At 71.0% G+C, this 48,047-nt stretch carries 47 protein-coding genes (1 of these 47 cut by a window edge); 26 read left to right on the forward strand and 21 right to left on the reverse strand.

The genetic code is table 11. The features are described from left to right. From ACWDR3_RS09700 to ACWDR3_RS09715, 4 genes are all read left to right on the forward strand, one after another. Nucleotides 1–1,961, forward strand: partial view of a cytochrome P450 gene (locus ACWDR3_RS09700; RefSeq protein WP_450351920.1) — the 3' portion only. 1,234 nt of this gene lie to the left of the window's left edge; the window shows 1,961 of its 3,195 coding nt (coding positions 1,235–3,195); its start codon lies off the left edge, out of view; the stop codon is at nucleotides 1,959–1,961. Nucleotides 1,962–1,987: 26 nt separating this feature from the next. Continuing rightward, on the forward strand, nucleotides 1,988–2,953 hold the full coding sequence (locus tag ACWDR3_RS09705; RefSeq protein ID WP_450351921.1) for a phosphotransferase family protein: 966 nt from the start codon (nucleotides 1,988–1,990) through the stop codon (nucleotides 2,951–2,953). A gap of 108 nt (nucleotides 2,954–3,061) precedes the next feature. After that, nucleotides 3,062–4,351, forward strand: coding sequence for an ROK family transcriptional regulator (locus ACWDR3_RS09710; RefSeq protein ID WP_450351922.1), 1,290 nt, complete (start codon nucleotides 3,062–3,064; stop codon nucleotides 4,349–4,351). A gap of 59 nt (nucleotides 4,352–4,410) precedes the next feature. Beyond that, nucleotides 4,411–4,647, forward strand: a complete 237-nt coding sequence (locus tag ACWDR3_RS09715; protein WP_450351923.1) for a hypothetical protein — start codon at nucleotides 4,411–4,413, stop codon at nucleotides 4,645–4,647. Between the two features lie 29 nt (nucleotides 4,648–4,676). On the opposite strand, the gene ACWDR3_RS09720 is transcribed toward ACWDR3_RS09715, so the two are convergent. Beyond that, nucleotides 4,677–5,639: an SDR family NAD(P)-dependent oxidoreductase gene (locus ACWDR3_RS09720; RefSeq protein WP_450351924.1), complete on the reverse strand. Its 963-nt coding sequence runs from the start codon at nucleotides 5,637–5,639 to the stop codon at nucleotides 4,677–4,679. Between the two features lie 316 nt (nucleotides 5,640–5,955). Next, nucleotides 5,956–6,978 carry a PHP domain-containing protein gene (locus ACWDR3_RS09725; protein WP_450351925.1) on the reverse strand — a complete coding sequence of 341 codons (1,023 nt, stop codon included), beginning with the start codon at nucleotides 6,976–6,978 and terminating at the stop codon, nucleotides 5,956–5,958. 66 nt (nucleotides 6,979–7,044) lie between these two features. Here ACWDR3_RS09725 and ACWDR3_RS09730 point away from each other — a divergent pair, with 66 nt between their 5' ends. Beyond that, on the forward strand, nucleotides 7,045–7,281 hold the full coding sequence (locus ACWDR3_RS09730; protein WP_450351926.1) for a hypothetical protein: 237 nt from the start codon (nucleotides 7,045–7,047) through the stop codon (nucleotides 7,279–7,281). A 62-nt stretch (nucleotides 7,282–7,343) separates the two neighbouring features. Here ACWDR3_RS09730 and ACWDR3_RS09735 read toward each other — a convergent pair whose 3' ends face one another. The 4 genes from ACWDR3_RS09735 to otr(A) all read right to left on the reverse strand — a co-directional run bounded on the left by ACWDR3_RS09735 (nucleotide 7,344) and on the right by otr(A) (nucleotide 12,153). Then, nucleotides 7,344–8,597: a ricin-type beta-trefoil lectin domain protein gene (locus tag ACWDR3_RS09735; RefSeq protein ID WP_450351927.1), complete on the reverse strand. Its 1,254-nt coding sequence runs from the start codon at nucleotides 8,595–8,597 to the stop codon at nucleotides 7,344–7,346. Between the two features lie 178 nt (nucleotides 8,598–8,775). Beyond that, nucleotides 8,776–9,390 (reverse strand): VanZ family protein, encoded by a 615-nt coding sequence (locus tag ACWDR3_RS09740; RefSeq protein ID WP_450351928.1) that lies wholly within the window; start codon nucleotides 9,388–9,390, stop codon nucleotides 8,776–8,778. 115 nt (nucleotides 9,391–9,505) lie between these two features. Next, nucleotides 9,506–10,168 (reverse strand): DUF4230 domain-containing protein, encoded by a 663-nt coding sequence (locus ACWDR3_RS09745; RefSeq protein ID WP_450351929.1) that lies wholly within the window; start codon nucleotides 10,166–10,168, stop codon nucleotides 9,506–9,508. A gap of 119 nt (nucleotides 10,169–10,287) precedes the next feature. Continuing rightward, nucleotides 10,288–12,153, reverse strand: coding sequence for a tetracycline resistance ribosomal protection protein Otr(A) (otr(A), locus tag ACWDR3_RS09750; protein WP_450351930.1), 1,866 nt, complete (start codon nucleotides 12,151–12,153; stop codon nucleotides 10,288–10,290). 195 nt (nucleotides 12,154–12,348) lie between these two features. Here otr(A) and ACWDR3_RS09755 point away from each other — a divergent pair, with 195 nt between their 5' ends. Together ACWDR3_RS09755 and tuf are read left to right on the forward strand one after the other, a co-directional pair. Next, a complete protein-coding gene (locus ACWDR3_RS09755; RefSeq protein WP_450351931.1) occupies nucleotides 12,349–13,302 on the forward strand; it encodes a ribose-phosphate diphosphokinase in 954 nt (317 codons plus the stop codon). Between the two features lie 55 nt (nucleotides 13,303–13,357). Next, complete coding sequence (gene tuf / locus ACWDR3_RS09760) at nucleotides 13,358–14,551, forward strand: elongation factor Tu (protein ID WP_450351932.1); 1,194 nt, start codon at nucleotides 13,358–13,360, stop codon at nucleotides 14,549–14,551. A 49-nt stretch (nucleotides 14,552–14,600) separates the two neighbouring features. On the opposite strand, the gene ACWDR3_RS09765 is transcribed toward tuf, so the two are convergent. Together ACWDR3_RS09765 and ACWDR3_RS09770 are read right to left on the reverse strand one after the other, a co-directional pair. Continuing rightward, nucleotides 14,601–14,981: an anti-sigma factor antagonist gene (locus tag ACWDR3_RS09765; RefSeq protein ID WP_450351933.1), complete on the reverse strand. Its 381-nt coding sequence runs from the start codon at nucleotides 14,979–14,981 to the stop codon at nucleotides 14,601–14,603. A 209-nt stretch (nucleotides 14,982–15,190) separates the two neighbouring features. Further along, a complete protein-coding gene (locus tag ACWDR3_RS09770) occupies nucleotides 15,191–15,628 on the reverse strand; it encodes a MarR family winged helix-turn-helix transcriptional regulator (RefSeq protein WP_450351934.1) in 438 nt (145 codons plus the stop codon). A gap of 133 nt (nucleotides 15,629–15,761) precedes the next feature. Between ACWDR3_RS09770 and ACWDR3_RS09775 the strand changes: the two genes are divergently transcribed. Both ACWDR3_RS09775 and ACWDR3_RS09780 read left to right on the forward strand, forming a co-directional pair. After that, complete coding sequence (locus ACWDR3_RS09775; RefSeq protein ID WP_450351935.1) at nucleotides 15,762–17,216, forward strand: aldehyde dehydrogenase family protein; 1,455 nt, start codon at nucleotides 15,762–15,764, stop codon at nucleotides 17,214–17,216. A gap of 50 nt (nucleotides 17,217–17,266) precedes the next feature. Continuing rightward, complete coding sequence (locus ACWDR3_RS09780) at nucleotides 17,267–18,373, forward strand: NAD(P)-dependent alcohol dehydrogenase (protein WP_450351936.1); 1,107 nt, start codon at nucleotides 17,267–17,269, stop codon at nucleotides 18,371–18,373. Between the two features lie 43 nt (nucleotides 18,374–18,416). Here ACWDR3_RS09780 and ACWDR3_RS09785 read toward each other — a convergent pair whose 3' ends face one another. After that, nucleotides 18,417–19,367 carry an NADP-dependent oxidoreductase gene (locus tag ACWDR3_RS09785; protein WP_450351937.1) on the reverse strand — a complete coding sequence of 317 codons (951 nt, stop codon included), beginning with the start codon at nucleotides 19,365–19,367 and terminating at the stop codon, nucleotides 18,417–18,419. A gap of 71 nt (nucleotides 19,368–19,438) precedes the next feature. On the opposite strand from ACWDR3_RS09785, the gene ACWDR3_RS09790 reads away from it, so the two are divergent. Together ACWDR3_RS09790 and ACWDR3_RS09795 are read left to right on the forward strand one after the other, a co-directional pair. Beyond that, entirely contained in the window at nucleotides 19,439–20,398 is a 960-nt protein-coding gene (locus tag ACWDR3_RS09790; RefSeq protein WP_450351938.1) for a GlxA family transcriptional regulator, read from the forward strand. A 67-nt stretch (nucleotides 20,399–20,465) separates the two neighbouring features. Then, the gene (locus ACWDR3_RS09795) at nucleotides 20,466–21,335 is read left to right on the forward strand and encodes a hypothetical protein (RefSeq protein WP_450351939.1); all 870 of its coding nucleotides are present in this window, start codon (nucleotides 20,466–20,468) and stop codon (nucleotides 21,333–21,335) included. A gap of 7 nt (nucleotides 21,336–21,342) precedes the next feature. Here the strand turns inward: ACWDR3_RS09795 and ACWDR3_RS09800 are convergent, their stop codons facing one another. Then, complete coding sequence (locus ACWDR3_RS09800) at nucleotides 21,343–21,906, reverse strand: TetR/AcrR family transcriptional regulator (RefSeq protein WP_450351940.1); 564 nt, start codon at nucleotides 21,904–21,906, stop codon at nucleotides 21,343–21,345. Further along, nucleotides 21,903–22,265, reverse strand: a complete 363-nt coding sequence (locus ACWDR3_RS09805) for a DUF1304 domain-containing protein (protein WP_450351941.1) — start codon at nucleotides 22,263–22,265, stop codon at nucleotides 21,903–21,905. The genes ACWDR3_RS09800 and ACWDR3_RS09805 overlap by 4 nt, the downstream gene beginning before the upstream one ends. Before the next feature lie 398 nt (nucleotides 22,266–22,663). Between ACWDR3_RS09805 and ACWDR3_RS09810 the strand changes: the two genes are divergently transcribed. Genes ACWDR3_RS09810 through ACWDR3_RS09830 form a run of 5 tightly spaced genes read left to right on the forward strand, consistent with a single transcriptional unit; the run spans nucleotide 22,664 to nucleotide 26,957 of the window. Continuing rightward, nucleotides 22,664–24,340, forward strand: coding sequence for an ATP-binding protein (locus tag ACWDR3_RS09810; RefSeq protein ID WP_450351942.1), 1,677 nt, complete (start codon nucleotides 22,664–22,666; stop codon nucleotides 24,338–24,340). Between the two features lie 5 nt (nucleotides 24,341–24,345). Then, entirely contained in the window at nucleotides 24,346–24,756 is a 411-nt protein-coding gene (locus ACWDR3_RS09815; RefSeq protein WP_030043913.1) for a roadblock/LC7 domain-containing protein, read from the forward strand. Further along, nucleotides 24,753–25,124 (forward strand): DUF742 domain-containing protein, encoded by a 372-nt coding sequence (locus ACWDR3_RS09820; protein WP_401710678.1) that lies wholly within the window; start codon nucleotides 24,753–24,755, stop codon nucleotides 25,122–25,124. The genes ACWDR3_RS09815 and ACWDR3_RS09820 overlap by 4 nt, the downstream gene beginning before the upstream one ends. After that, on the forward strand, nucleotides 25,105–25,710 hold the full coding sequence (locus ACWDR3_RS09825; protein ID WP_450351943.1) for a GTP-binding protein: 606 nt from the start codon (nucleotides 25,105–25,107) through the stop codon (nucleotides 25,708–25,710). Before ACWDR3_RS09820 ends, ACWDR3_RS09825 begins: the two co-directional genes overlap by 20 nt. After that, complete coding sequence (locus ACWDR3_RS09830) at nucleotides 25,707–26,957, forward strand: cytochrome P450 (protein ID WP_450351944.1); 1,251 nt, start codon at nucleotides 25,707–25,709, stop codon at nucleotides 26,955–26,957. The genes ACWDR3_RS09825 and ACWDR3_RS09830 overlap by 4 nt, the downstream gene beginning before the upstream one ends. Before the next feature lie 70 nt (nucleotides 26,958–27,027). Here ACWDR3_RS09830 and ACWDR3_RS09835 read toward each other — a convergent pair whose 3' ends face one another. The 3 genes from ACWDR3_RS09835 to ACWDR3_RS09845 form a co-directional block, all read right to left on the reverse strand. Then, the gene (locus tag ACWDR3_RS09835) at nucleotides 27,028–28,758 is read right to left on the reverse strand and encodes a hypothetical protein (RefSeq protein WP_450351945.1); all 1,731 of its coding nucleotides are present in this window, start codon (nucleotides 28,756–28,758) and stop codon (nucleotides 27,028–27,030) included. A 348-nt stretch (nucleotides 28,759–29,106) separates the two neighbouring features. Further along, nucleotides 29,107–30,741 (reverse strand): amidohydrolase, encoded by a 1,635-nt coding sequence (locus ACWDR3_RS09840; RefSeq protein ID WP_450351946.1) that lies wholly within the window; start codon nucleotides 30,739–30,741, stop codon nucleotides 29,107–29,109. 11 nt (nucleotides 30,742–30,752) lie between these two features. Then, nucleotides 30,753–32,261 (reverse strand): APC family permease, encoded by a 1,509-nt coding sequence (locus ACWDR3_RS09845; protein ID WP_450351947.1) that lies wholly within the window; start codon nucleotides 32,259–32,261, stop codon nucleotides 30,753–30,755. A 126-nt stretch (nucleotides 32,262–32,387) separates the two neighbouring features. On the opposite strand from ACWDR3_RS09845, the gene ACWDR3_RS09850 reads away from it, so the two are divergent. Beyond that, entirely contained in the window at nucleotides 32,388–33,110 is a 723-nt protein-coding gene (locus tag ACWDR3_RS09850; protein ID WP_450351948.1) for a helix-turn-helix domain-containing protein, read from the forward strand. A gap of 99 nt (nucleotides 33,111–33,209) precedes the next feature. Continuing rightward, nucleotides 33,210–33,674 carry a pyridoxamine 5'-phosphate oxidase family protein gene (locus ACWDR3_RS09855; protein WP_450351949.1) on the forward strand — a complete coding sequence of 155 codons (465 nt, stop codon included), beginning with the start codon at nucleotides 33,210–33,212 and terminating at the stop codon, nucleotides 33,672–33,674. A gap of 32 nt (nucleotides 33,675–33,706) precedes the next feature. Here ACWDR3_RS09855 and ACWDR3_RS09860 read toward each other — a convergent pair whose 3' ends face one another. Next, entirely contained in the window at nucleotides 33,707–34,018 is a 312-nt protein-coding gene (locus tag ACWDR3_RS09860) for a DUF4235 domain-containing protein (RefSeq protein ID WP_450351950.1), read from the reverse strand. A 261-nt stretch (nucleotides 34,019–34,279) separates the two neighbouring features. Here ACWDR3_RS09860 and ACWDR3_RS09865 point away from each other — a divergent pair, with 261 nt between their 5' ends. Then, complete coding sequence (locus tag ACWDR3_RS09865) at nucleotides 34,280–35,197, forward strand: cation diffusion facilitator family transporter (RefSeq protein WP_450351951.1); 918 nt, start codon at nucleotides 34,280–34,282, stop codon at nucleotides 35,195–35,197. Between the two features lie 90 nt (nucleotides 35,198–35,287). Here ACWDR3_RS09865 and ACWDR3_RS09870 read toward each other — a convergent pair whose 3' ends face one another. Further along, a complete protein-coding gene (locus ACWDR3_RS09870; protein WP_450351952.1) occupies nucleotides 35,288–35,740 on the reverse strand; it encodes a nitroreductase family deazaflavin-dependent oxidoreductase in 453 nt (150 codons plus the stop codon). A gap of 272 nt (nucleotides 35,741–36,012) precedes the next feature. Between ACWDR3_RS09870 and ACWDR3_RS09875 the strand changes: the two genes are divergently transcribed. After that, nucleotides 36,013–37,212 (forward strand): cytochrome P450, encoded by a 1,200-nt coding sequence (locus ACWDR3_RS09875; protein ID WP_450351953.1) that lies wholly within the window; start codon nucleotides 36,013–36,015, stop codon nucleotides 37,210–37,212. A 13-nt stretch (nucleotides 37,213–37,225) separates the two neighbouring features. After that, a complete protein-coding gene (locus ACWDR3_RS09880) occupies nucleotides 37,226–37,420 on the forward strand; it encodes a ferredoxin (protein ID WP_450351954.1) in 195 nt (64 codons plus the stop codon). A gap of 51 nt (nucleotides 37,421–37,471) precedes the next feature. Here ACWDR3_RS09880 and ACWDR3_RS09885 read toward each other — a convergent pair whose 3' ends face one another. After that, nucleotides 37,472–38,023: a TetR/AcrR family transcriptional regulator gene (locus tag ACWDR3_RS09885; RefSeq protein ID WP_450351955.1), complete on the reverse strand. Its 552-nt coding sequence runs from the start codon at nucleotides 38,021–38,023 to the stop codon at nucleotides 37,472–37,474. Between the two features lie 139 nt (nucleotides 38,024–38,162). Here ACWDR3_RS09885 and ACWDR3_RS09890 point away from each other — a divergent pair, with 139 nt between their 5' ends. The 3 genes from ACWDR3_RS09890 (at nucleotide 38,163) to ACWDR3_RS09900 (ending at nucleotide 40,219) form a co-directional block, all read left to right on the forward strand. Further along, on the forward strand, nucleotides 38,163–38,621 hold the full coding sequence (locus ACWDR3_RS09890; protein ID WP_450351956.1) for a nuclear transport factor 2 family protein: 459 nt from the start codon (nucleotides 38,163–38,165) through the stop codon (nucleotides 38,619–38,621). A gap of 9 nt (nucleotides 38,622–38,630) precedes the next feature. Next, nucleotides 38,631–39,170, forward strand: a complete 540-nt coding sequence (locus tag ACWDR3_RS09895; protein ID WP_450351957.1) for a flavoprotein — start codon at nucleotides 38,631–38,633, stop codon at nucleotides 39,168–39,170. Between the two features lie 80 nt (nucleotides 39,171–39,250). Then, nucleotides 39,251–40,219, forward strand: a complete 969-nt coding sequence (locus ACWDR3_RS09900; RefSeq protein ID WP_450351958.1) for an aldo/keto reductase — start codon at nucleotides 39,251–39,253, stop codon at nucleotides 40,217–40,219. A gap of 19 nt (nucleotides 40,220–40,238) precedes the next feature. On the opposite strand, the gene ACWDR3_RS09905 is transcribed toward ACWDR3_RS09900, so the two are convergent. Continuing rightward, nucleotides 40,239–41,057, reverse strand: coding sequence for a phytanoyl-CoA dioxygenase family protein (locus ACWDR3_RS09905; protein ID WP_450351959.1), 819 nt, complete (start codon nucleotides 41,055–41,057; stop codon nucleotides 40,239–40,241). A 63-nt stretch (nucleotides 41,058–41,120) separates the two neighbouring features. Here ACWDR3_RS09905 and ACWDR3_RS09910 point away from each other — a divergent pair, with 63 nt between their 5' ends. Together ACWDR3_RS09910 and ACWDR3_RS09915 are read left to right on the forward strand one after the other, a co-directional pair. Further along, entirely contained in the window at nucleotides 41,121–42,041 is a 921-nt protein-coding gene (locus ACWDR3_RS09910) for a helix-turn-helix domain-containing protein (protein WP_450351960.1), read from the forward strand. Between the two features lie 426 nt (nucleotides 42,042–42,467). Further along, a complete protein-coding gene (locus tag ACWDR3_RS09915; protein WP_450351961.1) occupies nucleotides 42,468–44,330 on the forward strand; it encodes an RICIN domain-containing protein in 1,863 nt (620 codons plus the stop codon). 12 nt (nucleotides 44,331–44,342) lie between these two features. Here the strand turns inward: ACWDR3_RS09915 and ACWDR3_RS09920 are convergent, their stop codons facing one another. The 3 genes from ACWDR3_RS09920 to ACWDR3_RS09930 form a co-directional block, all read right to left on the reverse strand. Further along, on the reverse strand, nucleotides 44,343–45,599 hold the full coding sequence (locus ACWDR3_RS09920; RefSeq protein ID WP_450351967.1) for an arsenic transporter: 1,257 nt from the start codon (nucleotides 45,597–45,599) through the stop codon (nucleotides 44,343–44,345). Nucleotides 45,600–45,682: 83 nt separating this feature from the next. Then, nucleotides 45,683–46,375 (reverse strand): DUF4232 domain-containing protein, encoded by a 693-nt coding sequence (locus tag ACWDR3_RS09925; RefSeq protein ID WP_450351962.1) that lies wholly within the window; start codon nucleotides 46,373–46,375, stop codon nucleotides 45,683–45,685. A gap of 177 nt (nucleotides 46,376–46,552) precedes the next feature. After that, nucleotides 46,553–47,929, reverse strand: coding sequence for a serine/threonine-protein kinase (locus ACWDR3_RS09930; protein ID WP_450351963.1), 1,377 nt, complete (start codon nucleotides 47,927–47,929; stop codon nucleotides 46,553–46,555). Nucleotides 47,930–48,047: the final 118 nt, after the last annotated feature.

Raw genomic sequence — 48,047 nt, forward strand, 5'->3', positions numbered from 1 at the left:
CTTGTATCGGGCGGCAGTTCGCGCTGCACGAGGCGACCATGCTGCTGGCCATGCTGGTCCACCGCTACCGGCTGCACGACCACGCCGACTACGCGCTCCAGGTGAAGGAGACCCTCACCCTCAAGCCCGAGGGCTTCACCCTGACGCTGACTCCGCGCACGTCCGCCGACCGGACGCACGGCCCGGTGCCCGGCGTGATTCCCACGACCACCGACGCCGTGACCGCCCCGGACACCCTCCCCGCCCGCGTCCGCCCCGGCACCCGCGCCCTCTTCCTGCACGGCAGCAACTACGGCACCTGTCGTGAGTTCGCCGCCCGACTCGCCGACGAGGCTGCCGAGCTGGGCTGCGAGACGGAGGTCGCGTCCCTCGACGCCTTCAGCGCAGGCCTGCCCACCGACCGGCCCGTCGCCATCACCGCCGCCTCCTACAACGGCCGCCCCACCGACGACGCCACCGCCTTCGCCGACTGGCTGGAGGACACCCACGACCTGACGGACGTCGACTACGCCGTCCTCGGCGTCGGCGACCGCAACTGGGCCGCCACCTACCAGCACTTCCCGACCCGGATCGACGAACGCCTCGCCGAACTGGGCGCCGTCCGTCTGATCGACCGCGTCGCCGCCGACGCCTCCGGCGATCTCACCGGCGCGGTACGGGAGTTCACGGCCCGGCTGCGCACGGCCTTGCTGGAGAAGTACGGCGACCCGGACGCCACCCCGGCCGAAAGCGAGCCCACGAGCGCCTACGAAGTCCGCACCCTGACCGGCGGCCCCCTGGACGCCCTTGCCGAACGGCACGACCTCATCCCCATGACCGTCACCGAGGCCCGCGACCTCACCGCCCCCGGACACCCGCGCCGCAAGCGCCTGGTCCGCGTCGCCCTCCCGGACGGCACCACCTACCGCACCGCCGACCACCTCACCGTCCTGCCCGTGAACGCCCCAGCCCTCATCATTCGCGCCGCCACCGCACTCGGCGTCGACCCGGACGAAGTCCTGGACATCCGCGCGACCCGCCCCCGCCGCGACGGACTCGCGGTGGACCGGCCTGTGACGGTACGTCAACTACTCGCGCACCACGTCGAGTTGCAGGAGCGCCCGACTCCCGCCCAGGCTGCCGCGCTCGCCGCCGCCAACCCCTGCCCGCCCGAGAAGGCCGCCCTCGCCGCGCTCACCGCCGACGACCCGCGCACCCTCGTCGAGGTGATCGAGGACCACCCCGCGCTGCGCGGCGCCCTGAGCTGGCCGCAGCTCCTGGAGATCCTCACCCCGCTGCGCCCCCGCCACTACTCCGTCTCCTCCTCGCCCGCCGTCGACCCCGCCCACGTCGACCTGATGGTGTCCCTGCTGGAGGCGCCCGCCCGCTCGGGCAACGGCGTCTACCGGGGCACGGGTTCGGGCTATCTCGCCGACATCGAGCCCGGCGACACGCTGTACGCCCGGATCCAGCCCTGCCGTGAGGCCTTCCGTATCGACCCCGGCGACACCTCGACCCCGCTGATCATGGTGGCGGCCGGCACCGGCCTCGCGCCCTTCCGTGGCGCCGTCGCCGATCGCACCGCCGCCCGCGCCGACGGCACCGAACTCGCCCCCGCGCTCTGCTACTTCGGCTGCGACGCACCCGACGCCGACTTCCTGCACGCCGAGGAACTGCGCGCCGCGGAGATCGCCGGAGCCGTCTCCATCAGGCCGGCCTTCAGTGCCCTCCCGGACAACGGCGTGACCTACGTGCAGCACCGCATCGCCGCCGAGGCCGACGAGGTCTGGGCCCTGCTCGGCGCCGGGGCCCGTGTCCTGGTCTGCGGCGACGGATCACGTATGGCACCCGGTGTACGGGATGCGTTCCGTACCCTGTACCGAAACCGCACGCCCGACGCGGACGAGGCGGCGGCCGACAACTGGATCAACGGGCTGATCGCGGACGGACGGTACGTCGAGGACGTGTACGCCGCCGGCTGAACCGAACGGGGAGAGGTGGGCGCACAGTGACGGACACCTGGGAACGGGCCCGACGCGTGCTGGAGGCGGCCGGTATCCCGCCCGAACGGCTCGCCCGCCTCACCCCCTTGACCGGCGGCACCTACAACTCCGTAGAGGATCTCCGCCTCACCGACGGCGCCCGCTACATCCTCAAGGTCGCCCCCGACACCGAGGGCCTGCGCCACGAGCACCGACTCCTCGTCTCCGAGGCGGAGTTCTACGAGGGGGCGGCGCACGTGGACGTACCGGCCCCGCGGGTCGTGGCGGCCGGCGGACCGTGGCTGCTCATGACCGTCTGCCCCGGCGAGCCCTGGGGCGACTCGCTCCACGCCGACGAACAGGTGGACCTGCGTACGGAGTTGGGCCGTCTGGTGGCCCGCCTGCACCGCGTCACCGGGCCGGGGTTCGGCTATCCGTCCGGCGCCCTCGGCCCGCTCGCCCCCGACTGGCGGGCGGCCTTCACCGGCATGCTCGACGCCGTCCTCGACGACGCCCGCCGCTATCGGCCCCGACTGCCCCGCCCCGTCGACGAGATCGCCCGCACGCTGCGAACCGCGTACGACGCGCTCGACCAGGTCACCGACCCGAGCCTCGTCCACTTCGACCTGTGGCCGGGCAACATCCTGGTGGACCGCTCGACGCCCTGGGCGAGCATCGGCGGGCTGATCGACGGGGAGCGGATGTTCTGGGGCGACCCCCTCGCGGACTTCGTCTCGTTGGCGCTGCTGGGCGACATCAGGAAGGACGAGGCGTTCCTCGCGGGCTACCGGGAGGCGGGCGGCCGGGCCGAGTTCGACGTCCCGGCCCTGCTGCGGCTCGCGCTCTACCGCGCCTACCTCTACCTGATCATGCTCACCGAAGTGGTCCCGCGCGGCGGGGACACCGGACCCGACAGTTGGGTCCAGGAAGCGGTCGCCCCGGAACTCGTCGCGGCGCTGGACCATATCGAAGAGCTCTCCAGCAGGTCCTGACTTTCCACTCGTCTTACCTCACTACGTGAACTAAGGGTTGTCAGAAAGTCGCGCAGGGCCTGTCCCGAGGGGTATGTTGCAGGTCGAACCGGGTTAGAAGGGAGCCACATGGCGGGGCGCAACGGGCGAACGGTGCGGGACCTCAGGCGGGCCAACCGCACGGCCGTGCTCCAGCGGCTCTACTTCGACGGACCCCTCAGCCGCTTCGAGCTCGGCCCCGCGACCGGACTCAGCTCCGGCTCGGTGAGCAATGTGGTCGCGGATCTGATCGCCGACGGACTGGTGGAGGAGGCCGGCAGCGTCGACTCCGACGGCGGCCGCCCCCGCACCCTGCTGCGGGTCGCCCCCGGCAGCGGCCACATGATCGGCGTCGACGTCGGCGAAACCCGGGTGCGCATCGAGCTGTTCGACCTGACCCTCACCGAACTCGCCCGCGTGGAACGCCCGTTGGCGAAGCAGCGCTACGAGGTCGAGGTGATCGTCGGCCACATCCGCGACGGTGTGGACGAGGTGCTCGCGGCCGCGGGCATCGACCCCGAGCAGCTCCTGGGCGTAGGCATCGGCGTTCCCGGCATCGTCGAACGCACGCCGGAGCACGGGGCCGTCGTACACGGGCAGACCATCGGCTGGGACGCGGTCCCGCTGGAGAGCCTGCTGCGCTCGACCTCCCAACTCCCGGACACCGTCCCGTACTTCATCGACAACGGCGCGAAGACCCTCGGCCAGGCCGAGATGTGGTTCGGCGGCGGACGCGGTGCCCGTAACGCGGTCGTGGTCCTGTTCGGCTCCGGTGTCGGCGCCTGCCTGGTCACCCCCGAGGTGGAGCACGGCCGCGCGGTCGAGTGGGGGCATCTGACGGTACGGGTGCGGGGGCGCCGGTGCCGGTGCGGTGCGCTCGGCTGTCTGGAGGCCTACGCGGGCGCCGAGTCGCTGCTCGACCGGTGGCGCGACGAGGGCGGCCGGCTCCCCGAGGGCACCGACGAGGAGACCGCGATGACCGCGATGCTCGCCGCCGCCTACCCGGCCGAGGGCACGGCGGCCGACCCGGTGGCCCTCGCCGTCCTGGAGGAGACCGCCGAGTACCTGGGCGCGGGCCTCTCCGACCTGATCAACCTCTTCCAGCCCGAGCGCATCCTGATCGGCGGCTGGGCGGGTCTCCAGCTCGGCTCCCGCTTCCTGCCCGCCGTCCGCCGGCACGCGATGTCGTACGCCCTGCGCTATCCGGCGGACAAGGTGACCGTCGAGCTCGGTCTGCTCGGTCCTGACGCGGTCACCGTCGGTGCGGCGATCCTGCCGCTCGCGGACTTCTTCGCGCGGGGCGGCCGACGCGTCGAGCCGGAGCCCGAGGGTCCGGCACCCGCCTGGCGCACGGCACTTGAGGACCGCGCTCCGCACTGAGGTTTCGGCCGGTCACGGTGCAGGTACCCGCGTCTTTCGGACGACCGAAGGAGTGCACCGTGGCCGACGAACACCGCGAGGGCCGGGACGGCGGGCCCGTGCCGCGGGATCTGCCCGATCAGCAGGCGCGCGAGGGCGAGGACCCCTGGGAGGCGGCCCCGGGCGCGGAAGCCTGGGGCAGCGCCGCCGAAGAGGACGTACCCGACGCCGATGAGGCGGGTGCGGGCCGCCACGGCGACCCGCGCTCAGCGACCGTCCATCCCGAACACCCGGCACCGGAGGAGTCGCCCGGCTGAGCCGACGTGACGACGGTTTCCGTCCGGCGTCAGACCGCGAACGCGTTCACGCCGGTCAGCTCCGCCGACAGGGCCCACAGACGGGCCGCCTGCTCGGGGTCCGTCGCCCAGGCCTTCACGCCGACCCGCTCGTCGTCCGCGGGGGCGGGTTCGGCGATGTCGCAGTCCTCCAGGTAGACGCCACCGAGGCCGTCCAGCTGGGGCGAGGTGGCCGCCCACACCTGGGTGGCCGCGCCCTGCTCCGGGGACTTGAAGCCCTCCGGGTTGAGCGGCTTGCCGTCCTCGTCGATCCAGCCGCGGTCGATCATCTCCTGCTGGGGCAGGTGCCGTTGGAGGGGTGTGAGGATGCCGCCCGGGTGGAGCGAGAAGGCGCGGACCCCGGCGTCGCGGCCGAGCCGGTCGAGGTGCACGGCGAACAGGACGTTGGCGGTCTTGGCCTGGCCGTAGGCCTCCCACTTGTCGTAGCCGTGCGTCCACTGGACGTCGTCCCAGCGCATGCCGGCGGCGTGGTGACCGCGGGAGGAGACGGAGACGACGCGGGCGCCGCCGGGCTCGATCGCGGGCCACAGACGGTTGACGAGGGCGTAGTGGCCGAGGTGGTTCGTCGCGAACTGGGCCTCCCAGCCGGGTCCGACACGCGTCTCCGGGCAGGCCATGATCCCGGCGCTGCCGATGAGGATGTCGATGGTGCGCCCGGTGGCCAGGAAGCGCTCGGCGAAGCCGCGCACGCTCTCCTGGTCCCCGAGGTCCAGCTCGTCCACCTCGACGCCGTCCAGGCCCGCCAGGGCCTCCTCTGCGGTCGCCCTGCGGCGTGCCGGGACGACCACGTGGGCGCCCGCGGCGGTGAGCGAGCGGGTGGTCTCCAGGCCGAGGCCCGAGTAGCCGCCGGTGACGATCGCGAGCTTGCCGGTCAGATCGATGCCCTTGAGGACCTCGTCGGCGGTGCTGGTGGCGCCGAAACCGGATCCGATCCTGTGCTGTGCAGTGGTCATGTCCGAAACGCTACGGATTGGAGTGCTCTCGAAGTCAAGCGGAACCCGCGCGACCGCCACGGAGGCAGGGGCACGACCGCCCCCGGACATGGGGAAGCCCCGACCGGACGGGGGAATCACGGTCGGGGCGGTCAAAGTGTGGGCACGGATGGCGGTCGCCACTCGGCGAAAGGCTCCACAGGGCTTCAGCCGAACGATCGTCCCTGTGGGCAAAAGGTGAGGCCCGGGGACACTGTCCCATCCGCACCCACGTGTTGTTCAACGGGCAACCTCCCCGTGGTGTTCCTGCCCGTGCCCGGATTCGGGGTGACCTGTGTCACCGCCCCCGGCTCCAGGCCAGCAGCTCCTCGGCGGACCAGGTGTTCACCACCCGTTCGGCGGGCACCGCGCACTCCTCCGCCCGCGCACAGCCGAGGATCTGCCAGTCCAGCTGACCGGGCGCGTGGGCGTCGGTGTCGATCGAGAACAACACCCCGGCGTCGACGGCCCGCCGCAGCAGCCGCCGTGGCGGGTCCAGCCGCTCCGGGCGGCTGTTGATCTCCACGGCCGTACCCGACTCGGCGCACGCGGCGAACACCTCGTCGGCGTCGAACTCCGACTCCGGCCGCGCGGAACCCCCGTCCCGACCGATGATCAACCGCCCCGTGCAGTGCCCGAGGATGTCCGCGTGCGGATTCCGTACGGCGGCCACCATGCGGCGGGTCATGGCGCGGGACTCCATACGCAGCTTCGAGTGCACCGAGACCACGACCACGTCGAGGCGCTCCAGCAGCTCCGGGTCCTGGTCCAGGGAGCCGTCGTCGAGGATGTCGCACTCGATCCCGGTGAGCAGCCGGAACGGCGCCCAGGTCTCGTTCAGCGCCGCCACCACGTCCAGCTGCTCGCGCAGCCGCTCGGGGGAGAGGCCGCGGGCCACGGTCAGCCGGGGGGAGTGGTCTGTGAGCACCGCCCAGTCGTGTCCGAGGCGGGCCGCCGTACGGCCCATCTCCTCGATGGGGCTGCCGCCGTCCGACCAGTCGGAGTGCAGATGGCAGTCCCCGCGCAGCAGCGCCCGTAGCCCCTCTCCGCCAGGCGGGCGTGGTGCGGGCTCGGTCCGCTCCAGTTTCGCGAGGTACTCCGGCACCTGTCCGGCGAGCGCCTCGCGCACCACCTGGGCCGTCTTGGGGCCGATGCCCTTCAGGGACTCCAGCGTCCCGGCGGCCGCCCGCTCGCGGATCTCGTCCTCGGGCAGGTCCGCCAGGACCCGGGCGGCGCCGCGGAAGGCGCGGACGCGGTAGGTCGGCGCCAGGGACCGCTCCAGCAGGAAGGAGATCCGGTCCAGTGCGTCCAGGGGATCCACGGCGACCTCCTAGGAGGGATGAATCAGCAGATTCGCGACTCCGGAATGAGCTCTACGCTCTATTGCATGACCGAAATCGCGAGCCCGCACATCTCCCAGCCGAGAATCCTGGTTCTCGGGGTGCAGCCGGGCACACCGCCGTTCCGGATCGTGGAGATCGACGGTCTGGTGGTCGCCGAGGCGAAAGCGGTGACCGACGTACTGGAAGTCGCCGCCGTCTTCGGCATCACGGTCCATGACATGGATGATCCGGACGTGGTGCGGTGGGTCGGCGGCGACAAGTTCACCTGGCGCCTGCGCTAGGACCTGACCGGCGGATCAGGTCCCAGGAGCGGATCAGGTACTACGAGCGATCGGCTACGAGGTCAGCCGACCGTCCACTTCTGGTTGGCGCCGCCCCCGCAGGTCCAGATCTGGAGCGGGGTGCCGTTGGCCGAGTTGTTGCCCGTCACGTCCAGGCACTTGTTGGCCTGTGGGTTGACGATGTCGTTCGCCGAACTGACCGCCCACTTCTGGGCGTTGGAGCCGTTGCAGTCGTAGAGCTGGACCTTGGTGCCGTCCGCGGTGCCGCCGGCGTTCACGTCCAGGCACTTGCCGAGCGCGCGGATGGTGCCGTCGGAGCCCACGGTCCACTGCTGGGCGGAGGAGCCGTTGCAGTCGTAGAGCTGTACGGCGGTGCCGTTGGCGGAGCTGGCGCCGGCGACGTCCACGCACTTGCCGGCCAGGCCGCGGATCGCCACGCCGGTGGCCGTGTCGCTCGTGGTCACCGAGACCGAGTCGACCACCAGCTGGGCCGGGAAGACCGTGGAGCTGTTGGGGTCGCCGGGCCAGTAGCCGCCGACCGCGAGGTTGAGGATGAGGAAGAACGGCTTGTTGAACGCCCAGGTGTTGCCGCCCACGTCGGCGGGCGTGCGCGTCTGGTAGACGACCCCGTCGACCGACCACTTGATGGAGTTGGGCGCCCAGTCGACCGCGAAGGTGTGGAAGGCGTCCGCGAAGGCCTGGCCGTTGGACAGGGTGTAGCCGGCGCCTATGCCGGCCGAGCCGGAATAGCCGGGGCCGTGGATGGTGCCGTGGATCGTGGAGGGCTCGAAGCCGACGTTCTCCATGACGTCGATCTCACCCGAGTTGGGCCAGCCGACCGAACCGATGTCGGTGCCGAGCATCCAGAACGCGGGCCACATGCCCTGCCCGCGCGGGATCTTCATCCGGGCCTCGACATGACCGTACTGCGCGCTGAACTTCCCGGAGGTGTTCATCCGGGCCGAGGTGTACTGACAAGTGCCGTACCAACACTGGTAGTTGGCCGGGTTCTCCTTCTTGGCCGTGATCACCAGGTGGCCCTGGCCGTCCAGGGCCGCGTTGTTGGTGCCGGACGTGTAGTACTGGCGCTCGTGGTTGTTGACGTTGTCGCCGGTCTCCAGCGACCACCTGGAGGAGTTGACGGCGCTGCCGGCGGCCCCGTCGAAGGTGTCGTTGAAGACCACCGCGGCCGCGGAGACGTCAGAGGCGGAGACATCGGATGGATCCGCGTGCGCCGCACCGGTCGCGGCGGACGCGACCAGCACGGCGGACAAGGCGGCGAACAGGCATCTGCGGAGCAGGCGTGGGGAGGCCACGTCTCTGTCCTTCCGTACGGCGGTCGAGCGCACAGGTGGGCCGACCGGGGTGGGGGGTAAGGCGTCGCCTGTTGATTTAAGGAGTGAGATAAGGGTGAGTCAATAGTTTGGTACGGACCAATTGTTGACAATCACCGACCCCGGACGGCTGGATTCCGTTCCCCCGCACGTCGGAGGGCTAGGCGCCCTTGGACGCCTTCGCCGACTTCTCCTTCGAGGCCTTCCGCTGAGCGGACCGCACCGTGCGCGGCCGGCGCTTGCGGGCGTGCACGACGCGGCCCATCCGACGGCCCAGCAGGAGGTAACCGATCAGCGCGCCACTGGTGTTGAGGATGACGTCGTCGATGTCGAAGGCACGGCCGGTGATCAGCGCGCCCTGGGCGAACTCCACCAGGAGCATGACGACGGCCGTCAGCAGGAGCACCCGCAGCAGCCCACGGGCCTTGGGGGCCAGGACGGGGATGAGGATGCCGAACGGGATGCCGAGCACGACGTTGCCGCCGATCTGCTTGACGGCGTCCCGCAGGGCGGGTTGGTCGAGATAGGCCTTGAGCGAGCGGCCCGGGTGGAGATTGGTGTGCACGAGAGCCGTCGACGCGGGCGACGGCTCCAGTGTCAGTTTGGCCAGCACCACGGCGAACGCCACCATGAACGCGAAGGCGCACAGCATCGCCAGGAAGCGGATCGGGAAGGGCAGGACGTGCCGTTCGACGGTGGCCGGCTGCTCCTCGCCCTCTTTCTTGGCGGAACGCAGACGCCAGCCGGCGCGCGGTCGTACGACTGTCCGGGCCATTCAGTCCTCCGGTCTTCAACTCTCCGATGTGGAAGGGCGGATACCCGCGAACCGCCCTTAGATGCCGTGCGCCGACACTGAACCGCTGCCGCCGCCGGTCCCGATCCGGTGCGGATCAGGACGCGAAGGTGACGTGCACCACCTTGAAGCCGAGGGAGTGCAGCAGGCCTTCGAGCATGTCGGTGGTGTTGGTCTCGGCGCGCTTGGTCAGACCGCTCTCCTTGGCCGCGTCGCCGATGTGCCTGACCGCGAGTTTCTGCACGGCCTGTTCGCTGTTGGGGTTGTCCGAGAAGAAGTCGCCGAGCCGGTCCAGGAGTCCACGCTGCTTGGACACGGCGTAGGAGCGGTCCGGGTTCAGGGCGGGCTTGCCCAGGGCCGCGTGCGGCAGGTTGAGCGTGGCGGCCGTGCGGTCCTCGTTGACCGTCACGTCGTCCTTGCCGACCTTGCCGAGGTCGACATAGGCGTCGACGGTGCCCGCGCCCACGTAGAGGACACGGGAGCCGCGGATCGCGTCGGGCAGGTACTTGGTGTCCTTCTCCAGGTCCACGACGACCTGGAAGTTGCCGGACGCGGCGTCGTAGCGGCTCATGTCCTGGATGGACTGCAGCAGAGCGGGTCCCGAGCGGTCGTGCGTCTCCGTGCCGAACAGGTCCTTGAGACCGGGGATCACACTCAGCGTGACCCCGACGAAGAACACCGCGAGCACCAGCACTACGGCGCACACCGCTTTGACCCAGCCCGGCATCCGCCGGGACACGCGCCTGATGGGAGTCGTCATGGTGACAGCCCTCCTTCCTAGACACCGGATGCCCCCCAAAAGCCTTGTCAGACCGCCCTGTTGCCGTTTCGGGACACATGCCTGAGGCACAGGGGGCGCACCGGCCGGAGCACCCCCGTCTACCTGCGCGTCGGCACTTCCCGGTCGCCGGAGAGCCGCGAGGTCCACACGCCCTCGCCGCGCGTGAGACCGGGCAGCGCCAACTCGACCTCGCGCAGCCGCCGGGCGGGCAGCTCACCGGAGATCAGCCAGGCGGCCGACCCGCCCGTGGTCCCGGTGAACTCCGCCCCGCATGAGGCGAGTCGTGCGGTCACCGGTGCCAGTGCGTCGAGCGGGACCTCCGCCTCGAAGGCGTGGTAGGGCTCGTACAGCCGGGTCCGTGCCCGCTCCAGGGCGCGGCGCAGCACGATCGGGGTGAGCCCGCGGAAGTCGGCGGCCGTGCTGAGCGGCCCGACGAAGCCCGACCGGATCAGAGTGACGCGGTAGTCCGTGACGGCCGCACCGGACAGCCCGGCGCCCATGCTCACGTGCACGGTCTCCTCGACGGCCTGGTGGAAGGCGCGGGGGAGCGCGCCGAGTTCCGTCTCGTAGCCGAACACCCCGCCGGTGCCCCGGGGTTGCGGCTCCACCCGCAGTCCGATCGTCGCCCAGTAGCGCGAGCGGTCGTGCCACGGCAGCTCCTCGACCGCCTCGCCGACCCCGGCAGGACGTTCCAGGAGCCGGACCCGGCCCGGCGCGAAGTCGGCCTCGATGCCGAAGTCCTGGGCGAGCGTCGCCCCGATCACCTTCATCTGGACCTCGCCGTACAGGAGCAGCGCGGTGGCGTCGGGCCCGGCGGCCCTGGCGTGGATCAGCGGGTCCTGATCGGCGAGCGCGAGCAGGGCGGAGCGCAGCCGCACGGCCTGCTCCGGACGCCTGGCCCGCACCAGCGTCTCCAGCGTGGGCGGCGCGAACTGCGGTGCCCGGTCGGTGAGTTCACCGAGCCGGTCGCCGACGCGCACGGTGCTCACGCCGGTGAGGGCCGCGATGTTCCCGGCGGTCAGCGGACCGCTCCCGCCGATCACGTCGAGTCGGTTCACCCGCCCGGAGACCTCGACGGTCCGGCCGTCGGCCTCCCGCCGCAGGAAGGTCAGCCGCTGACGGGGTGTCACCTCACCGTCGTACAACCGCAGATACGCCGTCCTCGCCCCGCCGGGTCCCGGACGGACGGCGAACACCGTGCCGCGTGGTGCCGTGCTCTCGGCTCCGGGTGCGGGCGGGATCAGCCGGAGCATGTTCTCCACGAGTCCGGAGACACCCTGGCCGCCGAGGGCCGAGCCGAACAGGACGGGGTGGAACGAGCCGTCGGCGGTCCGGGCGGCCAGGGCCTTGCGCAGGTCGTCCGGGGTGGGCGCGGGGCCGTCCACGACCGCCGCGAGGACGTCCGGGTCGACCTCGGCGAGCGCCTCGGCCAGCCGTCGATCGCCCGGCGGGCGGGCGGTCACGCGGGCGTCGGCGGTGCCGATGCCCGTGACGTCCGCGAGCGGTGCGACGTACGGCGTCAGCCTGCGCCGGATGTCGGCCAGCAGGCCGTCTGTGCGGGCGCCCGCCCGGTCGATCTTGTTGACGAAGACGAGGGTGGGCAGCCGGAGCCGGCGCAGGGTGCGCAGCAGCACCCTGGTCTGCGCCTGGACGCCCTCCACGGCCGACAGCAGCAGCACCGCGCCGTCGAGGACCTCCAGGGCGCGCTCGACCTCGGCGATGAAGTCGGAGTGTCCCGGGGTGTCGATGAGGTTGATCCGGGTGTCGCCGACGGTGAAGGAGGCCACGGCGGAGCGGATGGTGATGCCGCGCCGGCGCTCGATCTCCCCGTCGTCCGTCAGGGTGTCGCCGGTGTCGACGCTGCCGAGCCGGTCGATCGCCCCGTGGTCGAAGAGCAGGCGCTCGGTGAGGCTGGTCTTACCGGCGTCGACGTGGGCCAGAATGCCGATGTTCAGGGTGTGCATGCGGGGTCGAGTCCTCAGGAACCGTGGGCCTATGGGGGCACTGGTGGATTCCGAGGAGTCGGCGCATGGGAGCTCCTGAGGTCGGGGAGGGCGGACCGGACCATCCTGGCCCACCGCCGGTAGCGGTCCGCAACAGGTTTTCCGTGGTCAGTAGCATGAGGCCGACCCCCGGATCGATCATGCGAGGAGCGGACCGTGCGAGACATCTCCGTGTTCAGCGGCAGTGCCCACCCCGACCTGGCGGCGGAGGTCTGCGCGCATCTCGGAGTGCCGCTCAGCCCGACCCGGGTCAGCCGGTTCGCCAACGACTGCCTGGAGGTGCAGCTCCAGGCCAACTGCCGGGAACGGGACGTCTTTCTGATCCAGCCGCTGGTCAAGCCGGTCCAAGAGCACCTGGTCGAGCTGCTGTTGATGTGCGACGCGGCGCGCGGGGCGTCGGCGGGGCGGATCAGCGTCGTCATGCCGCACTACTCCTACGCGCGCTCCGACAAGAAGGACGCGCCCCGGATCTCGCTCGGCGGACGTCTGGTCGCCGATCTGCTGGTGGCGGCGGGCGCGAGCCGGGTGCTCGCCATGACCCTGCACGCACCGCAGGTGCACGGCTTCTTCTCGGTCCCGGTCGACCATCTGCACGCTCTGCGCGAACTGGCCGCGCACTTCCGGCAGTACGACCTGTCCCGGACCACCGTGGTCTCCCCGGACCTCGGCAACGCCAAGGAGGCCGCCGCGTTCGCGCGGTTGATCGGCGCCCAGGTGGCGGCCGGCGCCAAACAGCGGTTCGCGGACGACCGGGTGGAGATCAGCTCCGTCATCGGCGATGTGGCCGACCGGGACGTCATCGTGCTGGACGACGAGATCGCCAAGGGCAGCACCGTGCTGGAACTCCTGCAACGGCTGCGGGAGTTGGGGCCGCGCTCGATCCGAGTGGCGTGCACGCACGGCCTGTTCGCGGACGGGGCGCTCAAGCGGATCGGCGAGCAGCCGGACGTACTGGAGATCGTCTGCACCAACACCGTGCCGGTGCCCGAGGAGGAGCGCACGGAGAAGCTGCGGATCCTGTCCATCGCCCCGGCCCTCGCCGAGGCCGTGCGGCGCATTCACAACGGCGAGTCGGTCAGCGCCCTGTTCGACGCGCCGCCGAACGAATAGACATGAGGGAGTGGAGCGACGCCCGGCGGCACACCGACGCTCAGGAGGGGTTGCAGTGGCCAAGGCGAAGTTCGAGCGCACGAAGCCGCATGTGAACATCGGCACCATCGGTCACATCGACCACGGCAAGACCACGCTCACGGCGGCCATCACGAAAGTGCTGCACGACCGGTTCCCGGACCTGAACCCGTACACGCCGTTCGACCAGATCGACAAGGCCCCCGAGGAGCGGCAGCGGGGCATCACGATCTCCATCGCCCATGTGGAGTACCAGACCGAGCGCCGGCACTACGCGCACGTCGACTGCCCGGGCCACGCGGACTACATCAAGAACATGATCACCGGGGCCGCGCAGATGGACGGCGCGATCCTGGTCGTCGCGGCCACCGACGGACCGATGCCGCAGACCAAGGAACACGTGCTGCTCGCCCGGCAGGTGGGCGTGCCGTACATCGTCGTCGCCCTCAACAAGACGGACATGGTGGACGACGAGGAGATCCTGGAGCTCGTCGAGCTGGAGGTCCGGGAGCTGCTGAGCGAGTACGAGTTCCCCGGCGACGAGCTCCCGGTGGTGCGGGTCTCCGCGCTGAAGGCCCTGGAGGGGGACCCGGAGTGGAGCGCCTCGGTGCTCGAACTCCTCGCCGCCGTCGACGAGTTCGTGCCCGAGCCGGTACGGGACGTGGACCGGCCGTTCCTGATGCCGATCGAGGACGTGTTCACCATCACCGGTCGCGGCACGGTCGTCACCGGCCGGATCGAGCGCGGCACGCTGCACGTCAACCGCGAGGTCGAGATCATCGGCATCCACGAGACCAAGACGCGGACCACCGTCACCGGCATCGAGATGTTCCGCAAACTGCTCGACGAGGGCCGGGCCGGCGAGAACGTCGGACTGCTGCTGCGCGGGGTCAGGCGCGAGGACGTGGAGCGCGGCCAGGTCGTCATCCAGCCCGGTTCGGTCACCCCGCACAAGGACTTCGAGGCACGCGCCTACATCCTGTCCAAGGACGAGGGCGGCCGGCACACGCCCTTCTTCGACAACTACCGCCCGCAGTTCTACTTCCGCACGACCGATGTGACGGGCGTGGTGACACTGCCCAAGGGCACCGAGATGGTCATGCCGGGCGACAACACGACCATGAACGTGCAGCTGATCCAGCCGATCGCCATGGAGGAGGGGCTGAAGTTCGCCATCCGCGAGGGCGGCCGGACAGTCGGCGCCGGTCAGGTCACCAAGATCCTCAAGTAGCGGCGCTCGTACGGAAATTCAGCCGCGCGCACACGGGGCACCGCCTCGCTCACACGGAGCCGGACGTGGCCTCGGGCTGGCCCAGGGCCGCGTCCAGCGTGGCGTGCGGCGGCAGCAGCCGGGTCAGCCCGGTGACCTGCATGACGCGCAGGGTGAGGGCGTGCGTGCAGACCAGGCGCAGCTCGCCGTCGTGGTCCAGGGTCCGGGCGCGGGCCCGGTACAGCAGCCGCAGCCCCGAGCAGTCGAAGAACTCGACGCCCCTGAGGTCGATCACCAGCCGGACCTCGGGGCGCGCCGTCACCCGGTCCAGATACGGACCGATCTCCACGGCAGCGGCGATGTCGATCTCGCCGCGCAACTCCACCACCGTGTGTCCGCGGTCCTCGTGCACACGCAGATGGCGGGTGGGCGGCGCAGGTTCCTGCTGCACGACGACATCGCCTCCAACCTGCTCCGACTACGGCGGGGACCGCAGGCCACCGGGGTCTGGGGTGACATCGTGCAGCGAGCGTACGAGTACAGCCGTGCCCCGGGTTCCCAGAGCGAGCGCAAAACCGTTCCCCGCCCTGCAAGTTACCCTCGATCGAGTGAATTTGAGCATGTTCGATTGACATATGTCTTCGAATTGGAGCGACGAGTCTACGAGAGGGCGTGCCAGGCCTTGGAGAGTGCCTGGCGGAGCTGCTCCGTCTGGTGCGTGGTGAGGTCGCTCACCATGCGCTCCTCCAACTCCCGTACCGGCCCGGCGTATCGCCCGAGCAGCTCGCGCCCCTCGCCGGTCAGCAGGATCAGCAGCTCCCGGCGATTGCGCGGATTGCGCTCGCGGCGGATCAGCCCGCGGCTCTCCAGGGACCGTACGAGATCGGCGATGGACTGGGACGTGACGAAGGAGTCGCGGGCCAGCTGGGCCGCCGACAGCCCGTCGTGCCGCTCCAGGACGGTCAGCGCGGTGTACTGCAGCGCCGTGATCCCGGACGGCCTGACCAGCTCGTCGAGGCGGGAGCGCGCGGCGAGTTCCACCTGCTTGACCATGTAGAGCAGGGACGGGGGTGCCTTCGTTTCCTGGGGGGCGGCCATGTCCTGAGCCTAGAGCATTGACAGGAATCCTGTCTGTAATCAGACTGCGAGGCAGACGGTGAACCAACAGGAATCCTGTTGGTTGAATGCTTGGCAATCTTGGTATTCCTGGCGATGAGGCTGAGGAGTGGTGATGACCGCCTTCGAGATGGAACCCGGACGGCTGTTCGTCGGAGGACAGTGGCGCGAGGCCGAGGACGGAGCCCGCGTCGAGGTGGTCGACCCGTCCCGGGGCGCGGTCGTCACCACCGTCGCGGCGGCCGGCGCCGCCGACGTCGACGTGGCCGTGCAGGCGGCGCGGGAGGCCTTCGACGGGGGCGCGTGGTCCGGGCTGAGCGGCCGGGAGCGGGGCCGGGTGCTGCACCGGGTCGCCGAGCTGATCCGCGAACGGGCCGACGAGATCGCCGAGTTGGAGAGCCTCGACGTCGGCAAGCCCATCACGCTGTGCCACGCCGTGGACGTGACCAACACGGCCAACGACTTCGAGTACTTCGCCGCCCTCGCGTACTCCCTGGACGGCGCCGTCCGCGACACCCCCATGAACGCGCTCGCGTACACCAAGCGTGAGCCGCTCGGTGTCGTCGCCGCGATCACTCCCTTCAACTTCCCGCTGATCCTTGCCGGTTCGAAGATCGGCCCGGCGCTCGCGGCCGGCAACACCGTGGTGCACAAGCCGGCCGACGAGACCCCGCTCAGCGCGCTCTACATGGCCCGGCTGTTCCAGGAGGCGGGCGTCCCCGACGGCGTGGTCAACGTCGTCACCGGGACCGGCCCGGTGGCGGGCGAGGCGCTGCTGCGCCACCGCGGGGTCGACAAGGTCGCCTTCACCGGCTCCACCGCCGTCGGCCGCCATGTGGCGAGCACCGCGGGCGAGGCGCTCAAGCCGGTCACGATGGAACTCGGCGGCAACGCGGCCCACCTCGTCTTCGAGGACGCCGACCTGGAGAAGGCGGTCTGCGCGGTCATCAAGGCCTTCGTCTTCAACACCGGGCAGTTCTGCATGGGCGGCCCCCGGCTGCTGGTGGCGCGCTCGGTGTACAGCACCCTGCTCGGTATCCTCGCCGAGGCCGTCCCGGGCGTCCCGGTCGGCGACCCGAGGCTGCCCGAGACCGTCGTCGGACCGATGGCGGGGGAGCGGCACCTCAAGAAGGTCGAGGAGTACGTCGACCTGGCCCGCAAGGAGGGCGCCCGCATCGTCTGCGGCGGCGAGCGGCTCGACCTGGACGGCGGCTACTACTACAAGCCCACCGTGATCGCCGACCTGTCGAACGACTCCCGGGTGGTCCAGGAGGAGGTCTTCGGTCCGGTCCTGACCGTGCAGCCCTTCGACACCGAGGACGAGGCCGTCGCGCTCGCCAACTCCACGCCGTACGGCCTGGCTTCGGGTGTCCAGACCGGCAACCTGGCCCGCGCACACCGCATCGCCGACCGGCTCCAGGCAGGCATCGTCTGGATCAACGACTGGGCCATGCTCGACCCCGCGGTCCCCTTCGGCGGCGTCAAGGACTCCGGCTTCGGCCGCGAGTACGGCCCCGAGGCGCTCGCCGCCTACACCCGGACCAAGTCCGTCGTCGTCTCGCTCGACTGAACCTGCCTGAGCACGTCTGAACACGCCTGAAGGCAAAAGGAGTTCGTACGATGTCCATCACCACCCGCGCCGCCGTCGTCGAGTCGGGCGGCGCGCCCTTCACGCTCACCGAGGTCGAGCTGGCCGAGCCCGGCCCGCACGAGGCACTCGTCCGCGTCGTCGCAACGGGCCTGTGCCACACCGACCTTGGCGTGGCGAGCGGCGGACTGCCCTTTCCGCTCCCCGGAGTTCTCGGGCACGAGGGCGCCGGTGTCGTCGAGGAGGTCGGCTCCGCCGTCACCGCTGTCGCACCCGGCGACCATGTGGTGCTGTCCTTCACGTCCTGCGGCGACTGCCGCAACTGCCGTGGCGGGCACCCCGCCTACTGCGCGACCTGGCTGCCGCTGAACCTCATCGGCGGTCGCCGCGCCGACGGCAGCAGCACCGTCAGCCGGGACGGGCAGCCCCTCGGCGGGCACTTCTTCGGGCAGTCCTCGTTCGCGGAACGGGCGTTGGTCGACGAACGCAGCCTCGTCAAGGTCGACCCGGACGTGCCGCTGGAGTCGATCGCCCCGCTGGGGTGCGGAGTCCAGACGGGGGTCGGCGCCGTCTGGAACGTGCTGAAGCCCCGGCTCGGCGACACGGTCGTGGTGCTCGGCGCCGGGGCGGTCGGCCTGTCGGCGGTGATGGCGGCAGCCCTCACCCCGGCCACCAGGATCATCGCCGTCGACCGGGTCGCCGAACGGCTCGAACTGGCCGGGGAGTTGGGCGCCACCCACACCGTGGACACCGGCACGGCCGACCTCGCCGGGGCGCTGGCGGAGATCACCGGCGGCCAGGGTGCCGACGGCGTCGTCGAGACCACCGGCAACGTCGCCGTGCTGCGTCAGGGCGTCGACGCGCTCGCCGCTCGCGGCACGGTGGTCGTCGTAGGAGCTCCGCCGTTCGGCACCGAAGTCGCCCTGGACGTCAACGGGTTGCTCAGCGGGAAGCGGGTCGTCGGGCTCACTCTCGGCGACGCCGAGACGCAGTCCTCCATCCCGGCCCTGGTCCGGCTGGTCAAGGAGGGACGGCTCCCGCTGCACCGCCTGATCAGCACGTATCCGTTCGCGGAGATCGATCAGGCGGTGCGGGACATGGGCGCGGGCAAGGCGATCAAGCCAGTGCTCACCTTCTGACCGGCGTCGGCCCTTGCGCCGGCCGGGTGTGAGACGACCCGCGTCAGTCCGTCAGCAGGACGATCTTTCCCGCGGTCCGGCCGGTGCCGCCGAGCGTGTGCGCCTCGGCGGCCTCGGCCAGCGGGAAGGTCGCGGCGATGGTGGCGCGCAGCTTGCCCGCCTCCACCAGGTCCGCGATCGCCGCCATGCCGCTGTGGGAGGCGTCGACCAGCATGCGCAGCGCCCGGACACCGAGCCGCTCGGCCTCCTCGTAGAACTCGTTCGAACCGATCGGGACGATCGAGACCAGTTGGCCGCCCGGGCGCAGGACGCGCATGGAGCGCAGGGCGGTGTCGCCGCCGAGGGTGTCCAGGACGATGTCGACGTCCTTCACCACCTCGGTGAAGTCGGTCTCGCGGTAGTCGATCGGCTCGTCGACGCCGATCGAGCGCAGGAAGTCGTGCTTGCCCGCGCTCGCGGTGCCGATCACGTACGCGCCGCGCGCCTTGGCGATCTGGACGGCCACGTGGCCGACCCCGCCGGCCGCCGCGTGGATCAGCACGCGCTGACCCGGCTGGACGTCCGCGTACTCGACCAGGCCCTGCCACGCGGTCAGCGAGACCAGCGGCAGCGCGCCCGCCTGGGTGTGGTCGATCGAGGCCGGCTTGTGCGCGAAGGTGCGCGCCGGGGCGGTGACGTACTCGGCGTGCGAGCCGTGCCCGTAGGGGTAGGACAGCATGCCGAAGACCTCGTCGCCGGGCTGGAAGCGGGCGACGCCGACGCCGACCGCCTCGACCGTGCCGGAGACGTCCCAGCCCAGCACGAAGGGCGGCTCGCCCAGGAAACCGCCGGTCTTGCGGTGCTTCCAGTCGGTGGGGTTGAGGCCGGCGGCGTGGACGCGGACCAGCACCTCGTTGGTGCGCGGCTGCGGGCGTTCCAGCTCCACGAGCTTGAGGACCTCGGGTCCGCCGAGGGTGTCCTGGCTGATGGCTCGCATCGTGTTCACAGTGCTCATGGTGAACCAGCCTGCCCCGGGCCGCCCGCCAGGGAAATGGCACGATGGCCAACCTTCGATAGGATCGTGCCATGCGTGAAAACACTCGGGTGGAACGGGTCGTGGTGCTGGCCCTGGACGGCGTGCACCCCTTCGAGCTGGGCATCCCCAACCGGATCTTCGACGCGGCGGGCGGCCGGTACGAGGTGCTGACCTGTTCCGTCGACGGCCGGCCGGTGCGCACCAACGCCGACTTCACGGTCGGTGTGGAGCACGGTCCCGAGGCTCTGGCCACCGCCGACACCGTCGTGGTCGCGGCCGTCGCCTCGTCCCGCGTGACCGCCGAGCTGACGGACGAGCTCCGTGCCGCGCTCGCGCTCATCCGGCCGGACGCGCGCATCGTCTCCATCTGCACCGGCGCCTTCGTGCTCGCCGCCGCCGGTCTGCTCGACGGGCGCAAGGCCACCACGCACTGGCAGCTCGTCGAGCCGTTCCGGCGGATGTACCCGCACATCGACCTCGACCCCGACGTCCTCTTCGTCGCCGACGGACGGATCCTGACCTCGGCCGGTGCCGCCTCCGGCGTCGACATCTGCCTGCACATCGTGCGCGAGGACCACGGCAGCGAGCTCGCCAACGCGGTCGCCCGCAGCCTCGTGGTCCCGCCGTACCGGGACGGTGGGCAGGCGCAGTACATCGAGCAGCCCATGCCCGAGCCGGGCGCGGCGAGCACGGCCGCCACGCGCGCGTGGGCCCTGGTCCGCCTCGACGAACCACTCACCCTCGCCGACCTCGCCCGGCACGCGGGCATGAGCATGCGCACCTTCGCCCGCCGCTTCAACGACGAGGTCGGTGTCAGTCCCGGCCGCTGGCTCATCCAGCAGCGGGTCGCGCACGCCCGGCACCTGCTGGAGTCGAGCGATCTGTCGGTGGACCAGATCGCAGGGCAGGTCGGCTTCGCCACCGGCGCCTCGCTGCGGCAGCACCTGCACGCGGCGATCGGCGTCTCCCCGCAGGCGTACCGGCGTACCTTCCAGGCGGCCGTGCGCTGACCGTGAACGTTCCGGAGTGCTGTCGCGTCGGAGGACCGGAGAACAGCAGGCGGAACGGGGGAAGTTGATGCGCGGACGACTTGTGGTGACGACGGTGCTGGTGGCGTCGGCGGCCGTGGCGTGCGGCGGCGAGAGCGACCAGGACCTGGTCATCGCGGGGACGGCTCCGGCCGTGCCCTACAGCGGACCGCTGCACGTGCCCACGAAGAACCTCGACGAGGACAGCACCCGCGCCACCCGCATGGAGTCGGGCGCGGCGGGCCGGGCCCTGGAGTGCGACGGGGAGATCTACTCCGGCGGGGGCAGCGAGGCGTGGAGCAAGAGCGACGGCGGGTCGACGCCCGAGGAGGGGCTGCGGGCCTTCTTCGACATGGAGCAGTCCGACTACCCGGACCACGGCTACCGCGTCGAGCGCCGGGAGGCCGACCGCGTCCTGTACTCCTTCGACGTCGCCGGGCGGACCAAGGTCGCCGTCGTCGTGGCCAAGGACCAGAAGAACAGGCCCGGTTGGGGACCGGACACCAGCGCCTCCTGCGATCCGACCGAACTCCCGGCGAGCTACACCGACGGGAAGTGGTACGAGATCTGGACCGACGCGCGGGGCAGGCGGGTACCGATCACCAAGGTGCACAGCTCCGTCGGCGACGAGCACTGCGGCTGGGAGAGCGCGCACTTCCTGTCGGTGGGGGAGCGGGACAAGGAGGACGAGGACGGCAGGCTCTACGCCCGCGATCCCGACGGCGTGCTCACCCAGTCCATGCTGACCTCCGCGTACGACGGGGACGTGCGGATGCCCGCCGACGCCCACGACACCGGATACCGGCACGGCGACTGGCGGTTGTGGCTGTCGGACGCAGACCCGTCCAAGGCCTACGTCCGCACCGCCGACGGCGTCGAGGCCTGGCCGCAGGTGCGTCCTGACCAGGGCTGCAAGTGAGTCGCCGTCACCTGCTCGCGTGCAGCGCGACCAGCAACTGCCATACCTGGTCGGCGACTTGGGGCGCGTCGGCGTCCAGGAGGCCGTGCAGCCAGTCGGCCAGCACACCGGCGAAGGTCGCGGCGACCGCGGAGGCGACCAGCGGGGCGTCCGCCGCGCCCGCCCGTTCCCGCTCGCGCAGGCTGTAGGCCCGCAGGTCCCGGTGCAGCACAAGGCCGAGTGGGCCGCCGCCACCCGGAGCGAGCAGCGCGCGGTACAGCTCGGCATGTGGGGTGAGCGAGCCGAAGAACTCCGCCAGCGCGGGCGGCGCATGCACCGGGTCGGGCCGCCCCTGCCAGGAGTGCAGCGCCTCGACCGCCTCCCGTACGACGTCCGCGCAGGCGTCGACGGCCAGGGCCTCCAGGTCGGCGTAGTGCACGTAGAAGGTGGCCCGGCCGACCCCCGCCCGGCGCACGAGGGCGGCCACGCCGACCTCCGCCAGGGGCCGCTCGGCGCACTCGGCGAGCAGGGCCTCGCGCAGCCGCTCCTTGGTCCGCGCGGCCCGCGGGTCCTCCGGCGCGGGGCGGGTCACTGCGCGATGAGGACGGCGGCCAGGGCGATCGCGCCGGGCAACGCCTGCGCGAACAGGATGCGGCGGTTGGCGGTGACCGTGCCGTACACGCCCGCGATCACGACACAGGACAGGAAGAACACCTGCGCGCGGAATCCGGTCGGATCCGCCGCGACGAGCCCCCACACCAGCCCGGCGGCGAGAAACCCGTTGTAGAGCCCTTGGTTGGCGGCCAGCGGCGCGGTCGCCTTCGCCATCCCCGGGTCGAACCCGTGCAACCCCCGGCCGGGCTTCTTCTCCCACAGGAACATCTCCAGCACCAGGATGTAGGCGTGCAGAGCGGCCACCAGACCGACCAGCACGTTCGCGACCGTCTCCATGCGGAACTCCAATTCGAGGACAGGCTCACGGACAAGTTCATGGACAGGTGTCCATCATAGCCGGACATCTGTCCAGGAAGTTACCGTCGGTCGCCGGTCCCGGCCGCACGGCCGGGCGATCACATTGCGCCAGTCGCTCTGACCTTCGGGTCCGGCAGATGCGCCCAACTCCCCGGTCGGGGAAGTGATTTGTCGATGAATGGATCGTTGGCTGAGAGTGACGGAATCCTCACTTCCGTCAAACGATCTAGGTTGATCTTTTGGTGTCAGAACCCGATAAGCTCCCTACCGACGCTGCGAGTTGGCCCGATCGCGTTCGGTCATCTCGCGCTGCGTGTTCATGAGTGAGGTCCCCAGCACACTCCCCCTGTTCGATCGGGTTGCTTCGAAGGATGCAGATGGAACTCGCCACTCCGCCGCCGGCGGCGCGGGCCCCTGTCGCCTGGTACAGCTGGTGGTTGATGCCGCTGGCCTTAGGAGGCGGAACGGTAGCCGCCACGTTCATGAGCTCCGAGCGAATAACGGCCGCCGTCGCCGGTGCCGCGGCGACCGCCGCCAGCGCCGTCTGCGTACGGCTGTTGATTCGCACCCGGACGCAACTGCGTCGGGTAGAGGGCTCCTTCCGCAGCTCGCAGGCCGAGCAGTCCCAGCAGTGGCAGCAGCATGTTGCCGGCCTGGAGCGGAAGTTCACCGCCGAGCGAGGCTCCCTGGAGTCCCAGCTCGCCGACCAGTCCGGTGCCTACGAGGCACAACTCACCGAGCGCACCGCCGCGTTGGCGAGCCAGCTCGCCGAGCAGGCCACGTCCTACGAGGCCCAGCTCGCCGACCAGGCCGAGGTCTGGCAGGAACAGATCGCCCACCAGCAGACCGCGCTCGCCCACCTCGGCGACGAGCAACTGCCGGACGCGCTGGTACGGCTGCGGGCCGGCGACGCCATCGACGACCTGCTGCCCGAGCCCGGCCAGTGCGCCAAGGTCAGCGCCGACTTCCAGGCCGACCTGCGCAAGGTGCTCAGAACCGCCCTCATCGGCGTGGAGGAGGAGTTCAACCGCTCCACCTCCGCCGAGCAGGCCGTCATCAGCATCGGCAACCGCATCCACGTCCTGACCAGCAAGCTGCGCGGACGGCTGCACGAGATGCAGGGCGAGCACGGCCGGCTGCCGGCCGTCGCCCGCGGCCTGATGGAGCTCGACCAGGAGCTCGGCCCCGCCGACTCGCTCGCCGCCAGCATCGGCGTGCTCGGCGGCTCGGACCGGCCCGGACGCCAGTGGCAGGAGCCGCAGCGCCTGCTCAGCGTGATGCGCGGCGGCATCGGCCGGATCAAGGACTTCCACCGCGTCGAGGTGCGCCATCTGCCCGAACTCGGCGTGGACGGCGGCCTGGTGGACCACCTCACGCTGATCTTCGCCCACCTGCTGGACAACGCGGCCCGCTACTCGCCGCCCACCGAGCCGGTGGTCGTCTCCGGCAAGGAGGTCCCCAACGGCGTCGGCATCGAGATCCAGGACTCCGGCAAGGGCCTGAACGAGGAGAAGAAGCGCGAGGCCGAGGACGCCCTCGCGGGCACCGAGGTCGGCGCGGGTCTCGGCGGCATCTCGGAGGACGCCAACATCGGTCTGCGCGTCGTCGGCGCTCTCGCCCGCCGCTACGGCATCCGCGTCACCTTCGCGGACTCGCCGTGGCTCGGCACCTCGGTGGTTCTCGTGGTCCCGCACAAGTACTTCAGCCCGCTGCCCGCGGCCTCCCCGGCCCAGCCGGTCCAGGCCGCGCAGACCGCCACGGCCGCCCCCGGCCGCTCGGCGGCCGTGGACGAAGCACCGGAGGCGGAGGCCGAGTTCGGCGAGGCCACGGACACCACACCCGGAGGACTTCCCCGGCGCCGCAGCAAGCGGAACGAGGAGCCGCAGCCGAGGACCGTGCAGCGGACCGAGGAGTCGGCCGCCTTCGCCGTCCCGCCGGACGAGTCCTTCGCCGGCCTGGCCGCGTTCGCGACCGCCGGCCGGGAGATCACCGAGGAGGACGCGGCGCCGGCCGGCCGTGAGTCCACCGAGCACCGCACTGAAGAGAGCGACTAGTCCACATGACGCAACAGGGAACCGACGTGAGCTGGGCGCTCCGCGATCTGGTGGAGTCCATCCCGGAGATCCGTTTCGCCCTCGTGGCCTCCAGTGACGGCAAGGCCATCACCAGCTTCGGTGCCGAAGACCCCGACGACGTCGACCGGTTCGCGGCCGTCGTGGCCGGACTGCAGGCCCTCGCCCAGCCCGTCGCCGAGCAGTTCCCCAAGTACGCGGGGCAGCTGCGGCTGGCGATGATCGAGGTCGACGGCGGCCATCTCTTCGTCGTCCGCGCCGGTGTGGAGACGTATCTCGGCGTGCTGGCGCGGGAAGGCCTCGACCAGGGCCTGCTCGGTCACCAGATGAGGGATCTGGCCCGCAGGATGGGTGAGCTCCTCGGCACCACTCCGCGCCTGGAGGAGCACTCTGGATGAGTGCTCCCCGACCGCCCACGGACCCGTCCGGTCTCGAGCGCTACTACGTCCTCACCGGAGGACGTAGCGGACCGGGCGGTTCGGCGTCGAGTCTCGACGTGGCGACCCTCATCGTCTCTCTGACCGCCCCCGTACCGGGTATGCAGCACGAGCACGAGGAGATCATCCGGCGCTGCCGCGATCCGTTGTCGGTGGCCGAACTCGGCGCCCACCTCGGACTGCCCTTCAACATTCTCGCGGTGCTGCTGGCCGATCTGCTCGAGGCAGGCCGCGTCGACGCCCGTGATCCGATCCCGGCGCACGACGCCGGTCGCGGGCCCGACCTCGCGCTCCTTGAGGAGGTACTCAGTGGACTTCAAAGGCTTTGACCATCCCGGCCGGCCGGCCGCCGGAGGCACCCGCTCGGTGAAGGTGATGATCGCCGGCGGCTTCGGCACCGGAAAGACCACCATGGTCCGCTCCGTCAGCGACATCAAACCGCTGACCACCGAGGAGACGCTCACCCAGGCGAGCGCCGACGTCGACCACCTCATCGGCGTCGCCGACAAGACGGAGACCACCGTCAGCCTGGACTTCGGCAAGATCAGCCTCAACGAGAGCCTGATGCTGTACCTGTTCGGCACCCCCGGCCAGGAGCGGTTCTGGTTCCTGTGGAACGGCCTGTTCAAGGGCGCGCTCGGCGCGGTCGTCCTGGTGGACACCCGCCGGCTCGCCTCCAGCTTCCGGGCGATCGAGGAGATGGAGCGGCAGAACGTGCCTTTCGTCATCGCGCTGAACGTCTTCCCGGACTCCAAGAACCATCCGGTCGACGAGATACGGGACGCCCTCGACATCTCCCCGTACACCCCGGTCGTGGAGTGCGACGCCCGGGACCGGGACTCCAGCCGCGATGTGCTCGTCGCCCTGATACAGCACCTCAAGGACCGCTCGGCCGTCGCCCTGGAGTCCCGATGAACGACCAGCCCTTAAGCGGTCCCGACGCCCCGCGGGGCTGCCCAGTGGCCCACGGCTCGGGCGACCTCACCCGGTTGTTCGGGCCGGAGGCGTCGACCGACCCGTCCGGCATCTACGAGCGGCTGCGCAAGGAGCACGGATCCGTCGCGCCGGTGCTCCTGGAGGGTGACGTCCCCGCCTGGCTGGTGCTCGGCTACCGCGACAACCGGCGGGTGCTGGACAATCCGCGCCAGTTCAGCCGGGACGCGCGGATCTGGCGGGACTGGCGGGAGGGGCGGGTCGACGAGACGTCACCGCTGATCCCGATGGTCGGCTGGCGTCCCGACTGCGTCTCCCAGGACGGCGAACCGCACCGCCGGCTGCGCGGCGCGGTCACCGACGGGCTGCTCGCGGCGTCCAGCCGGGGCGTGCGGCGGCACACGACGTTCTTCGCGAACAAGCAGATCGACGCGTTCGCCGACGCCGGTCGCGCCGACCTGGTGGACGACTACGCCGAGTACCTGCCGATGCTCGTGCTCACCCGGATCCTGGGCCTTCCCGCGGCGGACGGGCTGCGCCTGGTCGAGTCGTGCGCCCAGGTCTTCAAGGGCGGCGAGGGCGCTCTGGAGCACAACGGCCGGATCATGCAGATCCTGTCGGAACTCACCGAGCGCAAGCGGGCCGAGCCGGGCTCCGACTTCACCACGGCCCTGCTGGAGCACCCGGCCGGCCTCGACCACGACGAGGTCGTCAGCCATCTGCGCCTGGTGCTGATCGCCGGACACACCACCACCAGCAACCTGCTGGCGCGGGTCCTGCACCTGATCCTCACCGACTCCGCCCGGTTGTCCGGTCTGGTCAGCGGACAGCTGAACATCTCCTCGGTGGTGGAGGAGGTCATGTGGGACACCCCGCCGCTGTCCGTCCTGCCGGGCCGGTTCGCGGCCGCCGACCTGGAGCTCGGCGGCCATCACATCCAGGAGGGTGAACTGCTCGTCCTGGGCCTGGCCGCGGGCAACCTCGACCCGGAGGTACGGCCCGACTCGACCGTCGCTCTGCAGGGCAACCAGGCGCATCTGGCGTTCAGTTCGGGACCGCACGAGTGCCCGGGGCAGAACATCGGCCAGTCCATCATCGAGATCGGTGTGGACGTCCTGCTGCACCGGCTGCCGGGTCTCCGCCTGGCCGTGCCGTCGGAGGAGCTCTCCTCGACCGCCACGACCTGGGACTCCCGGCTCGACAGCCTGCCGGTCGAATTCTCCGTCTGACACCCTCGCTGCCCGGCCGGACCCCGGCCGGGCAGTGCTGTCCCCGCAGACCTGGAACAGGGTCGAGGCGTCAGCCGTCGAGCCAGTCGCCCGCCACGTCAGTGGGGCGGTATCCCGTGGCGTTCCAGAGGAAGTGCGGGTGGGCGGCGCCGAACATGTAGGCGAGCAGAGCGGTGTCCTCCCGCCCCGTCCCGGGATCGTGCAGGGCGTGGAACTTCTCGGCTCCGATCACGCCGGCGTCCTGCTGGATCTGCCGGGCACGGGCCGTCGACGGATCGGCGCTCGACGCCTCCACGGCGGCGATGTACGTGCGGCGCAGGATCTCCCATGCGTTGTCGGTGTCACCGTGCCAGGTGCCGTGCAGCGCTTCGAAGGCATGGAGCTCGGCGTCGAACAGGGGCCATGCATCCGGGTGTTGGGCCCGGCAGCGCGCGGACAGCTCGGCGGTACGGGCGCTCAGCGCGGGTACGGTGCGCCGCGGGGCGATGGTGAGGGTGGTGCCGTGGGTGAGGATGCCGCTGCACGGGTTGGGCTGCAGGTCGCAGAGCGGGCACTCCTCCGCCGGGGGAAGGCCCGCGGTGATGCCGTCGAACCACAGGGCATGACGGCCCGTGAGCCCCATCCAGACGATGGTGGTGGTCATCAGCCAGGTGTTCCACATCGGGTCGTGCGCCTCGGGCATGCAGCCGTACTTGACGATGGCTATCGCGCAGGCGGCGTAGAGCGCCTTGGTGTGGGTGGGCATCCCGGCGAGCCAGAAGTTGCTGATCTCGCCGGTGAGGGCGTCGGCCCGTACGTCGGCCATGTCGTCGATGACGCGGCACAGCAGCAGCGAGGCGAGGTTCTCCTCCTGCCAGAGTTCGGTGTCGGGGGCGACGTGCCAGAACAGGCAGTCCAGCATCTGCAGGATCGAGTAGGTGCTCTGGCCGAGCGGGTTGCTCTGGGGGAGCGTGACGCTGCCCGCTTCGTGCTGTCGGAGCCAGTACTCGTCGACTGAGCGCTTGTGGGCCGCGAAGAGTCCGGAGACCAGGGCCCGTGCGCTGTTGGTGCTGAAGTTCTCGGCCAGGCGGCCTTCGACGTGTTCGGTGAGTTGTGTCGTGTCGATGGTCTCGATCACGCGTTTGTATTCGTGGAAGACGAGGATGTCGTCCTCGAAGCGATGGCGGTGGCCGAGGTCCCGTTCGAGGTCGTTCATCTGCCGGGTCCAGGACCAGCCACCGGTCAGGACGCTGTCGAGTTCTCGGCGGTGCGGCCAGGTCTTGACGGTGAGGGGACGGCCGGCGCTCTGCCGCCAGCGGTAGTCGTCCAGGGTGCGCGCGGGGGGCGTGGGCAGCCGGCGGCACAGCGGGCAGGCGCAGTCGGTGGCCTGCTCCTCCTCGCGCGGCGGGGCGAGCGCCCGGCTCCGCCAGGCCCCCTCCAGCATCGCGCAGCTCAGCCGGCAGACCTCGACATCCGTGCCGACCTGAGGGAAGGCCGCTTCGATCAGGTCCAGGCTGGCGTCGAGGTGCCTCAACCTGGCGTGGCCCTCCTCATCGGGCGGGAGGAACGCGGTCTGCGCCAGATGGAGGGCTCCCTCCACATGCAGCGTGGTGCCGACGCGGGGGGAGCCGAGTGCGTCCAGCCGCTGCTGAGCGGCGCTCTGGCACCCTAGGTATTCCTCCGTGCTTCCGTTGATGCGGTCCAACAGGAGGCGGGCCAGGGCGTTCCCCGCCTCCGTGGGCTGGAGTTGGGCGCTCGACCGCGCCGGGAGCGAGTTGTCGGCGGACGACTTCGGACCAGCACCTACGACTCGAAATTTCACACAGGTCTCCATCAGGTTGTGGCCATGACAACGGAATCGATCGGCCGTGGCGGTCGGCCTGTCGTGTTCGGGGGTCTTCCGGCCTACGGCCGGGGGAATGGCGGATTCACCCTGGATGCCGTCGTCCTGCCATGGACGGCTCGTCCTTGTCCAAGCACTCCTGACGCATGCGATTCCTTCTGCGAGACGGCGCTACAGAGCTCCCCCGCTCTGCGAGCGGACGCCCGGAATGGCCACCCGCACACTCGAACTCAGCTTCTATGGCCGAAAGTTGAACCTAGAAGCGGTACGAGACTGCCCAAAACCTAAACGATCAACACGTGACCTGTCCGTGATCTGGGTTACTGCCTACACCTCCTGAGCTGCGTATACTCGCGCGCCCCCCACGTATGTCCCCGCGACCCGCGTCTCCGCGATCGCCTCTGTCGGCCCGTCGAACGGATCGCGGTCGAGCACCACGAGATCCGCGAGCGCTCCCACCCGCACCTGACCGGTTTCGTCCAGATGGTTCGCATACGCCGAGCCCGCCGTGTACGCCGTCAACGCCTCGGCGAGTCCGATGCGTTCGGCCGGCAGGAACACCGGCGTGTCGCCGCCGTCGGGCGCCACGCGATTGACCGCCACATGGATTCCCTGGAGCGGATCGGGGCTGCTCACGGGCCAGTCGCTGCCCGCCGCGAGCCGGGCGCCGGAGCGCAGCAGCGCTCCGAACGGGTACTGCCACGAGGCCCGTTGGGCTCCGAGGAAGGGGATGGTCAACTCGTCCATCTGCGGTTCGTGGGCCGCCCAGAGCGGCTGGATGTTCGCGACGGCGCCGAGCCGGGCGAAACGCGGCACGTCGTCGGGGTGGACCACCTGAAGATGCGCCAGGTGGGGTCGCGTGTCGCTCGGTCCGTTCGCGGCCCGCGCCGCCTCGACCGCGTCCAGCGCGTCGCGCACGGCACGGTCACCGAGGGCATGGAAGTGGCACTGGAAGCCGAGAGCATCCAACGCGCTTACGTACTCCGGGAGTTGAGCCCGGTCGATGAAGCTGGTCCCTCGATTGCCGGTCACGCAACCGCACTTGTCCAGGTAGGGATCCAGCAGCGCGGCGGTGCCGGTCTCGGCGACCCCGTCCAGCATCAGCTTGACGCTCGACGCGCGGAACCGCCCGTGGCTCAACTCCGCCCGCTTCTCCACGAGTTCGGGGATCTGCTCGGCCCCGCGCTCGCGGTCCCACCACAGCGCCCCGACGACCCGCGCGGTCAGCGAGCCGTCCCGGGCCGCCGCCAGATACGCGCCGGACGGGTCGTCCATGCCGAGGAACTCCCCGACGAGCGCGTCCTGCCAGGCCGTGATGCCGAGCGCGTGCAGATGGCGCTGCGCGTGCAACAGGGCGGCCAGCCGGTCGGCCGCGTCGGCGGGCGGGGTGAGCCGGCCGACGAGCTGCATCGCGCCTTCCTGCAGTGTGCCGACCGGCTCGCCCGAACCGTCCCGCTCGATGCGCCCGTCGGCCGGATCCGCGGTCTCCCGGGTGATGCCCGCCAGTTCGAGGGCGCGGCTGTTGACCCAGGCGCCGTGATGGTCGCGGTTGGGCAGATAGACCGGCCGGTCCGGCACCACCGCGTCCAGCAGCTCCTTCGTCGGCACACCGCCCTCGAAGGCCTCCATCGACCAGCCGCCGCCGGTGATCCACTCCTGCTCCGGATGGGCGTCGGCGTACGCGCGCGCGGCGGCCACGGTCTCGGCGGCCGTCCGTGTCCCGGTCAGGTCGCAGCGGGTGAGTTCGAGACCGGCCGGCAGCGGGTGGACGTGCGCGTCCTGGAAGCCGGGCAGCAGCAACCGCCCTGCCAGGTCGACGACTTCGGTGCGCGGTCCGACGAGATCCAGGACCTCGTCGCGCCCCACGGCGACGATGCGCTCGCCGCTGACGGCCACGGCGGTCGCGGTGCGGCCCTCGGGGGTGAGGACGGGGCCGCCGGTGAAGAGAAGGTCTGCGTGCATGGTCGCGTTTCCTAGTGGGGTGTCGGGAGCAGATGGGGGGCGTCGGCGTCGGTGCCCTCGCCCGTGCGGAAGTACGGTGACCTGCGCACCCACTTGGACCACGCGGCGGCCACGAAGCCCGACGCGATCATCACCAGCGGGGTGAGCAGCAGGAACCAGCCGTTGTCCGCGCTGAGTTCGAGATGGTCGGCGGAGGTGTAGAAGGACCAGCCGAGATATCCGCCCAGGCCGAGCAGCGCGGTGGCGCTCAACGCCGGCAGCACCACAGCGCGTATGCCTTCCTTCAGGTCCTCGCGCAGCAACGAGCGGAAGCGCACCGCGGCCGCCAGCGCAGTGAGCGCGTACGACAGGGCGACCACGATCCCCACTGCGCTCACCGTCGCCATGATCAGGTCCGCGAGGCGCGGGATGACCAGGGCGAGGGCCGCGACGGCCGCGGCCAGCGCGCCGATCAGCAGGGTGCCGGCGGCCGGAGTCCCGTACCGCGGGCTGACCTTGGACCACACCGGCCCGAGCGTACGGTCCCGGCTCATCGCGAACATCGCGCGGGCCGTCGGGATCACCCCGGCCTGCAGTGAGGCGACGGCCGAGAACATCAGCGCCACGAGCGGCAGCGCGGCCAGCGGCTGGCCAGCGAGGCGGTCGCCGAAGAACGCCAGGCCCTCGGCGCCGTGTCCGACCAACTCCGGTTCGGACAGCACCCGTTGGAAGGCCACCGAGCCGATCAGGAACAGCGCCAGCATGGTGAACAGGGTGATGAAGCCTGCCCGGGAGGCGTCCCGCGGGTCGCGCACCTCCTCGTTGACGCTGAACGCGGCCTCGAAACCCCAGTAGCAGAACACCGAGAGGAGCAGCCCCTGGGCGAGGGCGGAGGCGGAGGGGACGGCGAACGGATCGAACCAGCTCAGGCTGAAGGCGTGCGGGCCGGTGACGATGCCGTATCCGCAGAACCCGAGCAGGACGACGTACTCGAAGATCAGCAGTCCGCTCTGGAGCCGTGCGGCGGTGCGGATGCCGGTGACCGCGGTGAGCGTGACCGCGAGCAGGACCACGACACCGATCGCGGTCGTCTGCGCGGTCGAGCCCGCGTCCAGGGTGAGCGGGCCGACCTTGTGCACGCCGGCGTCACCGGCCAGCTGGATCAGCGCCGAGCCGGTGACCGCGGTCGTGTAGGCCAAAAACGCCACCGTCGCCACGATGTTCACCCAGCCGACCATGAAGCCGAGCCACGGACTGAGTGAACGGCCCACCCACACATAGCCGTTGCCCGCGTTCGGCTCCACCCGGTTGAGCCGGGAGAAGGCGCCCGCGATGCCCACGATCGGGAGGAACGCCAGCAGCATGATCGCCGGCAGATGCAGTCCGACCACCCCGGCCGTGACGCCCAGGCCGATGCCGATGGTGGTGGTCGCGGCCGTGCTGGAGGCGGCCACCGCGATGCCGTCCAGTAGGCCGAGGGACCGGCGCAGCTCGGAGTCCGGCCGTGTGGGTGGGTCGGCTCCGTAGGGTTTCTCGATCATGGGCGGGTCTCCGCTCGCACCTGGGGGACCTGACAGGCCCCGGTGACCGCACATGAAACTGCCCGTGCACTTAACAGGTCAACGGTGTTGTCATAAGGTACGGGCACGGGCCCAGGGGGGCAGTCCATGAGCGAGCGAGTCGTCCCGGCCGCCGACCGGCGGCGCAGGCGTCCCACCAAGGCGGGGGTCGTCCTGTCCGAGGAGCTGATCGTCGAGACGGCCCTGCGGCTGATCGAGGAGCACGGCGCGGACGCTCTGTCCGTGCGCCGCCTCGGCCGCGCCCTCGGTGCCGACCCCAGCTCGCTGTACCGCTACTTCCGGCACACCGACGATCTGCTGCTCGCCGTCGCCGACGAACTCATCGGGCGCACTCTGCGCACCTGGCACCCCACCGGCGACTGGCGTGCCGACCTGCGCGACCTCGGTCTGCGGATGCACGCGGGCGCCCTCGCCCAGCCCAGGGCGGCCGTGCTCAGCTCGTACCGGGTGACCGGGCGGGTGCACGAGATCCAGGCCGTCGAGGCGATCCTCGGCGTGGTGCGCGGCGCAGGCTTCCCCGACGCGGAGGCCGTGCGGATCTACCACGCCTTCGTCGACCAGTGCCTCGCCTTCGGCGCCCTCGACTCGGCGAGCCTCGCGATGCCGAAGGCGGCCCGCGAGGCGGAGGTGGGCGTGTGGCGGGCGACGTATGCCAGGCTGCCCGCCGCCACCCACCCGCACATCGCCGCCACCGCCCGCCACCTCGTCGCCGACATGCCGCGCAGCTCGTACCCCGCCGCCCTGGACCTGCTGCTCAGCGCGGCGGCGGCGCGGCTGGCGGAGATCCGGGCGGAGGGGGAGGACGGTTGACGGTCACATCGGCGGACGCCCGGCCGTCATAGCCCTGACAGCGCACGGACCGACGGTGATCAGGCCATCGGTCGGCCTATCCGAGGAGGACGTACGACAATGAATCGGCCACCCGCGCGCGATCCCGAACAGCGCAAGCAGGACACGCTCCGTCGGCTCGAACACGACGAGGACGTCTGGGTCGCCTCCGCGGCGCCCGACGGCGGTGCGCCGTATCTCGTCCCGCTCTCCTTCCGCTGGGACGGCTCGGCGCTGCTGCTCGCCACCCCGGCCGGCAGCCCCACCGGCCGCAACCTCGCGGCGACCGGCGTCACGCGCCTGGGCATCGGCCCGACCCGGGACGTGGTCATGATCGAGGGGACCGTCGAGACAGTGACGCCGGAGGATCTCTCCGAGCAGGAAGGCGACCTGTTCGCGGCGAAGACCGGCTTCGACCCGCGCCGACTGACCACCTCCTACCTGTACTTCAGGGTGTTCCCGCAGCGCGTGCAGGCCTGGCGGGAGGCGGACGAACTGGACGGGCGCGAGCTGATGCGGGACGGGAAGTGGCTGGTGGCCGACTGATCCCGCGTCCTGCCGGCCGCGCCCGCGGCCGGTCAGTCCCTGCCGCCCTTGCCGTCGCCCGGCCAGACGCCGGTCCTACGGTGCACGGCCGTCGCGCCCGCTCGGTCCGCCGCGCTGCGGGCCACGGCGAACAGGGCGCCCTGGATCGCGGCCGCCACCAGGACCTCCGTCCATCCGCGGTCCCGGTCCAGGGCGTCGGGCGCGTTGTCCTCGTGCCGGATCGCCTGCCACGTCTTCTGGAAGGCGAGGCCGGCCAGGGTCCCGCTCGCCCAGCCCAGGGCGAAGCCGAGTGGCTTGTAGCCGAGGGGGAGTTTCAGCTTCTTCCGCTTGATCGTCTTGGCCACGTGTGTCTCTCCTTCGGAAGGTCGATGCCGACGGTGTCATCGAAGCCGGGTGTCCGGTAGAGGCCGTGGGCACACCCGATCCCGGGGAATCGGCCGCCCACGCCGTGTGAGCGGCGCGCTCAGGGGCAGTCGGCGAGGGTGACTGGGACAGCATCTGCACAGGAATCCGACAAAACGTCCGACAAGACACCCGGGGAAGCCTCTGAGGAGACCTCTGACGAAACATCCGCGAAGAACGCCGACAGCCGGACCCGCGTCACCGTGCTGGTGGCGCTCGCAGCCAACCTGGTGATCGCCGTGGCCAAGGCGGTCGGCGGACTCTTCGCCGGTTCGCCGGCGCTGCTCTCGGAGGCCGCGCACTCCGTGGCCGACAGCCTGAACGAGGTCTTCCTGCTGGCCGCGCTTCGTCGCAGCCGCCGCCCCGCCGACCGGCGCCACCCGTTCGGCTACGGCAAGGAACGCTTCTTCTGGTCGCTCCTCGCCGCCGTCGGGATCTTCGTGATGGGCGGCTGCTTCTCCTTCTTCCAGGGCTTCGAGGCCCTCAGGAACGGCGCTGAGGAGAAACACAGCGGGTACGTGATGGGCCTGATCGTGCTGGGCGTCGCCTTCGTAGCCGAGGGCGTCTCGCTGGTCCGTGCCCTGCACCAGGCGCATCGGCAGGGCGGCCGCAGCGGACTGCGCGACCCGGCGCTGCGTACGGTCATCGCCGAGGACGGCACCGCGGTGCTCGGTGTGACGCTGGCCGCCGCCGGGATGGCGCTGCACATGGTCACCGGGCAGGTGGTGTGGGAGGCGTCGGCCTCGATGGCGATCGGCGCGCTGCTCGTCTTCGTCGCCTACCGCCTGGGCAGCGACGCCCGTGACCAGCTGATCGGCGAGGCGGCCGACCCGGAGGCGGCGGACCGGATCCGGGAACTGCTGGAGGAGCAGCCCGAGATCGACAGCGTGGAAGCGCTGTTCACCATGAAGACGGGCCTCGACTCCGCACTGGTGGCGGCCCGGGTGGATCTGGTGGGCGGTCTGGACAGCGAGGTGGTCGAGGACGTCTCCGTGCGGATCAAGCAGACCATCTCGGACGCCGTGTCCGAGGCGGACCAGATCTTCCTGGACATCACCGACCGGCAGGCCCGCGAGGCAGCGGAGAGCCCCGCCGCGACGGGGGAACGCGGCGGGGCCTGACGCACGCGTGCCCGGGGACACCGCGGTCATGCACCCCTGACCGAAGATTTTTTTCGAACCCAGGTCAGGGGGTGTGCGTCGGTACGAGGATCACGCGTTCCCGGCGACCGGTTCGAGCACGAAGACCGGAATCTGCCGGTCGGTCTTCTTCTGGTAGTCGGCGTACGGCGGATAGGCCGCGACGGCCCGCTCCCACCACTCGGCCTTCTCCGCGCCGGTGACCTCGCGGGCGATCATGTCCACCGGCTCCGGCCCGTCCTGGAGCTCCACACGCGGCTCGCCCTTGATGTTGTGGTACCAGACCGGGTGCTTGGGCGCCCCGCCCTGGGAGGCGACCACCGCGTACAGACCGTCGTGCTCGACGCGCATCAGCGGCGTCTTGCGGATCTTGCCGCTCTTGGCGCCGAGAGTCGTCAGTACGATCACCGGCAGTCCGGTGTCCCGCAGGGTGTTCCCCTTGGCGCCGCCGGAACTCTCGAACAGTTCCACCTGGTCACGCACCCACTGCGCCGGGCTGGGTTCGTACTCGCCCTCAAGAGGCATGGCATCCGTCCCATCGTCGTGTCTACGGTTTCCTGCCGCTCAGCCACAACAGCATCGCGAGCGGTAATCATCCCTACCGCATGCCCCCTGCCCCGCGCCCCATCGGAGGCACCCGTACGGCCGATGCCGTGACCGGTTTTCGATTCCTGAGCGATCATCCCCGGCCAGAAAACCCCCGGCGTCCATCTGGCCGAACTTGACGTCGTTCCATAGATGCCCCGGGCATCTAATGAAGATCTGCACGACGCACCCTTCGTCTGCGAGGTCTTCCCATGACGGAAACGGAACCTGTCGCCTTCCCCCAGGACCGGACCTGCCCCTACCACCCGCCGACGGCCTACGACCCGCTGCGCGCCGACCGCCCGCTGACCCGGATCACCCTCTACGACGGCAAAAAGGCCTGGCTGGTCACGGGACACACGCTCGCCCGGAGCCTGCTCGCCGACCAGCGCCTGTCCAGCGACCGCTCCCACCCCGACTTCCCGGCGCCCAACGTGCGCTTCACCGTGGGCAAGGACCGGAAGGCCGCGCTGCTCGGCTACGACGACCCCGAACACCACACCCAGCGCCGGATGATGGTCCCCAGCTTCACTCTCCGGCGGGCCGCCGCGCTGCGCCCGGAGATCCAGCGGATCGTGGACGAACGGCTCGACGCGATGATCGCGCAGGGGCCGCCCGGAGAGTTGGTGAGCGCCTTCGCGCTGCCCGTGCCGTCGATGGTGATCTGCGCGCTGCTCGGCGTCCCCTACGCCGACCACGAGTTCTTCGAAGGGCAGTCGCGCCGGCTGCTGCGCGGCCCGAAGGTCTCCGACGTACAGGACGCCCGCGATCAACTGGACGCGTACTTCGAGCAGTTGATCGACGCGAAGCTGAAGCAGGCGGAGCCCGGCGACGGCGTACTGGACGAACTCGTCCACGAGAAGCTGCGCGAGGGGGAGTTGAACCGCAGCGAGGTCATCTCGTTCGCGACCATCCTGTTGATCGCGGGCCACGAGACCACCGCCAACATGATCTCGCTCGGCACCTTCGCCCTGCTCCAACACCCCGAACGTCTCGCCGAGTTGCGCACGCGGCCCGAGCTGCTGCCCGACGCGGTCGAGGAGCTCATGCGGATGCTGTCGATCGCGGACGGACTGCTGCGCCGGGCCACCGAGGACATCGAGGCGGGCGGCACGACCATCCGGGCCGGCGACCCGGTGCTCTTCTCGACCGCGGTCATCAACCGCGACGCCGCCGTCTACGAGGACCCCGACACCTTCGACTGGCACCGGCCGGCCCGTCACCACGTGGCGTTCGGCTTCGGCATCCACCAGTGCCTCGGCCAGAACCTTGCCCGCGCCGAGCTGGAGATCGCCCTGCACACCCTCTTCGACCGGCTGCCCACCCTGCGGCTGGCCGTCCCGGCGGAGGAGATCCCCTTCAAACCCGGCGACACCATCCAGGGGATGCTGGAACTCCCCGTGACCTGGTAAGAGGCTGACGGTCATGCACATCGACATCGACAAGGACGTCTGTATCGGCGCGGGCCAGTGCGCCCTGGCCGCCCCGAAGGTCTTCACCCAGGACGACGACGGATTCAGCACGCTGCTGCCGGGCCAGGAGGACGGCGGCGGCGACCCGATGGTGCGGGAGGCCGCCCGGGCCTGCCCGGTGAGCGCGATCGCCGTGTCGGACGGCTGAGGCTCGGCGGGCCCGCGGCGGGAGAGCTCGGCAAGCCCGCAGCGGGAACGTTCAGCGAGCCCGCAGCAGGAGCCGCGCCGCTTCGCGCGCCTCCCGCGCGGGCTCCGTGCTCCGCTGGATGCCGGCGCTGACCATCGCCCCCTCGGCCAGCAGGAACAGCTGTCCGGCGAGGGCTTCGGGCAGCCCGGCATCCGCCACGAGACCGGCGAGATAATTCCTGAACTCCCGCTTGTGCGACCGCACTTGAGCCGTCACGCGGGCAGAGGTAGCGCCCAGCTCCCCGTAGGAGTTGATCCACGCGCACCCCCGGAACCCGTCCTCGCCGAACCACCCCTCCAGCCAGTCGAAGACGGCCAGGACCCGCTCCTCGGGATCCTCGCGCTCGGCCACGAACGCGGCGAGCCGCCCGCGCCAGCGCACGTCCCGCCGCTCCAGATACGCCTCCACCAGCTGTTCCTTCGCCGGGAACAGCCCGTAGAGCCGCTTGAGCGAGAGGCCCGAAGCGCCGCGCACGTCGTCCATGCCGACGGACTGGATGCCCCGCCCGTAGAACAGCTCCTCGGCGGCGTCCAGCGCCTGCTCCCGGGCGACTGCGCTGTCCATGACGGCCATCTCCGTACGACCCTTCCTTGACGTGAGAACGTGCGTTCTCCTACGGTAGCAGCCAGCCGGAGAACGCACGTTCTCCCATGCTGTGGGCACCAGTTCGCCCGCACCAGTCCGTCCGTCGAGGAGGAACCCCATGGCCGATCGCCCGCCCCTGCCCCCGTTCACCCGCGAGACCGCCGCGCAGAAGGTCCAGGCCGCCGAGGACGCCTGGAACACCCGCGATCCGCACAAGGTCTCGCTCGCCTACTCCGAGGACTCGGTCTGGCGCAACCGCGACACCTTCGTCACCGGCCGCGCCGAGATCGTCGAGCTCCTCACCGCCAAGTGGGCCCGCGAGCGCGAGTACGCCCTGCGCAAGGACCTGTGGGCCTACGACGGCAACCGCATCGCGGTCCGCTTCCAGTACGAGTGCCAGGACGCCGACGGCCAGTGGTGGCGCAGCTACGGCAACGAGCTGTGGGAGTTCGACGAGCACGGCCTGATGACCCGGCGCGAGGCCAGCATCAACGACGTGCCCATCGAGGAGAAGCAGCGCCGCATCCACGGCCCGCGCCCCGAGGCCGAACGCGGGGAGACCTTCCCGCTTGAGTAGGGTTCCCGGATGACGGAACCGGACCCGAGACCCTTCCTCTACGTCGTCGTCTGCGCCGCCGGGATCGCCGCCGACGTCGGCAGGCTGATCACGGCCGCACGGGAGCGGGACTGGGAGGTGGGGGTCATCGCGACGCCCGTCGCGGATGCCGGCTTCTTCGACCGGGCCGCCGTGGAGGCGCAGACCGGCCGGACCGTCCGCTCCGCCTGGCGGATGCCCGGCGATCCACGCCCCTTCCCGCCGCCGGACGCGGTCGTGGTGGCTCCGGCGACCTTCAACACGATCAACAAATGGGCGGCGGGCCTGGCCGACACCCTCGCCGTCGCCACCCTCTGCGAGGCGTACGGCCTCGGCGTGCCGGTCGCCGTACTCCCGTGCGTGGCCGACGCGTTGACCGTCCACCCGGCTTACGAAGACAGCCTGAACCGGCTGCGCGGGATGGGCGTCCGGTTCGGCGAGCCCTACTCCGGCGAGGTGGGGGAGGACGGCCTGCGGCCTGAGTTCGGGTGGGAGCGGGCACTGGACCTTCTGGAGCGGTCGGGGCCCTGACGTCCGCCGGGCCGTGATCCCGGCGGGGGACGACGTACGCTCCGAATCAGTACATCGTCTCGAAGGCGGGAGCGGCGAAGATGCAGTACGTGAAGCTCGGTTCGACGGGTCTGGACGTGTCGCGGATCTGTCTGGGCTGCATGACCTACGGGCTGCCCGACCGGGGTGTGCACGAGTGGACCCTCGACGAGGAGGCCTCGCGTCCGCTGATCCGGCAGGCGCTGGAGGCCGGGATCAACTTCCTCGACACGGCGAACGTCTACTCCGACGGCACCAGCGAGGAGATCGTCGGAAAGGCGCTGCGCGACTTCGCGAACCGCGACGAGGTCGTGCTCGCGACGAAGGTGCACGGGCGGATGCGGCCCGGGCCCAACGGCGGCGGGCTCTCCCGTAAGGCGATCCTCACCGAGATCGACCACAGCCTGAGCCGGCTCGGCACCGACTACGTCGACCTCTACCAGATCCACCGCTTCGACCCGCACACCCCGGTCGAGGAGACGATGGAAGCGCTGCACGACGTGGTGAAGGCGGGCAAGGCGCGCTACATCGGGGCGAGTTCGATGTACGCCTGGCAGTTCTCGAAGATGCAGTACACCGCCGAGCGGCACGGCTGGACGAAGTTCGTGTCGATGCAGAACCACTACAACCTCCTCTACCGCGAGGAGGAGCGCGAGATGCTGCCGCTCTGCGCCGACCAGGGCGTCGGCGCCCTGCCCTGGAGCCCGCTCGCCCGCGGCCGGCTCACCCGGGACTGGGGCACCGTCACCGAGCGCAGCGCCAACGACAACTTCGGCAGCCGCCTCTACGCCGAGGGCGACCGCACCGTCGTCGAGGCCGTCACCCGCATCGCCGGCGACCGCGGGGTGCCGCGCGCCCAGGTCGCCCTCGCCTGGCTGCTGCGGCAGACCGCGGTGGCGGCCCCGATCGTCGGTGCGGGCAAGCCGCAGCACATCGAGGACGCGGTGGCGGCCGTCGAACTGGAGCTCAGCGACAAGGAGTTGGAGGAGCTGGAGCAGCCCTACGCTCCGCACCCCATCATCGGCCACTGACCTCGTCGACGACGGGCGCTCAATGGGGCCCGTGCGGTGCGAACTCCGTGCCGCACGGCCCCGCGCCCTCGCTCTCCGCGAGCAGCACGCGGTCGCCGCTCATCGACACCGTCCGGTAGTACGCGCCGATCCGCTCGGCCGACCGCCCCACGTAGTGGCCGATGAACGAGCGGCGGAACCGGTCGGCTGTGCCGTTGGGCTGCGAGCCGTGCACCAGGCTGCCGTTGAAGAACAGGACGTCCCCGGGCGCCAGATCGACCGGCACGGCCGCGAGCCCCGGCGGCGGCGGAACGTACTCTCGCGCGAACGACACCCCTTCGTCCGCCTCCTCCGGGCAGAACAGGTCCATCCGGTGCGTACCGGGGACGACTTCGAGCCCCCCGTTGTCCCGGTCGATCACATCGCAGGCCACCCACGCGGCCACGCAGGTGCCCGGCTCGACCCGCAGATAGAAGTTGTCCTGGTGCAGCGCCTGCCCCCGGGCGCCGGGCGGCTTGAAGTAGAACATGCTCTGCGCGGCCAGCACCTCCTCGCCGAGCAGCGTCTCCAGCACGGACCCCAGCCGTGCGTCGAGCAGGACGCGCCGTGCGAGCCCGTTGATCTCGTGCGGCTGCATCACGCGCGGGTGGGTGTGCAGCGGGTCGGATCCGGGGCGGGGCTGGAAGTGCCCCGGTATCGGTCCGGCCGCGTGCAGCGCCGCGAACTCCGCGCACAGCCGGTCGATCTCGTCGTACCCGAAGAGCCCCCGCACGACCGTGAACCCGTCCTCGCGGAAGCCCTCCAGTCCTTCCTGCGTCAGGATGGGAGGGTCGGCGGTGCCGTTGCCTGTGACTGTCATGCGTGCACTCCTCGGTGTGGTGGTCCTTGCCTGTCACGCTAGGCCGCCGCGCGTACGAAGGGGATGTCCGTGAACGCTGACCGATTGCCTGAGACTGCTGCCCCCGGCGACCCGGCGCCACCGCCCGGCCTGGTCGTGGTCGGCCGCTACGACCAGCCCCAGGGCTACGGCGTGAACCGGCCCCGCGGCGCCGACAGTTGGCTGTTCATCTGGACGACGGACGGTGGCGGCCGGCTGCGGCAGGGCGGGAGCGAGGCGCGGGCCGGGGTGGGGGACCTGGTGGTGCTCGCGCCGGGCGTCCCGCACCAGTACGCCGTCGAACCGGGCGCCTCGCGCTGGGAGTTCTGGTGGGCGCACTGCGTGGCACGGCCGTCCTGGCCGCCCTGGCTGCGCCCGTACGACACGGGCGACGGTCTGTACGTCGTCACCCCCACCCCGCCGGAACTGCGCGGCCGGGTCGAGAGCGCGTTCCGGCGGATGCACTCCGATGCCCGCTGGACGGGGAGCCAGGCGCCGCCCGTCGGCGTGTCGGGGGACGAAAGGGTCACCGTGGCCCATGCGACCGCCGCTCGGGAACTCGCCCTGACCTCCCTGGAGGAGATCGTCCTGCTCACCGCCGCCACCGCCCGGCCGATCGCGCCCGCGTCGGGTGTCGACCCCCGGGTGCGCCGGGCGCAGGAGCTGATCGACGCCGATCCGGGCGCCCCGCACACCGTCCGTTCGCTCGCCGAGACCGCTTCTCTCTCGCCCTCCCGATTCGCCCACCTGTTCACCTCGCAGGCCGGCCGGTCCCCGATGCGGGCGCTGCGCGAGGCGCGGCTGCGGCATGCCGCGCGGTTGTTGGAAAGCACGGACCTGTCGGTGGACCGGGTGGCGGCCGCTTCGGGGTTCGTCAGCGCGTTCCACTTCAATCGGGTGTTCCGCGAACGTTTTGGACTGCCGCCGGGTGCCTACCGGGCGGGCGGTTCAATGGTTGGCGAGTGACGGGAGTCACCCGGTGGGAGCCGAGGTGTGGGTGGTGGAACCCCTGGTCAATGGTTCGCGGAGTGTTCGGTGCGGGGTCAAGTGAATACCATTGCCAATTAGCGCTCGGATTCATCGGTCATCTCTCAGGGGTCCTGCTTGACGATTCGTCAAATGCCATCTCGGAGAACGCAAAGCACGAATCCGCGAGATCCCTTGTTCCGGTTCGCTGACCTGTGCAAAGGTGTGCCCTGTCGGCGCACGGACAATAAGCATTCCGCTGTGCGTACGAGGTCTCTCCCGTTCACTCCCAGGCTTCATAAGGGCTGTTCCCGGGAGGTGTTGGGGGTACCGAATCCCGTACAAGTGGATCTCGTCGCTTTGTCGACGAATCCCCATACCGCCCGGTATGGACCTGAAGTCGCATGCCTCGAGAGGAATGCAGCCGTGAATGACGCCGGTCTGTCGAATTCCCCCACATCGGTCAGCCAGTTCGAGGTCACGGACGAGCAACTGAGTGCCGAACTGAAGAAGTGGACCGGGGCGACACCCGCGCTGCAACCTGTCGGTGAACTCCTCGACCGGCACTGGGAGGCGGCCTTCGCGTACGCCAGGCTGTGCACGTACGACGCCCGCGCCGCGGGCATGCTCACCACCGCGGCCTTCACCCGGCTGTTCGGCGAGACCCTGCGCCAGACCGGACCCTCCGCGGCATGGCGGCCCCAACTGCTGGTCACCATGCGGCGGATCGCCGCGGAATGGGACACCGAGCGCGGCCGCGAACTCCTCCACCCCGACCTGCGGTCCCGGCCCGGCGAGGGAGACCGGGTGGCCGCCCGGCTGCTGCCGCCCGCGAACCGGCGGCTGCTGTCCGGCGCCTTCCAGCGGCTGCCCCAGTCGGCCCGCTGCCTGCTGTGGCACGCGGACGTCGAGTCGGAGCCGGTGGCGATACCCGCCGCGCTGCTGGGATTCGAGGAGGAGGACGCCCGGGTCGAACTGCGCCGGGCCCGCGAGCGGCTGCGCGAGGAGTGCCTCCAGGTCCACCGCGAACTCGCGCCCGAGCAGGAGTGCCGGCGCTATCAGCGGATGCTCGACGTCACCTACCGGCGCGGCGGGATGGACGTCGACCCCGACCTCGCCGCCCACCTCGCCGGGTGCAAGCACTGCCGCCACACCGCCGACCAGCTGGGCCAGTTCAACCAGGGACTCGGCCTCGCACTCGCCGAGGCGGTGCTCGGCTGGGGTGCCCGCGCCTACGTCGAGTCGCGGTTCGTCCACGACGACGGCACGGCCGCCGAGGCGGAGGGCGAGCGCCCGGCGATGGCCGGCGAGCCCTTCATCACCGTCCCGACCGCGACCGGCGCCGGGCCGCGCACCGGCACCCGCAGGGCTTCGCGTCGCTCCGCCCACAAGGCCGCCCGCCGGGCCGCCGCCCGCAGACGCAACCTGACCGCCGCCGTCCTGACGGTGAGCGGTCTGATCGTCCTGCCGCTGGTCGTGTGGTCCTCACTCGACTCCAACGACGGACACACCACCTCCGAGGCGGGCCAGCCCGCCGACTCGCCCGGCACCGGCAAGAGCACCGAGGGCAACCCGTCCTGGGTCGGCACGGGCGCGAACGCCGGCGGCTCGATGCAGGGACGGCTGCACAACGTCGACTCCGGGCTGTGCGTCACCGTCGTCGGCAAGAAGGCGGTCAAGGGCGCCGAGGCCGAACTCGCGCCCTGCTCCACGGCGGCGGTCCAGCAGTGGTCGTACGAGACCGACGGACGGCTGCGCAGCGGCGACGATCCGGGCCTGTGCCTGGACTCCCACCTCGGCTACGAGGTGCAGCTCGCCCCCTGCACGGGCGTGGACGCGAAGGACGCCAAGGACATCCGCTACGACTTCACCCTGCAGGGCACCCTGGTGCCGCGCTGGGACCAGGACCTGGCGCTGACCGCCGCGGCCACCGACGGGTCCGGCGCCCTGGTCCTGAAGACCCGCGACGACAGCACCGCCCAGCGCTGGGTCTTCGACACCTCGAAGGCCGACCTCCAGATGGAGGTGGTCAACTGGGACGCCGCGAGCGACCGCACGCCCACACCCACGGCCTCGCCCACCCCCAAGGCGGCCAAGCCGTCCCCCACGCCGACGCCGTCCGCGACCCCGACGACCGCCCAGCCGACGCCGACACCCTCGCAGACGACCACGAACCCCATCGACCAGTACTGCTACTACAACCCGTACGCCTGCTACGGCGGAGGTGGAGGCGGTGGCTACGGCGGTGGTGGCAACGGTGGCGGTGGCGGTGGTGGCGGCCACCACTGACCGGTTCGGTGCTCAGCCCCCGACCACCTGGAGCGACAGCCACAGCGCTGCCACGGCCGACAGGAGCGACGCCGGTACGGCGAGCAGCCCGAGCCGGGTGAACTCCCCGAGGGCCACGTCCTCGTCGTGGCGGTGCACGATGCGCCGCCACAGCAGGGTCGCCAGCGATCCCGCGTAGGTCAGGTTCGGGCCGATGTTCACCCCGAGCAGCACCGCGAGGACCGCTCCCGGTCCGGCCGCGGCGGTGAGCGGCAGCAGGACGAGGACCGCGGGCAGGTTGTTGATGAGGTTCGCCAGTACGGCGGCCAGTACGGCGATGCCGAGCAGCGCGAGCAGGCCCGAGCCCTTGGGCAGCACATGGTCGAGGGCGTCGGCGAGTCCGTTGTCGACCACCGCGCGCACCACGACACCGAGGGCGAGCACGAAGGCCAGGAAGGCCGGGGACGAGGCGCGCAGGACCGCCAGCGGGGTCTCCCGCCGCCGTACCAGCGCGCGGACGGCCAGTACCAGCGCTCCCGCGAACGCGGCCCAGGCGGGCTCGATGCCGACCGCGGAGGTCACGACGAACCCGGCGAGCGTGCAGCCCACGGTGATCAGCGCGAACAGCGGCAGCTCCGGCTCCTCGCCGGGCTCGGAGGGCAGCTCGGACAGGGACAGCTCCTCGGCGAAGAACCGCCGGAAGATCAGATACTCCGCGCCGATCGCGGCCACCCACGGCAGCGCCATCAGCGCCGCGAACCGGGTGAAGCTCAGCCCGCTCGTCTCGAACGCCAGCAGGTTGGTGAGGTTGGACACCGGCAGCAGCAGGGAGGCCGTGTTCGACAGGTGGGCGCACGCGTAGAGGTGCGGCTTGGCGCGGACGCCCGCCCTGGCGGCGGTGGCGAACACCACCGGCGTCAGCAGCACCACGGTGGCGTCCAGGCTCAGCACGGCCGTGATCACCGAGGCGAGCAGGAACACCGCGGCCAGCAGCCGCCCGGGCGAGCCCGCGGACCGGCGGGCCATCCACGCCCCGCACGCCTGGAACAACCCCTCGACATCGCACAGATGGGCCAGCACCAGTACGGCCGCGAGAAAGCCCACCACCGGCCCGAGCCGCTGGATCTCGTCCAGGGCGTGCGCCGGCGAGATCGCGCCGGCGACGATCACCAGCCCCGCGGCGGGCACAGCCACCACGGCCTCGGGCAGCCCTTTGGGCCGCAACACCGCGAAGGCGAGCACGGCGACCAGCAGGGCCACGGACAGGGATTCGGCCAGCGGGGTGTTCAGAGCGGGGTCCTAGCGGTGGGGCGGAGCGGGAACGTCCATGAAAACAGCCGGAAGTAAGAAGTCCGCACGCCACCCCAGGCGGTTCACGCGCCGGAACCCGGGCTGAGCACCGTCAGGAAGGACGAGGACGAGTTCCCGGAGACGGGCACCGGGCCTCCGGTCCAGTTCACCTTGAGCGGGTCCTTCTCGTCCGGCGGGGTGACGACCAGCGTCGCCGGAGTCGCCGCCTTGGCGCCGCTGACCTCCGGGTTCGAGAACGTCAGCCCGGCCCACGCGCTCTGGCCCGGGTCCAGCGTGACCGTCTCCGGCGTGCCCGAGGAGCGCTTGGGGTCGGGGCCCAGCTGCTTGCCCGAGGAGTCGGCGAACGCGGCGCCCGGATAGCCGCGGACCGTGCAGGTGTGGGAGGCGGTGTTGGTCAGCACGATCGGGAAGTTCTCCTGACCGGCCCCGGGGTCGTTCTTCCCGACGCTCGCGCGCAGCTGGGAGGTGTGGCAACGGGTGCTGACACTGCCGGACGCCGACACGCCCTCCGAGGGGGTGGTGCCGGTACCGGAGGAGGAGCCGGTGTCCGAGGAGGAACCGGACTGCGTGGCGTTCGGCGACTCGGCGGGGGAGTCGGAGCCGGAACCGTCGGTGGCCGGTCCCGCCGTGCCCGACAGGGTGCTCGGCGAACTCGCGGTGCCGTTCTCGCTGCCGCACGCCGTCAGCAGACCCAGTACGGCGACCGCGCTCGCGAGCAGGGCGGCCCGGCGGCGGGCGGGAGAGTTCTTCGCCATCTTCCTCAACACTCCTGGTGTCTCCTCGCACACGACCAGGCGTGTGCGTACGGGCGCTGTGTGCCCCGTCATGTATGTCCGATGCGCGAGCGGACGAAAAAGTTCGGACGAGTTCCGGCGGGATCCGTACGAGTCCCCGCCAGGTGATCCGTGTGCGTCCCCGGCACCCGATCCGTGTCAGTCCCCGATACGTACGGACGCCAGGACGTGGTCGACCGACGGGGTCGCGCTCTTTTGCCGGATCTGTACGTAGACCTGGGGCTCGGCCGCGCCGGAGGCGGGCGCGAGCGCCGCTTCGGTGAGGGAGCCCTCGCTGCCCGGGCAGTCGCTCCAGGTGCGGAGCGTGCCGTGCCAGCGCGCGCCCTCGTAGGTCCGTGAGCCGTCGTAGGAGCAACCCGTGTGGGTGAGCGCGGCCACCGCCTTCGGGAGGTCGCCGTGCTCGCTCAGGCCGACGAACACGCCGTTCACCCCGGCCTTCAGGTCCGGCCACGCCGTCAGGTCGTCGGCGACCGCGAAGCCCGGCTCGTGCCCGGTGGGCAGTCCGAGTGCCTTCGGATCCCACCCCGAGTCGCGCAACTGGCGGTCCCAGGAGCGCGGGACCTCCGCCGTGACCCGGCCGGTCGTGTCCGCGACCCGGACGTCCTGTCCGTCCGAGGTCCCGCCGTCCCGGTCGACCAGCGCCAGCGCGGTGCCCGTGGCCGCGAGCACGGCGACGGCCACGACGAGCGTCAGGACCGTCCTGCGGCGCGGGCGGGCCCTGCGCACGGGCGAGGCGAGCCGCTCCAGCTCCTCCGCGAACGCCAGGGCCTCCGGCCACCGCCGCTCCCGGTCCGGCTCCAGGGCACGCAGCAGGGCCCGCTGGACATCCGGGTCCAGATCCGGGCGCAGCCGGTCGGGACGGACGACGTGCCCGGGTTCGCCCGGCAACGTGCCGGTGATCAAGTGGTAGCCGACCGCGCCCAGGCTGTAGACGTCCGCCCGGGTGTCGATGCCCATACCGGGTTGGGCCTGCTCGGGCGGCCGGTAGCCGGCCGACCCGGCGGCCAGCGTGAGCCCGGACGCCTGCGCCAGGCTCTTGGCGAGACCGAGGTCGGCCAGCAGCACCCGCGGGCTGCCGCCGGGGGAGGAGCGCAGCAGTACGTTGCTCGGCTTGATGTCCCGGTGCACGATCCCCGCCTCGTGCAGGGCCGCCGCGCCCCGGGCGGCAAGCGCCGTCAGCCGCAACGCGTCGGACACCGGCAGCGGGCCGCCGGTGAGCAGATCGGCGAGGGTGCCGCCGTCGGCGTACTCCATGACGAAGTACGGCCTGCCGTCCGGCAGTTCACCGATGTCGTAGACCTGCACCACTCGGTTGGAGCCGGCCCGGCGCAGCATCCGGGCCTCTTCCAGGAACCGTTCGCGGACGTCGAGCCGATGGCTCCAGTTGTCGGCGAGGACCTTGACCGCGACCGGCGCTTCGAGCTCGTCGTCCCAGGCGAGCCAGACCGTGCCGAAGGCGCCCGTGCCCAGGCGCCGCTCAAGGCGGTAGCGGCCGATCCGCTCGACGAAATGCATGCGACTATCATGCCTGGTCGTGGACCGACCCCGAGCACAGCACCTGGTACCGCCGACCGAGGACCTAGCCCGCGCCGCGGCCGCGGGCGACCCGGCGGCGCTGGACTCCCTGCTCACC

It is taken from the genome of Streptomyces sp. NPDC001002 (assembly GCF_053599215.1).

Coding starts and splice junctions, on each gene's coding strand:
- ACWDR3_RS09710 (WP_450351922.1), top strand. CDS start 3,062: ATGGCGGGGCGCAACGGGCGAACGGTGCGGGACCTCAGGCGGGCCAAC.
- ACWDR3_RS09720 (WP_450351924.1), bottom strand. CDS start 5,639: ATGACCACTGCACAGCACAGGATCGGATCCGGTTTCGGCGCCACCAGC.
- ACWDR3_RS09730 (WP_450351926.1), top strand. CDS start 7,045: ATGACCGAAATCGCGAGCCCGCACATCTCCCAGCCGAGAATCCTGGTT.
- ACWDR3_RS09740 (WP_450351928.1), bottom strand. CDS start 9,390: ATGGCCCGGACAGTCGTACGACCGCGCGCCGGCTGGCGTCTGCGTTCC.
- ACWDR3_RS09745 (WP_450351929.1), bottom strand. CDS start 10,168: ATGACGACTCCCATCAGGCGCGTGTCCCGGCGGATGCCGGGCTGGGTC.
- ACWDR3_RS09770 (WP_450351934.1), bottom strand. CDS start 15,628: ATGGCCGCCCCCCAGGAAACGAAGGCACCCCCGTCCCTGCTCTACATG.
- ACWDR3_RS09775 (WP_450351935.1), top strand. CDS start 15,762: ATGACCGCCTTCGAGATGGAACCCGGACGGCTGTTCGTCGGAGGACAG.
- ACWDR3_RS09780 (WP_450351936.1), top strand. CDS start 17,267: ATGTCCATCACCACCCGCGCCGCCGTCGTCGAGTCGGGCGGCGCGCCC.
- ACWDR3_RS09785 (WP_450351937.1), bottom strand. CDS start 19,367: ATGAGCACTGTGAACACGATGCGAGCCATCAGCCAGGACACCCTCGGC.
- ACWDR3_RS09790 (WP_450351938.1), top strand. CDS start 19,439: ATGCGTGAAAACACTCGGGTGGAACGGGTCGTGGTGCTGGCCCTGGAC.
- ACWDR3_RS09795 (WP_450351939.1), top strand. CDS start 20,466: ATGCGCGGACGACTTGTGGTGACGACGGTGCTGGTGGCGTCGGCGGCC.
- ACWDR3_RS09805 (WP_450351941.1), bottom strand. CDS start 22,265: ATGGAGACGGTCGCGAACGTGCTGGTCGGTCTGGTGGCCGCTCTGCAC.
- ACWDR3_RS09810 (WP_450351942.1), top strand. CDS start 22,664: ATGGAACTCGCCACTCCGCCGCCGGCGGCGCGGGCCCCTGTCGCCTGG.
- ACWDR3_RS09815 (WP_030043913.1), top strand. CDS start 24,346: ATGACGCAACAGGGAACCGACGTGAGCTGGGCGCTCCGCGATCTGGTG.
- ACWDR3_RS09820 (WP_401710678.1), top strand. CDS start 24,753: ATGAGTGCTCCCCGACCGCCCACGGACCCGTCCGGTCTCGAGCGCTAC.
- ACWDR3_RS09830 (WP_450351944.1), top strand. CDS start 25,707: ATGAACGACCAGCCCTTAAGCGGTCCCGACGCCCCGCGGGGCTGCCCA.
- ACWDR3_RS09840 (WP_450351946.1), bottom strand. CDS start 30,741: ATGCACGCAGACCTTCTCTTCACCGGCGGCCCCGTCCTCACCCCCGAG.
- ACWDR3_RS09845 (WP_450351947.1), bottom strand. CDS start 32,261: ATGATCGAGAAACCCTACGGAGCCGACCCACCCACACGGCCGGACTCC.
- ACWDR3_RS09850 (WP_450351948.1), top strand. CDS start 32,388: ATGAGCGAGCGAGTCGTCCCGGCCGCCGACCGGCGGCGCAGGCGTCCC.
- ACWDR3_RS09855 (WP_450351949.1), top strand. CDS start 33,210: ATGAATCGGCCACCCGCGCGCGATCCCGAACAGCGCAAGCAGGACACG.
- ACWDR3_RS09870 (WP_450351952.1), bottom strand. CDS start 35,740: ATGCCTCTTGAGGGCGAGTACGAACCCAGCCCGGCGCAGTGGGTGCGT.
- ACWDR3_RS09875 (WP_450351953.1), top strand. CDS start 36,013: ATGACGGAAACGGAACCTGTCGCCTTCCCCCAGGACCGGACCTGCCCC.
- ACWDR3_RS09880 (WP_450351954.1), top strand. CDS start 37,226: ATGCACATCGACATCGACAAGGACGTCTGTATCGGCGCGGGCCAGTGC.
- ACWDR3_RS09885 (WP_450351955.1), bottom strand. CDS start 38,023: ATGGACAGCGCAGTCGCCCGGGAGCAGGCGCTGGACGCCGCCGAGGAG.
- ACWDR3_RS09890 (WP_450351956.1), top strand. CDS start 38,163: ATGGCCGATCGCCCGCCCCTGCCCCCGTTCACCCGCGAGACCGCCGCG.
- ACWDR3_RS09895 (WP_450351957.1), top strand. CDS start 38,631: ATGACGGAACCGGACCCGAGACCCTTCCTCTACGTCGTCGTCTGCGCC.
- ACWDR3_RS09900 (WP_450351958.1), top strand. CDS start 39,251: ATGCAGTACGTGAAGCTCGGTTCGACGGGTCTGGACGTGTCGCGGATC.
- ACWDR3_RS09905 (WP_450351959.1), bottom strand. CDS start 41,057: ATGACAGTCACAGGCAACGGCACCGCCGACCCTCCCATCCTGACGCAG.
- ACWDR3_RS09910 (WP_450351960.1), top strand. CDS start 41,121: ATGTCCGTGAACGCTGACCGATTGCCTGAGACTGCTGCCCCCGGCGAC.
- ACWDR3_RS09925 (WP_450351962.1), bottom strand. CDS start 46,375: ATGGCGAAGAACTCTCCCGCCCGCCGCCGGGCCGCCCTGCTCGCGAGC.
- ACWDR3_RS09930 (WP_450351963.1), bottom strand. CDS start 47,929: ATGCATTTCGTCGAGCGGATCGGCCGCTACCGCCTTGAGCGGCGCCTG.